The sequence below is a fragment of the Blautia sp. HCP28S3_G10 genome, assembly GCF_052065235.1.
Taxonomy (GTDB): Bacteria; Bacillota; Clostridia; order Lachnospirales; family Lachnospiraceae; genus Blautia_A.
This window is the reverse complement of record NZ_JBQHUL010000001.1, coordinates 1-57,671: the sequence shown is the minus strand read 5'-3', so window position 1 is coordinate 57,671 and position 57,671 is coordinate 1. Positions and strand designations below refer to the sequence as shown.

Below are 57,671 nucleotides of genomic sequence, written 5' to 3'. Positions count from 1 at the left end.
AGAGGCCCCATACTTTCATCATCAACATATTTACGTACAGAATCCTCCAGCACTTCAATACCCTGAAGTTCATTCTGATTTTCCATAACTGCAGCCACTGTGCTTTCACTTACATTTGTTGCAATAGTAACCGCCATATATTTCTGAAAGCTGTTTGTATTCAGCTCATAACGCATGATCGCAATGTCAAGGATTTCCTGTTTCGTCAGTTCCTGCGGAAGTCCATATTTTTCCAGTTCATCTGCTGTATATGCAGAATCACCATACAGTACAATAGAGAAGCCCTTACTGCCGCTGAGATAATCTACCATCTCCTCAGCTGTTGCTGCCGCTTCATCATCCGTAAGGTCATCAATAAGCGCATGGCCATAAACATCTGCCTTAAAACGTTTCAGCGTAAAGCCTTCCTGTACATCAAATACATAATTTCCATTTGCATCTACTTTTATATGAAAACTGTCTGAAAGAGAATCTCCGTTTTCTGAAAGGATTTTCAGGACCTTGTACGCAACACCATTCAATGTCAGATTCTTTTCCCTTGTAGAATCATAACTTCCGTTATCCTCAAATGTCAGAGAATATGATAACACATTGGAAGCGATCAGCTGATTATTTCTGTCGTAAATATTTCCTCTTGTACTTTTCAGTACACGCGTTTTTGTCGTACGTGACTGGAAAGCACTGATATAATTTTCGCCCTGTATGATCTGAAGCTGAAAAAGCTGTCTCACAAGCACAAATGCCATCAGTACAAATACGATCAGAAGCACCGATGTTCTTTTAAGCTGTATTTTTTTTAGTAATTTTTTTATTTTAGTACCCAAATTGACTCACTTTCTTTCCTGGTTGCACTCATAAAACAATGATTGATCTGATAAAAAATCCGATATACGATCAGTGTCAGAAATACTGTATAAAAAATTTCCGGAATAATTATCCTGTATATATAAGTAAAAAGTCCAAGTCTGCCTCTCAGCAGAAACTGGAGGGCATAAACTGCCAGATTAAAAAAAAGATCCATAACAGCTGTCAACAGCATGGGAACTTTTATATCATCATCATAGTATATACGAAATGCATATCCGCTGAAAAAACCAACATACATATAAATCAACGCATAAAAGCCAAAAAGGGATCCGTAAAACAGATCAACTAAAAGGCCACAGAAAAAGCCCGTCCACAGGCCGCTTTTACGCCCCCGCATAAGTCCCATGGATACACAAAGAATCAGCAGAAGATTCGGTGTGATGGAACCTATGGAAATAAGATGCATAACTGTAGACTGCATAAGGAAACAGACAATTATTGTAAAAAAGAGAACTATTTTACTTTTCATTGTTCATCTCCTTCCTCCTGAACTGCGTCCTGTTTGTTAGACGTTATCACAAATACGTCTTTCAGATGCTGGAAATCTACAGGTGTAACAATTGTACCTGTTTTTGTAAGGTTATTTGTATCCAGCTGGATATCACTTACATAGCCGATAAAAAGACCCTCGACATATTTTTCACTTATATTTGAAGTAACAATTCGTTCGCCTACTGTTACTTTATCATTCTGGTCATAAAGCTGGGTAAATCTGAGTTTCCCCTCATCGATCAGCTCCAGGTCACCTTCTACCACACAGGTATCATCTGTACCAACAGTCATTGCGCTGACATTGCTGCTGTCATCAATAATTGAACGTACAGTAGCCCAGCTGGTACCAACCTCTGTCACTATCCCAACAAGACCTTTCCCTGCAATGACATTATTATCTACCCTGATTCCATCTTTGCTTCCACGGTTGATCATAAAAGTATCATACCAGTTCCCGGGATCTTTGGAAATGATCCTGGCTGCGACTTTAGGATAGTCGGAATATTCTTCATCCAGCTTGTATAATTCTTCCAGTCTTGTCAGTTCTGCCTGATTCTGGATAAGTATATTATTCTGTTCAGTCAGTGTATCCACCGTATTCTGCAGTTCTTCATTCTGGCTTATCAAATCCTGTTTGTCATGAAATTCTTTTTCAAGATTGCCAAGCCATACTCCTATTGCCGACATGCTCTTTTCAAAAGGTACTACGATCATACCGGCTGCTTCCTGAAATGGTGCCGTCGTAATTCCTGAAGCAAGTGTTGCAACTGCTGCACTTCCACAGAAAAAAGTCATGATCACAAGCAAATGTTTACTTTTTAAATGTATACGAAATTGAAATTTCTTTTTCAGGTTTTTCATGTATCATACCCCTAAAAAATCATAATTATTGCTGCATACTTTCTTTGCAGTATTTTATAACTTACGTTGTTTAACAGGCTGTGCCCATTTCAGCAGTTCGCGGTCACGGATAATTTTTTCCAGTCCCTTTACTGTTGATGTTTCATATAAATCTGAAAGATTGAATGAAAATCCGGTATAACTAGCCAGATAATTATCTATGTAAGGAATTCTGGTGCTTCCGCCGGTAAGATAAATTCCCTCTCTGGAAATGTGATATGCAATCTGAGGTGGAATTCTCTCCAGAAATGTTTTCATTTCTGCTGCAATCTCATTTACACAGTCCATGATTCCCGCATTTACCACATATCCGGATATAATCTCCTCTCTTGGAAGTCCGGAAATACTGTCAATCCCTACCACCTTACGGGCATCCTTGTGCTGATCATTCAGACGTCCCATTGCAATCTTCAGACGTTTTCCGGTCCTGGTACCTATCTGCAGATTATATCTCTTACGTATTTCACTACAAATAGATTCATTCATCTGTCTGCCGCCGATTGGAATCTTTTTGGCAATAATGATCTTTCCCCCGGTTAGAATGGAAAACTGTGTACTCTGTGCCCCGATATTTACAATCATACTGCCTTCATTTTTCTGAAAATCAACTCCCATTGCAATTGCATCTGCAACAGGCGCCTCCACCATAAATACACGGTTTTTTCGAAGCCAGTGGCCATTTGCCACATAATAATATGCACGCTTTTCAACAGCAGTCATATCAAGTGGTATGGAAAAATACAAATCAGAACCCACTCCCAGGAATTTGTCTATTTTTTTCATCATACTGTACAGGGCAATCTCCTGTAGTTCCAGATTAGCTATCATACCAAAAGCCATCGGCGAATTTACAACGATATCAACAGGTGCCTTCTCAAACATATCGTATGCTTCATTGCCCACGGCTATAATCTTGCGTCCTTTGGATGCAATCATGTTTTTCTCGATGTAACTTTTATTTCTAAAAAATGAATAGACTTTAATACTGCTGCTTCCCAAGTCTATTCCATAGGTTTTTCTTAACAGCATAAAATGATCCCTTCATTATGGATATTCTCAGATCAGCCCTTCTTCTCTAAAGCTGACATATTTCTGATCTCCGATAATAATATGATCGATCAGATGAATACCCAACATTTCTCCAGCCTGAAAGACTCGTTCCGTAACCTCTCTGTCACATGTACTTGGTGTGGGATTGCCTCCCGGATGATTATGGACAAGAATCAGACTGACTGCATGATACTTCACTGCCTCAACAAAAATTTCTCTTGGAGTGACAAGTGTAGCATTTACGGTTCCCTTGGAAATAACAGAATCACCAAGGAAATGATTCTGATTGTCAAGCATCATACAGATCATCAGTTCCTGTTCCTGATGGCGGAGCTGTTCCATATAATAGGCTGCAATCGAATCCGGATTCCGAAAACTGAGTCCCGGCCTGGCTGCTGCCACAGCTATCCGCTTGGCAAGTTCACCAATGCATTTCAGCTGGACAGCCTTTACTGTACCAATACCATGTATCTTCTTCAGATCAGGCAGTGAACTGTGTATGATTCCCGGAAGACCGGGATAAGGAGTCTGCTCCATAAAATTCAAAATTTCATTTGCAAGTACAAGAGAACTTCTGCCCCTTGTTCCGCATCGGAGAATCACTGCAAGGAGTTCACTGTCACTGAGCGAATTCTCACCCTCCCTGACACATTTCTCATAAGGGCGTTCTGATTCCGGCATTTCTTTTATTGTCTGTTTCATTTCATTTACCTGCCGCTCTCTATGGCAAGATTCCTGAAAGAATCAAAACACATTTTAGCATAAAAAGAGGGAGATGTACACTCCCTCCTAAAAAATTCATAATTTTATCATTCTGTTGATCTATACAACATTTTGATCTATATCGGTCATCATGAGTAAAACTTATATTTACTACTAATCATCTCTGCGATCTTAATTCCGTCCATCGCAGCGGAAGTGATACCTCCTGCGTAACCGGCGCCTTCGCCGCATGGATAGATTCCGCCAATATTGGCCAGACCTGTTTTGTCTCGCACGATTCTCACAGGAGAGGAGGTACGGCTCTCCACGCCGCTTAAAAGCGCATCGTCACGGTCAAATCCTTCCAGCTTTCTGCCAAACGCAAGAATTCCCTCTTCTATGGAATCACCAATAGATTTCGGCAGTATTGAACGTACATCTGTAAGAACATATCCACCCTTCATCTGAGGCTCAACTTCTCCAAGATTTGTGCTTGCACGATGAGCCTTATAATCACCAAAAAGCTGTACCGGAATTTTGCCCTTTCCAAGCACCCAGGCAGCTTTTTCCAGATTTCTCTGGAACTGAACACCACCAAGCGGACCTTCCTCCGGAAAATCCTCAGGAGTGACTGTAACAATAAGCGCACTGTTTGCATTTTTACTGTCACGCGCCTGATAGCTCATCCCATTCACAGCCAGCATTCCAGGCTCTGAAGAAGCATTAACAACATATCCGCCCGGACACATGCAGAAAGAATAAACTCCACGGCCATTCTCGCATGTATGCGTTACTTTATAATTTGCAGCTCCGAGAAATTCATTTTCCTCCTCGCCGTAAAGATCATAATTGATCATCTTCTGCGGGTGTTCCATACGAAGTCCGACCGCAAAAGATTTCGGTTCCATAAAAATGCCTCTTTTATGGAGCATAGAAACAGTATCTCTGGCACTGTGGCCGAGTGCAAGAACACACACCTCTGTCGGAATGATTTCGTCACCATTCACTTCGATGGCTGTGAGCTTACCGTTCTCAATACGAAGATCTGTCAGTTTAGTCTCAAAACGGAAGCTTCCTCCCATCTCTTCGATCTGATAACGCAGAGTCTCAACAATTCCGATCAATACATCCGTACCTAAATGTGGCTTGTGCTGATAAATTATTTCCTTCGGAGCTCCGGCTTCTACAAATCGCTTCAATACTTCGTGATTACGTCCATTTTGGTCTTTGACAAGCGTATTCAGTTTGCCATCTGAAAAAGTTCCTGCACCGCCCTCTCCGAACTGTACATTGGAATCCGGATCCAGCACACCATCTTTCCAGAAATGGTCTACTGTCTCTTTACGTTTCTGAGCTTCCTGTCCACGCTCGATCACAAGCGGACGATAACCGGCTCTTGCCAGATACCATGCACAGAAAAGTCCTGCCGGACCACTTCCTACAACAACAGGCGAAACGTTCAGTTCTTCTGTGCCAGGCTCTGGAAACTGATATTCCTTCGGAGTGATTGACATAATATTATTATTGTGAACCTTGCGTAAAATCTTATTTTCTTCAGGTATTTTGACATCAACTGTATAAACGAACTTCTTATCGTCTTTATGCCTTGCATCCAGCGACTGTCTGATGATCTCGTACTCAAAAGCACCTTCAGCACATTTCAGCGTCCTGGCAATTTTTTTACGTAACTGCTCCGGTTTATGTCCCACCGGAAGCTTTAACTGCGTGATTCTAATCATAAATTCTCCTTTGCGCTGTATAAGCCGGCCACAGCACCACTTGACCATGCCCACTGAAGATTATAACCACCACACGGCCCGTCAATATCGAGCAGTTCTCCGGCAAAATAAAGGCCTCTGTGCAGCAATGATTCCAGAGTTTTAGTATTCACCTGTGTTGTATCAATGCCTCCTGAGCAGATCTGTGCCTGTTCAAATCCTGTACTTGCCTTTACTTCCAGCGTATATTCTGTGATCGTCTGACAAAGATCAGATTTTTGTTTATGAAACATTTTGATCAGCTTGTCCGGCAGAAGTCCAAGAAGAAGTTCTGCATCTGACTGATACGGACATAGTTCTCTTCTTTTTTCCAGACATTTCTTCAGTGATTCCTTCGTGTATTCAGGAAGGAAATTCACAGAAAGGCTTACTCTTCTTCCATCATCAAGTGCACGGATTGCAAAGCGGCTCAGCTGAAATACAGGAATACCAGATACACCATAATCAGTAAGCTGAACTTCCCCGCTTTCTTTCAGGAGCACCTGTCCGTCGATTTTCAGAGACACCTCTGCATCAGTACGGATGCCTGCCCAGGCTGAAAAATTATTACCTTTACACTTAAGTCCGGTAAGAGCGGGAAGTGGACTGATGATCCGATATCCCAGCCTTTTTGCAATCTCATAACCGCTGCCGTCAGAGCCAGGAACCTGTGAAGCTTTTGAACCGTTTGCAAGGATCACCCGATCACCCTCATACATCCAGCCCGAAGTTTTTGCCTTCCATCGACCGTTTTCAAAAGAAACAGCTTCCACTTTTTCTCTGGTTTTGATCTTGACTTTTAAGGCTCTGCATTTTAGAACAAGGAGCTCCGTGATACATTTGGCCTGATTACTTCTCGGATAAAGCCAGCCCTTACGGTCAGTAAAAGCAACACCAATCTCTTCAAAAAAATCTATCGTATTTTCCAGTGTAAACTGATCCAGAACGCTCTCAACTATTTCAGGATGTTCACCCCGAAATATCTCAGGGCGCATATCTTTATTGGTAAGATTACATCTTCCGTTACCGGTTACGCATATCTTGCGTCCCGGATTCTCGTTCTGTTCAAGAACCGTGACTGCGGCACCATTTTGCGCTGCAATGACTGCTGCCATAAGGCCTGAAGCTCCGCCTCCGACAACGATCACCTGTAGTTTGTCGCCCATTTTATTATCCTCAAAGATTTAAAGAGTTACGATTTTTGCATCAACAAGCTTCTGAAGTGACATCAAAACACCGAATTTGGCATGCTCCCAGGTAAGTCCTCCCTGAAAATATGCAGCATACGGTGGTTTCAGCGGCCCGTCTGCGGAAAGTTCAATAGAAGATCCCTGTACAAATGCACCTGCTGCCATAATAACTTTACTGTCATAACCTGGCATATCCCACGGTTCCGGAGCAACATAGCTGTCTACAGGAGCTGCTGCCTGGATTCCCTGACAAAATGCAATAAGACCTTCAGGTGTACCAAATGTAACCGCCTGAATGATATCCTGACGAGGTTCGCTTCCGTTCGGAATTACCGGAAATCCGAGTTTTTCATAAATATTAGCTGCAAAAACAGCGCCCTTTAGAGCCCCCTTTGTCACCATCGGTGCAAGGAAGAATCCCTGATAGAAAGAACGGTTCACACCAAGGGAGGCTCCGACTTCCATTCCAAGTCCCGGACATGTCATACGGGTTGCCGCATTTTCAACACATTCTTTAGTTCCTGCGATATATCCGCCAATTGGCGCAAGACCACCGCCCGGATTTTTAATAAGAGAACCGACGATCATATCTGCACCAACATCACTTGGCTCCACAGTATCAACAAATTCTCCATAGCAGTTATCTACCATACAGATCACATCCGGTTTAATACTCTTGACAAATGCGATCAATTCTCCGATCTGCTGCACTGAATAAGAAGGACGTGTCTGATATCCTTTGGAACGCTGGATTTCAACAAGTCTGGTCTTTTCATTGATTGCAGCACAAATGGCATCATAATCAAAAGTATTATCTTCTTTGAGATCAACCTGCTTATAAGTAACACCATATTCTGCAAGAGAGCCTCTGGACGGACGGATACCGATTACTTCTTCAAGAGTATCATATGGTTTTCCTGCCGGTGCAAGGATCTCATCTCCCGGACGAAGATTTCCAAAAAGAGCAATTGCAAGCGCATGTGTACCACAGGTGATCTGAGAACGGATCAGGCATGCCTCGGTATGGAAAGTATCTGCATAGACTTTTTCAAGAGTATCACGTCCATAATCATCATATCCGTATCCTGATGAGGACTGGAAACACTCAGCACTTACTTTGTTTTTCTGCATAGCCATCAGTACTTTAAGCTGATTGTATTCTGCTATTCTGTCAAATTCTGCAAATCTCTCTTTTAAAGCTTCCTCTATCTTAGCTCCAAAATCATAAACCTGAGAAGATATCCCAAGCTGTTCATAAAGTTCTTTCATTTTAAATCAAATTCCTTTCCCTGCAAATATTTACCATATAATCCAGGATTTCTTTTTCATCCCAGTTGAATTTATCCTTATCGACCCAGATCACATCCGATTCACGACGGAACCATGTAAGCTGTCTTTTTGCAAAATGTCTTGTATCTCTTTTAAGAATACGCACCGCTTCTTCCAGAGGATATACGCCATCCAGATAATCAAGTATCTCTTTATATCCAAGTCCCTGCATAGAAACCATGCCCCGATGGCAACCTTCATTTTTAAGGTCTTCTACTTCTTTGATCAAACCCTCATCCATCATCTGATCCACTCGTTTATCAATTCTCTCATAGAGAATATCTCTCGGTGCATTCAAAACAAAATATGCCAGATCATACGGACTTGTCTGTTTTTTCTGCTCCTCATTGTGAGCCGAGATTGGAGTTCCGTTCTGATGATAAAATTCAAGTGCACGGATCACTCGTTTAACATTATTCGCATGAATCGCATCAGCACTTGCCGGATCAACCTTACGAAGCATATCATGCAGAAATTCCGCACCTTTTTCCTCAGCCAGAGCCTCTAGCTCTGTTCGATACGTATTTTCCTGCTGCGCCTCTGTAAAATCAATATCTCTGGTTACAGCCTGGATATAAAATCCGGTTCCTCCTACGAGAATCGGGATTTTTCCCTTAGCATAGATTTTTTCCATGGCTTCTTTTGCCATCTGCTGAAATTTCACAATATGAAATTCTTCTTCAGGCTCCAGAACATCCACCAGATAATGCTTCACACCCTGCATTTCTTCCGGACGGATCTTCGCTGAACCAATATCCATTTTTTTATATACCTGCATGGAATCGGCAGATATGATTTCACCATTTACAGCTTTTGCCAGTGAAATAGAAAGACTTGTTTTTCCCACTGCTGTAGGACCCGTCAGCACGATCAATGGTTTTTTCATTTCCGCCTCCTATACAATTCTCTTAAATTTCTTTTCCAGTTCAGTCCTTGTCATTGCAATAATAGTAGGACGTCCATGAGGACAATGGTACGGATTTTCCAGCGTCAGGAGTTCATCAATCAGTTTCTCAGCCTCCTGAACAGACATTGCATGATTTCCCTTTACCGCTGCCTTGCATGCCATAGTTGCAATTCTTGAGGCAAAAATATCAAGTGCATCTTTACTGTTATTTGCAGCCAGGTTATCAAGCATCTCCAGAAAAAGATTTTCTTCCGTAAGGCCATACAAATTAGAAGGCACTGCGCTCACACAGTATTCTCTTCCTCCAAAATTCTCAATTTCAAATCCAAACTGTCTGAAATAATCCGTATTTGCTTTCAGGACTTCCTCTTCCTGCATACTCAGGGAAATGATCAGCGGTGGATTCAGGTATTGTGAATCAATAGAATGTTCCCTGAATTGTTTCACAAGTCGTTCATAATATACTTTTTCATGAGCCGCATGCTGGTCAATAATATAAAAATTATCCCCAAACTGCACCAGCCAGTAAGTGTCAAATATCTGTCCGATCAGATCAATACGACTTCGTGATTCCGGTGCAAGCAGCTTCTCCTCAAAAAGTTCTAACTGCTTCGGTGCCGGTTCTTCCTGTACTTCCGGTTTCTTCTGTAGTTCTTCCTGCACTTCAGGTTCTTTCTCCTGAAGCTTTGGTGCTTCTGCCTGCTTTGAAATTTCTGACAGTTTTCTCTCTTCATCCCGTTTCTGGTTTTCTCTGAGAGTTCCGCTGAACATCTCTTCTTCATCTTTCGTAAACGCAGCCGTCCTGGGCTCATCTGTCACCGATCCCACATGAGAAACCACAGTAGTTTTACCAGTAGATTCTACTGGGCGATACGGTGCTGATGGTTCTTTAAGCACAGAAACTGGTGTTTCTTTCTCCAGATTGCTTTCCACCGGTTTTGCACTCTTTTGTGCTTCATACAATACCTCCCGGCGTTTCTGCTCAAAAGGTTCTGGAACCTGGACTGATTTTACAGTTTCCTTTTTATCTCCGTGTTCTGTGTGATCAGGGCCTGCCGAAACCTTTGGTATCATCTCCCGTCTTGTAAGCGCACCTCTGACAGCATCGTAAATGATATCATAAACTTCCTGTTCCCTGGCAAAACGCACTTCTCTTTTTGCAGGATGAACATTTACATCGAGATCATTTCCTTCCATTTCCATTCTGAGTGAAACAAATGGAAACTTGTGCTGCATCAGAAATCCTCTGTAAGCGTTTTCTATGGCTTTTGTGATAATATTATTTTTTACATAACGGCCATTGATATAATAATTTTCAAAAGAACGGTTCCCTCTGGCAATTTCCGGCTTTCCAATAAAACCGACAATTTTCATAAACTGATTTTCAACAGAAACTTCCAGCAGAGCTTTTGCAATATCCCTTCCATAAACACTGTAAATCACATCTTTGACACTGTAATTTCCAGATGTATGAAGTTTCACCTGTTTGTTCTGTATATATTTAAATGATATTTCAGGATGGGAAAGAGCAAGTTGTTCCATCATTGTATGAATATAATTTGCTTCTGTCATATCCGCCTTCAGAAATTTGCTTCTCGCAGGAGTATTATAAAAAAGATTTCTTACCAGAAATGTCGTTCCATCCGGTGCGCCAAGTTCCTCAAGTGAATGCTCAACACCACCTTCTATAACATATCTGGAACCACTGACCGCTGCAGGTGTTTTCGTGATCAGTTCCACCTGAGACACCGCCGCAATACTGGAAAGTGCCTCACCACGGAATCCCAGTGAAGCAATATGCTCCAGATCTTCTACTTTTTCGATTTTACTTGTAGCATGTCTGAGGAACGCAAGCGGAATCTGATCTGCCTCCATTCCAGCTCCATTGTCGGTGATACGGATCAGTTTCTTTCCACCGTCTGTTATTTCCACAGTAACCGCAGTAGCTCCTGCATCAATAGCGTTTTCCACCAGTTCTTTTACTACAGAAGAAGGGCGCTCTACAACTTCTCCTGCTGCGATCTTATCAATAGTATTCTGATCCAAAACTGCAATTTTTCTCAAAGCGACCTCCTAGTTTCTACCAGCGATTTTTGATTTTATTCTGCAGATTATATAAAATATTCATTGCCTCCATAGGTGTCAGATTTGTCATATCCAGATCACGTATTTCGTCAACAATATCGTTATCCTGTACAGTATCAAACAATGACATCTGTGCCATATCCACCTGATCGTAAACAATCTTCTGCTTTTTCTTCGGTGCGGTAAGATCCTTTACCGCTGCCGTGATATCTGCGTCACTGAGCTCTTCCACCAGTTCTTTGGCTCTGTTAATAACAGAATCCGGCACTCCGGCAAGTTTCGCCACCTGAATACCATAACTCTTATCTGCACCGCCTTTTACGATTTTACGGAGAAAAACAATATCATCTCCTTTTTCTTTGACTGCTATACAATAATTATTCACGCCCGGAATCTTGCCTTCCAGTTCCGTCAGTTCATGATAATGTGTAGCAAAAAGAGTCTTGGCTCCGCAGAGTTTCACATTACTTATATGTTCTATCACTGCCCATGCAATGGCAAGTCCGTCAAAAGTACTGGTTCCTCTTCCTATCTCATCCAGAATCAGAAGGCTCCTGGATGTTGCATTTCTGAGAATATTAGCCACTTCTGTCATCTCAACCATAAAGGTACTCTGTCCGCTGGCAAGGTCATCGGACGCTCCTACCCTTGTAAAGATACGGTCAACAACTCCTATATTCGCTTTTTCGGCAGGAACAAAACTTCCGATCTGTGCCATCAGTACGATCAGCGCCGTCTGACGCATGTAAGTTGATTTACCGGCCATATTAGGTCCCGTAATAATAGATACACGTTTTTTCTGGTTATCCAGATAAGTATCATTCGCTATGAACATATCGTTTTCGATCATCTGCTCAACAACAGGATGACGGCCATTCTTGATATCCAGTACCCCGTTTTCATTTACTTTTGGTTTTACAAAATTGTTCCTCTCTGCAACAAGAGCCAGCGAAGCAAAAACATCCAGAGCTGCAACTGCCTTGGCTGTCTTCTGTATACGTACAACTTCCCTGCCCACTTTTTCTCTTACATCTGCAAAAAGTTCATATTCAAGAGCATAAAGCCGGTCTTCAGCTCCGAGGATCAGATCTTCCAGATCCTTCAGTTCCTTCGTGATGTATCGTTCTGCGTTTGTAAGTGTCTGTTTACGGACATAATCTTCAGGGACAAGATTTTTGAATGAATTAGTAACTTCCAGTGCATATCCGAACACACGGCTGTATTTAACCTTGAGAGTTTTAATTCCTGTACGTTCTTTTTCTCTCGCTTCCAGTTCTGTCAGCCACTTTTTACCATCGGTTCTGGATCTTCGGAATTTATCTACATCTTCATTATATCCTTCACGGATAATACCGCCATCTTTCTGCGCAATAGGTGGTTCATCTACGATAGACTTTTTGATCAGTGCTGTAACATCTTCCAGAGGATCCATATCTTCATAAATCTGTTTCAGTACCGGCACCTGAAATTCTTTAAGCACCTGTCGGATATAAGGAATCATTTCAAGCGAGGAGGCAAAAGCAACCATGTCTCTTGGATTTGCCGACTGATAACTGATACGGCTGATCAGACGTTCCAGATCATAAACCGGATTCAGGTACTCTCGGATCTCATCTCTCAGCATCGGTTTCTGTGTAAGCTCTTCCACTGCATCAAGCCTGCGGTTGATTTCTTCTGCATCAATCAGTGGCTGTTCCACATAACTTCTCAGTGTTCTGGCTCCCATAGCTGTTCTTGTCTTGTCCAGGACCCAGAGAAGAGAACCTCTTTTTTGCTTTTCTCTCAGTGTTTCTACAAGTTCCAGGTTACGGCGGCTGGAACTGTCGATAAGCATAAATTTCTCAGCCGTATATGGCCGTATGGTAGCCATATGAGACAATGCCGTCTTCTGGGTTTCTGTCAGATACTGAAACAGTGCACCTGCTGCAATTACACCACTGTCATAATCCTGAATTCCAAGACCTTCCAATGTATTTACATGAAAATGTTCTTTCAGCGTTCTTTTGCAGAGAGTATCATCAAAATACCAGTTGTCAAGCGGAAAGATACAGATTTTGAGTCTGTCTTTCAGATCTTCTGTATCAACACCACTCATAAAAAAAGCGTCATTACAGATAATCTCTGCAGGTACGAATTTGTTAATCTCATCCAGAAGTTTCTGTGGACGGTCAACTTCTGTAAGAAAACAGTCACCTGTAGTAATATCCGCAATGGCACACCCAAAATGATCTTCCATTGATACAATTGACATCAGATAATTGTTCTTGGATTCATCCAGTGACGTGGCATCCAGTGTTGTTCCCGGAGTGACCACACGTATCACTTCTCTTTTTACCAGTCCTTTTGCTTTCTTCGGGTCTTCCACCTGTTCGCAGATTGCAACCTTATGTCCATTTTCGATCAGTCTTTTTATGTATGTTTCTGCCGCATGAAAAGGGATGCCACACATAGGCGCTCTTTCTTCCAGCCCACAGTCCTTACCTGTCAGTGTAAGCTCAAGTTCTCTCGATACCAGCAATGCATCATCAAAGAACATTTCATAAAAATCTCCAAGTCTGTAAAACAGAATTGCATCTTTATATTCTTCTTTTGTTTTACAGTACTCTCTCATCATCGGTGATAATTTCCCTGTGTTAACTGGAAACCCTGTATTTACGCGGCATGTAGATGCTTTATGTTCCTCTTTGACCCACTTTTGACCCATTTTTTTTTCTTCTTCAGTGTTTCTTGTTTTTTCCAAATATTTAAACCTCTTCCTAAAATCTCATTTCATCAGCAAAATCAGCTTTCTGTTCCGTATTTTTGAATATACAGTTCGTATTCGTCATCTATATGTTCTTCTTCAATGTGTGTATAATAATTAGTCATTTTTTCATCAGAGTGTCCAGCTATTTTCTTTACTGTAGCAGCATCCATTCCCGATTGAGTGCATCTTGTTACAAAAGTATGACGGAAAATAACTTCTTCCTGAAGATGTTGTAAAAATCAGACCGGGATATTTTTTTAAAAGTATATTTGGTTTTCCCCAGTTTTTTCCCAGTTTTTCTTTATCACGATCCTGTTTTCCTTCCAGCTCATAAAAGCAGCAATCACTGCATCCGTTAATGGAACCTTTCTATTGCTGGCACTTTTCTTTGGTGTTGTAATCTGAATAGTAGAATACCTTTCAGGAAGTTCATTTCCTTTCGAATCATAATATTTTGTAACTCTGTTTAAGGTTTTATATACACGAAGCTTTTCATGCTTAAAGTCAAGATTACACCATTCTAGGGCAAGTGCTTCCCCTATACGTAATCCTGTATGAAGAAGAATAAAAAAGAGTTCATAATACCGGGTATTCTTGCAGCTCTCAAGGAAACGATGAGTGTCATATATACTAAGACATATATGTGTTGGACGAACCTCTATTAACCTCATGTAACCAATATATTCTCTTACTCGCTCAAAACCATTTATATAGTTACTTAAAGTGGTTGCTTTAACAGAATGCACCACATAAATAAGCATCCATTTTTCATACCACTTTGAAACAGAAATTCTAGGATCATATCCTGCAATTCCGGGGGCAACATTAGCAAGGTAGGCATTTCTTTCTTTTTTTAGATATTGTAAATTTGTACCATAAATTGAAAACGTTTTTCCTGTACCGCGAACGAAAATTCTGACCTCTTATCGTCTATCTTTTCTTTGATATAATCCTTTTCCTAATTCTTTACCCTTTAAGTTTTTGCCCATAACACCACCAGCCTTTCTGATGATAATGCATGGCACTGGATATATATTTTAGCACAACAAAAAAAAGCTTTCAAGACTGCCGATCTATCCATTTTTGAAATTTTTTCTTATCAATCAGTGTTCTACGCCCAATCCGTACCATGAAACAGTTTTCATTCATCAACGATCTCATTATTTTCTCAGAAAGTCCTATAAGCTCACAGGCTTCTTTAACGGATATAAGAATTTTATCGTTGTTTGCTTCCGGCTGTGTTTTTTTTCGCAACATATCTGTAATTTCAACATAATATCGTGAAATGCCAAGCAAAGTCCCAATATCACAATAACTACCAAACAGGCAGCTTTTCTCCCAATATGATATATCATGAATCGTCTCGTCTGCCTTTTCCACGACTGTAATGCCTGGGTAATGTATTCATCATCTATATTTCCGAATAATGCCAACAAACTATATTCATCCTTTTTCAAAGTCGCCCCTCCCTCATGGCCATCGAAATATTGCGATCTATGTATCACAGGTTGATCCTGTAAATACCAAATTAATTTTTACTTTTTTCAGTGACTTAGTCGGTTTCACAAGACTAACTCGCTGAGATTTTTTTTGGAGCGTTCTTCGCTCCAGCAATATGATTATAACATAGGTCCTTAAAATCCTGCATTAATAGCTATTAAGTGCAACTAACTTTTTTTTGCGAATTATTATACTTTTTTTCTCATTAAAGCTGAAAAATTTAAAAAAATTATTTTTTTGAGATTTTAGACTATTTTGTACTTATATAAAAGTATTGTTTTATAACGACAAGTTCTCACCTTTTGTACATACATTTTTTATATCTAATTTTCATTAAATGTCCTATCAGCCTTCCCTTTCATCCAGTCAATATCCTTTGATACCCGAAAGTATATAGAAGATAACACTTTCAATTGACGTAAGCAAAAGATATTAATAAAATAAATAAAAAACATACAAGAAGGAAACGTAATGAATACATTTTTTACCAGCGAGCAAAAATTGGGGAATACCATCTTCACTTTTTCACAAAAAGCAAAAGTTCTTAGCACAAGTCCTTTAAACGGAGGCCTTACAAGACACCTTTCTCATGCTGTAAATATCAATTGTATGAATGGTTCTTATGAATGTAAAATGCTTGGAGATACTTATGAAAAAGATCTAGCTGCACATGTCCACGCCCTTGGTCTTTCACCCTCCTGCACTACTGCCTTAAGTACCGCAGCCTGGACTGAATTACGTGCTATAGAAGAAGTATGCTTCCGGGATCTTACGGTAACTGCTGTTGTGACCGGTGGAATTGACTCCAATGGCATGCATCCCGGTGATCCCGCTTCTTACTACGAAGAGGACGGAAATTATGAAATGCTTCTTCCTGGAACAATCAATATTTTTCTGTTCATTAATCAGAATTTGACTGATACAGCAATGTCCAGAGCACTGATGCTTTGTGGAGAATCGAAAGCTGCTGCTGTTTCTCAGTTATTACTGGGAAGCTGCTATTCCGAAGAAATCGCAACAGGTTCTGGGACTGATGGAATTGTAATCGCTTCTAATCTTTGTGGTACCAGAACTCTTACGGATGCTTCTGGACATTCCAAACTTGGTGAACTGATTGGAAAATCCGTGAAATCTGCCGTAAAACAAGCTCTTCTTAACCAAACAGCGGCCTCTGGCCCGAGGCAATTTCTTTTATCTGCACGCACTGCAAGATATAAGATCACACCTGCTACTTTATGGGAGTTTTATATAGAATACAGAAAAATTTTTAATGATTTTAAGATTTCTTTTGAAATGCCCTCATTATTGGAGCAGAAGTTTCTTACACACAATCGTACCAGTAACCTGGTTCTATGTGTATCACTTTATCTTCACCTTATGGATCAGGTTCGTTGGGAGCTGATTATGGAGCCGGAAGCTATCCGGGAGGGGAAACGTCTTCTAATTTATGGACTCTATTGGAAAGATGGAGACTTTTTTGAAAAAGCATATCCGGCAAAAGCATGGGAGCAGCCCGGATTGCTGCATTTTTCATTAAAAGAACAGCTTATGTATCTGCTTTTATTGTATATTGCTATTTAGAATTGTTGGACATAGTGCTCAAAATTTCTAACTTTTAATATAAATGGGTAAGTCGAAAACCGGCTTACCCACTATAATATCATTTTTATTTACTTCGCTACACACATGTTTTCATCAATCCATTTCTGGATATCGTCTTCGATTACTTTAACCAGGCGGGCAATTTTCTTAACATCCATCCCCTCTTCTGCCATAGAAAGAGCTGTTTCTTTTTTTGCCTTTAATTCCCCGCTTTCCATTCCTTCTCTATAAATCTTTTCCATTTCATGGCACATAGGCTCGACTCCTCGCGTCTTTTAATTCATGTAGCCATTTTACAACAACCGGACTGTGCATTTCATCCGCATTCCTGTTTGTGAGATCATATTATGACGTCACACTGATAGCGGTGCGGCGTGAGAAAAGTCCCCGATTTCTCGGGGATTTTTCTTTGTATATGCACCAATTACAGTCATGAGTCTTCCAACAGCCCCATTTACAGTCAGTGGTTCTTGCACGTCATTTTCTTTTATCGGACTCATATCCTGTTATTCTATTTTTCTCTCTGACAAAAAAAGTACCGGAAACCACCATCAGGAGGTTTTCAGTACCTTTTTATAATCCATCTGTTAATTTGAGCAATCAGACCTGTTTTTGTTTATGTACAGTACCGGACTGTTTTATCTGTCAGTATCCTTGCAAATATCAGTCCCAGCGGCAACGCGGCAATAATCAGTATCGCTGATGCAAACCAGGACGCTGCCGGACCTAGGGACATGATTCCCAGATTATAAAACCCTCTGTAAAGATACATACCCGGAACCATTATCACAATAGATGGAACTGTCAGGGAAATTCTTGGATATCCTACTTTATTTTTAATCAGCGATGCCAGGATTCCTGCTGTCAGTGCACCTACAAAAGCAGCTCCTGCAGGTGGTATGGCAGTCATATCAACCATCTCCAGTCGAAGAGTATTTGCAATGGCACCTATTCCTGCTGCTGTTGCAGCCAGCCGGACCGGGCTGTTAAACATAATTGAAAATCCAAATACCCCACAAAAACTTGTAATAAGACGAAGCAAAATCCAGGCTCCAACTGGTAAAGATATTTTCAGGAAATCAACTGGCTGCAAATGAAGGATTAATGCCATAAGCCAGGCCGCCATGGTTGCTACCAGAATCACAATCAATGCATACATCAGTCGCTCTGTCCCGGACCGCATATCCAATTTGGCAAGGTCAATTCCACTGGTAATAAATGGAAAACCCGGGATAATAAACAACATCGCACAGATATACCCTGCCTCGTGCTGGATGGAAATCCCAAACAGCATCTCACCAATTTTGAGAAGTCCCGCATAAACAAGACATGCAAGTGATACAGAAGACACAATACACAAAAATAAAGTAAAATGATGTTTACTCAGTTTACAACGAAGAAAATTTCCAATTCCTGCACCTATAAAAGCGCAGAACATTTCAATGGGGCCTCCACCAAGCAAGAAAGTAAATCCGCCGCAGGCCAGAGCAGCCGCAAAACCAAGTGCAATCGGTGAGTACAGTCCATGAATTTTTTCTATGTTATCAAGCAGTACATGTAATTCCTCACCTGACATATCTTTTCCGTCAACTTCAAATTCCTGGATAAAATGCTCCAGCCGATTTAGTTTTGATGTATTTACTCCTGTATTGGTCAGACAAAGAGATTGGGAAAAGCCATCCTGACCATCAAAACAGGTATACTCTATGGACATCAGACCTATATCTGCTGTACAGGTAATTCCCATAATTTCAGCAAGTGTATTCATAGAACTTCTGACCCGCCAGGCACCAGTTCCACAGGAAAGTAACATAATCCCAACTCGTCCGATAATGGATGCCTTTTCTGTAAGACTTGCCTGCGTAACAGGAACATTGGCGCCATCTTCATCTGTATATTCATGCCAAGATATATCCATATGGTTTTTTCTTATTAATTGCTGCATTTTATTCACACCCCGGCTGTTTTGTTTTTAGGATCATTTTTCAGAGCCTTTATTTCTGCCAGGATTGCCTCACGACATCCAAGACCGATACCGTTGGCAAGCTCAACTGTTTTTTCCATTTCATGTTCAAAATGGCAGAACGGAAGAAAAATTCCAAGTTTGCTGGTGTTTTTTTCAACTCCATTCTCATCACGTCTTCCATAATACATTAATGCCCGGGGCAGCTCTTCCTGTAATTTCATCAGATATTTCCATATAATGGCATAAATTCTTTCTTCGTTAATCTCCAGTGTAACAGATTCCGGAAATTCAAAAAGCATAAGAATTCCTGTGTGTTCTGAAATTCTGAATGTCTCAATCTCCCCCTTCTCATTATAACCATGTTTTTCCCGAAATCCGTCCGCCATGTACATATGATAATCCGGTATCTCATCCTGCTGTTCATACAGCTTATGAAACATTTTGTATTTTTTCGCACAGGCATGCTGATGTGACCCAGACAACAAATCTCCATTTTCGTCCGTAAGAAATATGGGATTTTCTACACCCTTATCATTAAAACGTATCGGAATTAGAAACGAATTTCGCAGAAGATCAAATACACTGCTGTTGCAGACTGCCATCATAAATGCAGACAGATCTTTATTTTCGTATGCAGTAAATAGAGCTGCCGCAAAAACAGTTCCCGGAATGTCTGTTCCTGCACCTTCACTTTCTTCCGCTGATGGAATTGCTTCAAAAAACGTATCTTTCAAACGTTCGCAGGCATGAGGGTTTTTGAGAATCTCATCAAATATCTGTTCTGCTTTTTCTTCTCTTGGAAAAATTGTGCTCATAATAAAGCCTCCTTTTATGCCCTATTATAAAAGTATCGATATAAAATGTAAATTTCATCCCTTGTATATTAAATATAACAAAAATTTATGCTAGATTCTGGTTCACTGACTGATGCACATGTTTTCTCACGAAGTAGAAGCACACTGCCTGCATAAGGATCGTAAGGATCCAGGATACCGGATAGGAAATAAACAGGAAACTCAAAGACCTGTGTGCAGGGAAAAGTCCAAAGACCCACACAATCCTGGTTCCTACGGTACCGATAATCGAAAGAATCATAGGTACTCCGGAATGTCCCATTCCCCGGAGGGCTCCCGGGAGCAGATCCATAATACCACAACAGAAATATGGTACTGTAGTAAAGGCAAGGACTTCCACGCCACAGCGGATTACATCTGCATCACTGGTGTAGATCTTCAGAAGTTCCGGTCCAAAGAAATACGCTCCACAGCCAAGGGTCAGTGCCACACCGACAGAAAGGATCATACAGTCCAGAAGTACTCTGTCCATTCTTTTCAGTTTCTTTACTCCATAGTTCTGACTGGTGAAACTCATACAGGACTGGGTGACTGCATTGACAGACATATAGAGAAAGCCAAAAATATTATTGGCAGCAGTATATCCTGCCATTGCCACAGAACCAAAAGAGTTTACAGAAGACTGCAAAAGGGCATTGGACAGGTTGATCACTGTACTCTGGATACCTGCCGGTATTCCTACCTGGAAGATCTGCTTCAGATACTGTGTTTTGATTCCTAATTTTGAAAAATACAGCCGGTAACTGGTATTGGAAGTGTAGAGACAGCGAAGCACCAGAATACTAGAGATCAGCTGAGATACAATAGTTCCTATGGCTACACCTGCCACTCCCATATGAAACACAATAACCAGTACAAGGTTCAGAACTGCATTGGTCATACCTGAGATCACCAAGAAAAACAATGGTCTTTTGGTATCCCCTACTGCCCTTAATATGGCAGCTCCATAGTTATAAAGCATAAAGAAAGGCATTCCCAGAAAATAAATCCTCATATAAAGAACGGACTGGTCAATTACATCATTCGGAGTTCCCATAAGATTCAGTGCGAATCTTGCAAGCAATACTCCTGCCAGTGCCATAACAAGTCCACTGATCAGTGCCAGGGTAATAGATGTATGTACTGTCTCTGACATTTCTTTCTCTTTGCCGGAAGCATAAAAACGTGCTGCCAGAACGTTCGCACCCAGAGAGATCCCAATAAACAGATTGGTAAAAATATTGATCAGCGCTGTGGTAGAACCAACTGCTGCCAGTGCCTGACTTCCGGTAAATCTTCCCACCACAATGATATCTACTGCATTAAAAAGAAGCTGCAGGATTCCAGACAACATTAATGGCAATGAAAAGGATATCAGTTTGTCCATGATACTTCCATTGCACATGTCAATTTCATATTTACTCTTTTTCATTTTTTCTCAACTCCATCCTCCATTAAATTTTTCCTTCACCCACGAAACAGTTATATATAGTATATCATCTTTTTTTCACATAAAAAATACAAAATCACATCAAAACATGTTATACTAAAAAAAATGTTACTGTTCACGCCGTTCACAGCAACTTGATCAAAATCCATTCCAAATCACCTTCGGTGATGGGATTTTGCCCCGTATGTCTCGGGATTTTGGCATATTCATGGCAAAACACCTCACGGGATATTATCTGTGAACAGTTACAAAAAACAATAAGATCAAGAGGAATGATTATGAAATACAAAAATGAATTGCGAATTGTAGGAATGGCTGCTCTCTTCTGCTGCGCCATGCTTCTTCTTACTGCAGTAATCCCAAAAGATGCCACAGTAGCCAGGGCACGTAAAACTTTTAAAGAAGCTCCCGAAACTGCTGCCGATGCCGAAAAAGAATCTCAGGAGGCTGCCGAGGATGCCGGCTTTACTATCTATACACAGGACAGCAATTACGACTACAGTGAAGACTCAGACACCTCCTCTGATAACACCGACTATACCACGGACACCGATACTTCTGCAGACACAGATACTTCTACAGACACGGATACTTCTTATGATACAGAAGATAACGGTGACTATGTAGAAGATGATTCTGATCAGGGTTACGATACTTCTCAGGATACCACCGGCAGTGATGATCAGATCGATTATCCTCAGGAAGATACTTCTTCTGAAGATAATCAGGACTCCTACGATCCGGGCGCTGATACTTCGGGCGACGATTATATAAACGAAGATAATAACGATTCCGGTTATACAACTGAATAACGGCAAAAGGAGTACCTTCATCCATTATGAAGATACTCCTTTTTTTACGAAATAATTAGACTCTGTGATAAAAAGAATTCTTTTACAATGTTTTCATACACTGTACATCTCTCACACTTTTTTATTTTTTTTGCATATTTCTTACTTTCAGTCAGCATCGGTGCCATATAAAACCACAGTTCTTTCATTTTAAAAAGAACATTTCGGTCTCCGGACATATTTTCACAGTAGGAACTGTAAACCACATCATGGAAGTTCTGCAGTTCTTCTTTCGTGAGAGACGGGCCGCCTTTAATCTCACGGGCAAGTGCAGGATTCGCAAGTACTCCCCTACCGGTCATAATACAGTTCACCTCCGGAAAACGGCTGTGGAATTTCTCATAATCATCTTTTGTGAATATATCTCCATTATAACACACCGGGTTATTACTGTTTTGAAGTGCCTCCTGAAATACATCAAGATTTGGAGTGTTTTTATAAAAGTCTTTCTGCACCCTTGCATGTATAATCAGTTCTTTCAGAGGATATTTATTATATATATCCATCAGCACCGGAAAGTCTTCCGCATCATCAACGCCAATCCTTGTTTTAATAGAAATCCTGCCATCAAACCCACTGAATATTTTTTCCAGAAAACAATCCAGTTCTTCCGGCTCACTTAAAAATCCTGATCCACAGCCTTTGGACACAACAGTTTTGGATGGACAGCCAAGGTTCAGATTGATCTCATTATATCCAAACTCCCTGATCTGTCTGGCTGTATTCAGGAAATCTTCCGCATTTCTGGTAAGAATCTGCGGAACCGCATACATTCCCTTATTATTGTCCGGAAGGATATCTTTCGTTTCCCGTGAACTGAATCTCAGATTTTGTTTTGCACGGATAAAAGGGATAAAATATTTGTCATAACCTCCGAAACACTGATGAACCGCATTTCTGTACGCATATCCGGTAATGCCTTCAAGAGGTGCCAGATAAATATCCATTTCTGTCTCTCCTTTATTCAGCAAGTGTTCCAAGATAATAAAATCCTCTGCACTCTTCAAGATTTACTTTCACATATTTACCCAGAAGCGCTTCTGTTCCCGGAAAATGCACCAGAAGGTTATACTCTGTTCTTCCTGTAAAAATGCCTTTTTCTTTGCTTTCCTCTTCCACAAGAACTTCCTGCACGGTTCCTTCAAAACGTGATGAACGCTTTCTTCCTTCCTGCTGAACCAGCGCCAGAAGGCGGTTGAAACGCTCTTTTGCCACATCTTCCGGTACCTGATCTTCTTTCCGGGCAGCAGGTGTTCCGCTTCTCTTGGAATAAAGGAAGGTAAATGCTGTATCATAGCCGCATTTTGCAACAACATCAAGAGTCTCCTGGAAATCTTCTTCTGTCTCTCCCGGAAAACCTACGATAATATCAGTAGTAAGAGAAATATCCGGAATTGCAGTACGGATCTTGTCTACAAGATTCAGATATTTTTCTTTGTCGTAACGACGGTTCATTTCTTTCAGGACACGGCTGCTTCCGGACTGAAGAGGCAGATGAAGATGATGACAGATTTTTTTGCTTTTTGCCATAATCTCGATCAGTTCATCGGAAAGATCCTTCGGGTGTGAAGTCATGAAACGGATTCTTTTCAGCCCTTCAATATCTTCCAGCATCTCCAGAAGTTTCGCAAAAGAAACCGGATTTTCCAGAGTCTTTCCATAGGAATTAACATTCTGTCCCAGAAGCATTACTTCTGAAACTCCGTCTGCCACCAGACGCTCCACTTCTTTTATGATTGCTTCCGGCTCACGGCTGCGCTCACGTCCTCTTACATAAGGCACAATACAGTAACTGCAGAAGTTATTGCATCCAAACATGATATTTACACCTGATTTAAAAGTATAGTTACGTTCTGTAGGAAGATCTTCCACAATCTGGTCTGTGCCTTCCCAGATATCAACCACCTGACGGTCAGACTGAAGCATTCCATAAAAAAGTTCGGCAAATTTAAAAATATTATGAGTTCCGAAAACAAGATTAACAAAAGGATAAGATTTACGGATCTTTTCCACTACGTGCTGTTCCTGCATCATACAGCCAAAAAGAATGATCTTCATGTCCGGGTTATGGTCTTTCAGACTGTGAAGATGTCCAAGACGGCCATATACTTTGAGATTGGCATTTTCACGAACTGTACATGTGTTATAGATCACGACATCCGCCTCTTCGCTGTCCTGTCTGTTATAACCGATCTCGTCCATGATACCTGCCACTGCTTCTGACTGTTTTTCGTTCATCTGACATCCAAAAGTTGTCAGACAGTAGGTAAGCGGTCTTCCAAGTGAGTTGGATTTCTGATCCGTCAGTGCTTTCGCCAGTTCAATAAACGATTTCTGGCGTGCAGTCTCATCTGCTTTATTCTGTTCTTTCTTTAATTCTTCTGTCATTTTATATTAACTCCTTATGATTCGATTGTTACACAATATTTACATGATACAGGAAATCATACCTTCTGTCAAAACATTATTGATAACTGCTCATAATGAAAAAAGGAATTCCAGCGGAAGTGTGTGTATTTCTCTGTATTCTCTTTCCAGATCCCCTTCCGTATATTCTTCTCTTTCAGGAATCTCAATACGGAAAGCTGGATTTTTACAGAGTTCGCTGAAAAACTGCTCCGGTGATCCGGTTCCGGATTCTTTCTGAACTGATGGCATTTCTCTGGCTGCTTTCCATTTCTCCACAGAAAAAGCTCCCAGTTTCTGCATATGGCGCGCCAGCCGGTAACATTTCTGGTTAGTTCTAAACGATCCCGGCTGTTTAAAATATATAATTCTTTTTTCTGAATATCCAAAAGAAAGAAGACCCCTTCCGGGATATTCCTGAAACACACTTACCAGTGCTTTTGTTTCATTTTCGCTGGCTGGCTGCTGATAAATCTGCTTCCTCCTGTAATAGCTTGTCGGAAAATTTTCTTTCAGATCCACACCTCTTCCATTGCAGAAAAAATCTGTACATGGTACGCCCTGCATTTTGAGCATCTGTCTGTAAATCGGATTTCTCACAGCCTGAAAACCTTTATTATATATTTCATAACCATCCGGATTCAGAAGTGGAACAAAGCATATTTTCCATTTCTGCAGCAATTCCCTGACATCATAAAGTTCTTCCAGTTTCCATCCACATTCCCAGTATTTTGCATATTCCTGAATCATTTTCAAAAGGTGCCAGGGCATGTTTCTGTCTCTTCCACTAAGTCCACCCAGACAGAATATACACAAATCTCCCTGTCCCATTTCTATCATTGGGATCAACCTGTCATCATGACTTTTCCCGATAATCCGAAACTGAATAAAGTTGCTATATCTTCCTGCCGCTTCCCACATTCCATAATACAAATTTTCATAACTGTTTATTTCCGTGTTGATCATTTCTGCTTCCTCCATATATTATATCTGTGCTCATGTTACGTAACTCCGCTGTTATAATATATGAAAAGAGACAGGTCATAAGACCTGCCTCTCTGAAATTACTGTAAAATTATTTTACTGTAAATATTTATTAAAATTCTTTTTTGCGTTTGCGAACGATCACATATCCGCCTGCAAGGAGTGAAAGAATTGCCAGCATGGACATTGTTCCGATCGGTGATTCGTCGGCTGTAGATACTGCTGATTTTGAAGTAGAACCTGTATCTTTTGCTGCTGCAGTTACAGTCAGTTCAGCATCTGACTCATCATCTCCGCTGCCACCGTCTGTCTGGCTGTAATCCGGTGCATCTGCTTCCGGGTTTTCCTTCTTCCATTCATTGTAGTCATCTTTTGTGATCTCTGCAGATTTAAACTGAACAGTTTTGTATTCTATGGAATCCGTCTTAACCCATTCACTGCCGTCATATCTGTATTTCTGGAAGAATACATACATATTGTAAGTAGAAGCCTTGGTAATACCCTTCTTGGAGCCTACTTTCCATTTGTCATTCTTCTGGCTGTCTGTAGGAGTCTTGGAAGTACTCCAGTACAGAGGTACATATTTCTCATCTCCTACAACCGGATCTTTGTTATCCTGTCCTGCTCCTGTTACTGCAAATTCATAGAATACACCAGGATAGAATTTCTTTGCATCTTCAAGACCGGATACAGTACAGTCGCTTACTTTATATGTCTTTGCATCACGGGTGGCAGTTCCCGGACGTTTCTTCATTACTGTGGAAGAAATCGGAATCTTTGCATATTTATGTGTTCCGTCTGCAAATTTGAAATATACATAAATTTTGAAGTCGCTTCCTTCCGGTATATCAGATACTGTTACTACATCTTTCGTATCTGCTTTTACGCTTCTGGTAGCTTTCTTTGCATCGTATGTTTTCTTACCAATCGTGTAATAATATGAAAATTCCTGATTTGCCTTCAGTTTAAACTGAATGGTTTTATGATCCAGCCATGTCATATCGGATATTTTAGGTCTAAAAGTACTCGGTGTAGCTGGAGTCGGTGCAGCTGGTGATGTACTTGTGGTCGGGGTCGGGGTCGGTGTTGCTGATGTTGTTGGTTTTAGTGGTTTTTCTGATGGCGGTGTTGTTGCCACTATCAGAATAGCAGTATCTCCGCTGTCGGATACCTTTACATTATATGTCTTGTCATCATAATAAACTTTTTCCAGGGCTGTCTTTGTAGCAAGCAGTTTATCATCACTGTCTTTACCAATCTCAGCAACAGCAATATCCGCTGCTGGTTTCGGAACAGTTACCGAAACTGAACCTGTCAGTTCCCCTGTTACGATCAAATGCATATTCTCTGCGCCGAAGTTAATATTCATTTCATTCGGTTCAGCAGAAGTATCTTTGTTTCCGCTGACAGAAATATCACCCTTAACTTCTACGGAGGTAGTCGTATAAACACCGCCTTTGGCACCTGTGTTGGCTGTAATTGTACCGCCTTCCAGTTTCAGTTTTCCTCCGTTATTTGTAATGGCACCTGCCACATCATCTGCTGTTGCGGCATTGTTTGTAAGAGTAACTCCTGAGGTCATCTGGAAAGTGCTTCCTGTACCTACAGAAACAAGGGTATCTGTCTTGCTGTCAGCAGCTGCATTTGTTACAGCTCCGTCAAGAGTCAGTGTAAATGAGTTAGCTGTATCTCCCTTGAAAGCCACCTCTGCATTTCCGCTGATATCGAACATCTTGCCCGTAAATCCGTCTTTTCTGGTAAATTTTACATCTGCTGCTCCGGATACAATACTGATATTACCAGATTCAATAGTAACCGTATTCTCAATCTCCTGAGACTTGGTTACCTTGATCACGGCTTCTGTACCATCTGCGGAAATATCTTTTGCTTTATTTACAGCATCGGCAAGTGTAGCAAACGCTGTATCTGTACCACCAATATTAATTGTGATACCGGATTCTGTTGTCGGATCTGCTGTAGTTGCAGGTGTTTCAGATGTCTCTGTACTTCCGCTGGGTGCCGGTGCATCTGCTGTGGTTGCAGGTGCATCTGCTGTAGTCGCTGGTGTCTCTGCCGTACCTGCCGGCTGTGCAGGTGTTTCTGCTGCAGGAGCTTCCGTAGTTGCAGGTGTCTCCTGTGTGGTCTGCGGTACCTCTGTAGTAGAAGGTGTCTCTTCTGTTGGCTGCTCTGCAGGTGTTTCCTCTGTAGCTTCTGCTCCTGTATCTACTGCTTCGCCGCCTTCTTCACTTTCAACGCTGGCTGCTGCCGCCTCTGTTGCAGTCTCTTCAGCCGCCCATACAGAAGCCGGAACAGTTCCTGCTGCAAGAGTACCAGCCAGTAATATTGCAAATAACTGTTTTCGTCTCAATTTAAATCCTCCCTGTGAATTCTCACATATGTAACCCATTACTGTAAACAGTAAGTCTTACTAAACTATTGCTAATTATACACACGGTTCCCTGAATTGTCAAATATGGGGTACAGTCATTTATTGTTACTGTTCACAGGTAATATTCCGCGAGGTGTTTTGCCGTGAATATGGCAAAATCCCGAGACTTACGGGGCAAAATCCCATCACCGAAGGTGATATGGAATGGATTTTGACCAAGTTACTGTGAACGGAGTGAACAGTAAACATTTATTTCCTGATCTGGCCGTTTCCATAGATGATATATTTCGTAGTTGTCAGCGCAAACAGTCCCATTGGCCCTCTGGCATGAAGCTTCTGGGTACTGATGCCGATTTCTGCGCCATATCCGAATTCAAAACCATCAGTAAATCGTGTAGACGCATTCACATAAACTGCCGCCGCATCTACTTCATCCAGGAATTTCTGGGCATTGGTATAATTATTGGTGATGATTGCCTCAGAATGTCCTGTATTGTAGCGGTTGATATGTGCAATTGCCTCATCTACAGAATACACTACTTTAATTGAAAGTATGTAATCCAGATATTCCGTTCCCCAGTCCTCTTCCGTAGCAGGAACCGCTCCCGGCATCAGCGGACGGGCAGCTTCATCTGCACGCATTTCCACATCTTTTGTTTTCAGCCTTTCTGCAAGCACTGGAAGAAGTTCATCTTTTACCGCTGCATTTACCAGAAGTGATTCACAGGCATTGCATACTCCGACTCTCTGTGTCTTGGCATTCATTATAATATCTGCCGCCATATCAAGATCTGCAGTCTCATCTACATAAATATGGCAGTTACCTGTTCCTGTCTCAATAACCGGAATCGTACTCTGATTTACCACAGCTTTAATAAGTCCTCTTCCTCCACGCGGGATCAGAACATCCACATATTCATTCATTTTCATAAATTCTGCTGCTGTTTCCCTCGATGTATCCTCGATCAGCTGGATTGCATTTACTGTAACCCTTTCATTCTCAAGTGTTTCACGGATACAGTCTACAATTGCCTTATTGGAATGAATCGCATCACTTCCACCTTTGAGGATCACGACATTTCCTGTTTTAAAACAGAGTCCGAATGCATCTGCCGTGACATTGGGGCGGGCTTCATAAATGATTCCGATCACACCTAAGGAAACTCTTTTCTGACCGATAAGAAGACCGTTAGGACGTTTTTTCATTCCTGTCACTTCACCAATCGGATCTTCCAGTGACACCAGCTGCCTCAGTCCCTCAGCCATTCCCTGGATTCTTTCTTCTGTAAGAAGAAGTCTGTCGATCAGACCCTCCGGCATATTATTTTTCTTTCCGTTTGCGACATCTTCTGCATTAGCTTTCAGAAGCTGTTCTGTACATTCAACCAGATGATCTGCCACTGCTGTAAGTACTTTATTTTTTTTGTCTGTTGTAATAATCCTCAGTGCGTTTTCTGCTTCTTTTGCATTTTTTCCAAGCTGTAAAAGCATCTCATTCATTTTCTGCCGCCTCCTTTATGCTGCCCCTGTTTATTTCAGATAAAAAGTAGAAGTCTCTGTTGCGATAATCTCAGGAGAAATATCCGTAGGTTCTACAGGCACTTCATCCAGAATCTGAAAATCAAATGCTACTGCCAGACGTTTAATCTGTGGATGTTTTTCCAGAAAACGGTCATAAAATCCACCGCCATATCCTACCCTGTGATTTTCCCGGTCAAAGGCAACTCCCGGCATGATCATCAATGCTTCTTCCCACTGGATAATTTCACCTCTTGCCGGCTCCGGGATTCCGAAATATCCTTTTTCGAGCTGTGAAAAATCGATCAGTTTATAAAACACCATATCCTGTCCCACAACTTTCGGAACTGCGACTTCCTTGCCTGCTTTCCAGGCTTCTTCAATAATAAATCCAGTCATGACTTCATGATTGTAATCTGCATAGGCAAGAATACGGGAACTGCTCTGAAATTCAGGAAGTTTCGTCACTCTTTCCGTGATCATTCGGCTCCATTTTTCAACTTCTTCATCTGTACAGGATTTTCTTGCTGCAAAGATTTTTTTTCTAATTGCCTTTTTTTCTTCCATATTTTTCTCCCAGATTTACAATCGTTCCATCTTTTTCTTTGATGTCTATATTATTCAGCTGTGCCCTTAAGTTATTACGTACAGCTGCCAGATATTCCTGACGGAGTTCTGCCTGTTCCGCTTTTTCTTCCTCTGTAAGGCCTACACTTTTGGCCTTATGAGCAAGTGTATTGATCCTGTCAATTTTTACGTTGTCTATCATGTCAGTTTCTCCTCTATAAAAGTTTCTCGATATAATCAATAAGATAAAATTCTTCTTTTTTGTCACCAACAAAAAGCGTTCCGTAATTACGCCCTTCTATGATCTTGTGAATCACATGAAAATCTGCTCCATTGGCAATGACCATGTCAGCACCTGCAGCTGTGGCAATTTCTGCTGCCGTAAGTTTCGTGGCCATCCCGCCTGTACCGACCTTACTTTTCGGTCCCTTACCCATGCTGAGAAGTTTTTCGTCCAATTTTTCAACTGTATCAATAAATTTCGCCTCTGGATTGGTATTAGGATCATCGGTAAATAATCCATCAATATCGGAAAGCAGAATAAGGAGATCTGCCCCGATAAGCCCTGCAATTACCGCAGAAAGAGTATCATTATCGCCAAAAGAGTCAAGCATTTCCAGCTCATAGCTTGAAATGGAGTCATTTTCATTTACAACAGGGATTGCTCCCATTTCAAAAAGTTCACCGAAAGTATTTCTTGCATTTATGCGATTCAGATTATTAACCATTGTATTCTTGGTCATAAGAATCTGCGCAGCCACCTGGTTATACTCAGCAAACAGTTTCTGATAAATCATCATAAGTTTTGCCTGTCCCACTGCAGAACATGCCTGTTTCTTCTTCAATTCTGTCGGTTTTTCATGAAGACCGAAAGAAGAAGCTCCCACTGCAACTGCACCGGAAGTAACCAGTACCACATCTTTCCCCTGATTGTGAAGGTCACTCAGTTCACGGACCAGCACTTCAAGTTTGCGCAGATCCAGTTTATTTGTTTCTTTGTGGATCAAAGAAGAGGAACCAACTTTGACCACAATACGCTTTTTGTTTTTCAGCAGTTCTCTGTAATTCATTATGTCTGTATCTCCAGTTATTTATTGATAGGTAATTGCATCCAGTTTGTCGTCCTGTACGATCTCAACCCAGGTAACTCCGGGATTCAGCTTAACTTCCTGATTATCCATTGTTATATAATGAGTCACACCCCACGGGGAATCCTTCTGCCAGATAATGTCGATGGCCCTGCCCCTGGTAATGTATTTGCCTTTTCCTCCGGAATTACCGTTTCCATCTGTGATCGTGTCTATCTTTTTATAGCTTGTACCCTCGTAAGTCGTAACATCGGAATACTGAACCAGTATATTGTCGCAGGTAAGCTGTTCACCGGTAAGATCGTCAACCTGCGCAGTCCCGAACTGATAACGGCTGTATTTCTTTGTTTCAGGATCATATATGAAATACGGATGATTATGGTTAAAGTTATCAAAATGGACTTCATTTGCCACTGTACCCTGAGGCAGAGTATTCTCACTTCCGTCCTCAGCAAACACATAATGGCCTTCATAACCGTCTTTGAATTCTCTCCGGTATCCCATTTTGTCGATCCCCTGCTGGATAAGCTCATAGTTTGTGTAGGCATTGTGCGGCGCTTTTCTGTCACTTGATCTGAAAAATGCCGTACTGCCAAGCTTAATGCCATTCAGATTGTCGATCAGATGCTGTTCAAAATAAGGCAGTACAAAAGCAGACTGTCCATAATGAGCATAAATAGCATCAAACTCATTTGCATAAAAAATATAATAATCCCTGCAGCTTCTTATGGAGCCGATTCTTTCCACATCCTGGTAATCTTCAAAAATACCCATCAGTCTGGTAATATCTCCTTCTACAGGTGCTTCATATATTACGCCTGCATTTGCAATCCCGCTCTGCGGACATCCTTCGCGGATGTTGTTCAGCATAACTGCAACTGGTCTTACCCTGCCCTCAGATTCCGGCACATCAAGACCAGTCAGGTAACTTTTGACCATTTCATCTCCATCTGCTGCATAAACCATCTGTGGTACAGTTCCGATCATCAGTGCTGCAAGTGCTGCTGCAAGAATTTTCTTTTTCATACGGTACAATTCCTTTCTTATCTTGTAATACCAAGGTCTTCCAGTGCCTGTGCCTGCTTTCTTTCCATTACGGCCGCTTCTTCCGGTTCCATATGGTCATATCCCAGAAGATGAAGCATACTGTGTGCAAACAGGAAACTGAACTCCCTCTCTACACTGTGTCCATATTCTTCTGCCTGTGCAAATACTTTGTCTACAGAAATCATAACATCTCCAAGTACAAGTTCTTCTGTATCCAGATCAAAATATTCATCCTGATCCTCTACAATAGAATAATCTGCCGGTGTCTCAAAAGGGATCATCGGAAAAGAAAGCACATCTGTCGGTGCTCCGATAGAACGGAACTCCTGATTTACTTTTTTAATTTCTTCATTATCTGTGATCACAAGATTGACACTGACATCATAGGGACAGTGCTCTGTTTCCAGGATATGAGCTGCTACTCTGGAAGCCAGTTTCTCGTAATCTATATTAAGCTGACGTTCTGTTTCATATTCGATCTGAATGGTCATTCTCCACTCCTCCTGGCCGGTCGTGACTGTTTACGTGCCGGTTTCTGTTTTTTTTCGTAATTTTCGTAAGCCTGAACAATCTGCTGTACAAGCGGGTGACGTACAACATCTTTACTTGTAAGTTTACAGAAGCCAATATCATCAATATTCTTCAGGACTTTCATTGCAACATCCAGTCCTGACACAGCATCTTTCGGAAGGTCCTTCTGAGAAGCGTCACCTGTGACAACAACTTTTGAACCAAATCCTATACGTGTCAGAAACATTTTCATCTGTGCAGGAGTTGTATTCTGTGCCTCATCAAGAATAATAAACGCATTATCCAGTGTACGGCCTCTCATATAAGCAAGAGGAGCAACCTCAATAAGGCCTCTTTCCATATTTTTGGCAAAACTGTCAGCCCCCATGATCTGGTAAAGGGCATCATACAGTGGTCGTAAATAAGGATCGACCTTACTCTGAAGATCTCCGGGAAGGAAACCAAGTTTCTCGCCTGCTTCGATTGCAGGTCTTGTCAGAATGATCCTGCTCACTTCTTCATTTCGAAATGCAGTGACTGCCATGGCCATGGCAAGGTAAGTCTTTCCTGTTCCTGCCGGTCCTACCCCGAATACGATCATTTTCTGACGGATCTGTTCAACATAATCTTTCTGTCCAAGAGTCTTGGGTTTGACAGGTCTGCCCTGTATTGTATTGCATATAAAATCTTTATCAATTTCTGTAAGTACCTGATTCCGTTCTTCCATTGCCAAAGAAAGCGCATATGTTACATTCTGTCTGATAATAGTATTTCCTTTTCGTGCCAGTTCCACCAGTTCTTCTATCAGTTTGCGGGCCTGGCCGGCGCTTTGCTCCGTTCCCAGGATTTTCAGCATACCGTCTCTGGATATCAGGGTTACATTCAGCGTCCGCTCAATCAGCTTCAGGTGCTCGTCAAACTGTCCTGAAATATTGCCTTCCAAATCTGCGGGTATCTGAATGTGTAACTCGATAATGCTGTTAGTCATTCTCTGCTGTCCTTTCTACCGGCTGTTCCATCATTTCTGTCGGAACCTCACTGCCGGTTTTTTGAATAATGTCCAAAGACCCTTTGCTGATACAGGTCTTATGGTCCACATTTATTTTAACATTATTTTCAGATATTTGAACCCCTTTTTCCATTAATTTTTCTTCATAAAGCTGTAAACTTCGCCAGGCAGCAGCTTTCGCTTCTTTTTCAGTACGTGTCACCTTCTGAATGCGGAAATTTCTGTCTGTGATCCTGCCAGCTGTCAGAGGAAGTATATATGTATCTGTGATCTTCAGTTTAAAATATTCTGCAAATCTGTGCCACTGATCCTCCTGTAGTTTTCCGGGTCCCAAATACCAGTTCCCTATCTGCAGGGAAAATCTGTGGTACTTCCTGTCTGTATATTCGGTTTTTTCATACTCCATCGGAGTCTCATGATAGTAGGCCAGCCTTCGTTTTATATAGATATCTGCGTCTGCATGTACATATTCATAGCGTACCACTTCCTGACTGTCATCTCTGATCTCAATTCTTCCTGAAACAAGAATATCTCCTTTTTTGCAGTCATCTCCCGTTTTTACCAAGGGAACGCCTGTTCTTGTTACCATTTTGACGATTTTCCCCTCTTCCTCTGCTGCCAGATCACAACTGTCCTCCTTCGATTTTCTGAGTTCTGTCTGAAAAATGTCTTCACGAATCATAACCTGGAGCCAGGCACCGTTAAGGCTCACCGAAACCCACGAAACTTCCGGATATTCATCCCTTACTGCAGCGGCAACATCTGCACAATGTATTCTGGACTTTGGGGTTCCGGGAGTAATACCCTGCTGTTCCAGAAACCTCAGTATTTCCGGTGTACTGTTTTTCAGGTTGCCCTCTACAGATATGTTCCATATATGGGTCGAAAAATAAAGAAGAAGTCCCAGGCAGAGTATTATTCCTGCAAAAAAAGCCTTTCTTTTTTTGCTTTGATAAAAAAAGAAGGGCAATCCACGTTTTTCAAGAATATGTATTTTTGTGTTCGTTTTCTGTCGCAGAGGCTTCAACTGAAAAAAAGAACGTACACTTATAAGACAGGTATAACAGTCTGGTGCCGTACAGATAATGTTTCTGACGCAGATACCACGGTTCCGACACAAGTTCAGGAATCGTTCAGCCTGTTCTCCCTGTATCTGTATCTGCACACAGCCTTTTCTCATGCCTGGAATTTCATTCATTTTTTGCCTCCTGCTGTTCCAGAATAACCAGGAAAAAACGCCCGCTAACCCGCATTTCCTCTGTTGTATACCATGGAATCTCAAGATTACTGCCCTGAAGTGTTATCTTTCCCCTGAATGTCAGTATGATTATTTCTTCTTTTGTATAGCGCAAAAGGCTTTTGTAGTTTTCAATCACAGCCTGATTTTTGCCGGTTATGGTAACAACAGTTTCCTTTTCTGCAAGATCACCCGGAACTTCAAGTACCGACAGCAGATTATCTTTCCACTGATATCTTTTTTGCATCAGGCAAAAAACCTCCGGCTTTTACACTTAATGTATGCCGGAGGTTTCTTTGATATTCTTTATACTGACCGAAACAAAACCATGGAAAACCATAAAATTGTATTACCACCCAGATTATATTCCATCTGCTGTTTTTCCACGATTTCACTTACGACAACGCCGTGACTCTCCAGACAGGGATGCATCCGGTCCGGATGTCTGCATGGCTTTCCCTGTGGAAACGCACATTCTTCACAGATATCACAGGATTCAGTCGAAAGAGTAAATGTATCATATCCCATATTTTTCAGGAATCTGTCTACTTCTGTAGTCAGATTCTCGTGAGCATCTCTTGTTGCAAGCATCTCTTCCATGTTCATAACATCAGAAACTTCTGCTACACTGGAAAAAAAGACTGCCTGATCATATTTATGAATTCTATCTCTGCACTCTTCAAGTGTTCCTACTGCAGGTGGACAGGCCCATGTGGAATTATATCTCTCGCATTCCTGCTGACAGACAATACGTACTCTTTTTTCAACTGTGATATCAGCTGCATTCAGAAGGCGGTATTCATAAATCGGATACTGTGAAATAAATGCCTCAAAATCTGCAGTGTTAAACTCTGTTCCCATCAGGAATTACCCCCATTAATCCAGAATGATCAGTGCCATAAATACCAGATTTTCATCTCCGCTGTTTGTAAGTCCATGGCCTTTGCCATCAGGTGTAAATGTGACATCTCCGGCTTCTACCATACGAAGTGTTCCATTATCACTGTAAATACCTTTACCGGAAAGGATATAATAAGTCTCACTTTCGTTATGATGTTCATGATATCCAAGGGAACATCCTGGTTCAAGAGTAACTTCCGCATACATTCTGCATTTTCCGTTTAACTGTTTTTCATCGAGAAGTCGTTTGATAAGAACATGTCCTTCTCCGCCAGCCATATTTTCTACTCTTTCTGTTGTCATTTGCATATCCTCCTATAATGATATATTAGCCGCCATATAAAGCAGCCTGTATTACAAATCAGAGTCAGCCCCTGAAGTGTATTTATTTATGATACGGTTCATGATTCAGTATTCGATATCCTCTGTAAATCTGTTCCAGAAGAATCATCTGCATCAGCTGATGCGGAAAAGTCATTCTGGAAAAACTGAGTTTATAATCAGCTCTTTTCAGAACCTGATCTCCAAGTCCCAGTGATCCGCCAATAACAAAATCTATGGTACTCTTTCCCTCAACTCCAAGCTGTCCAATTTTCTTTGAAAGTTCTACTGAATCCAGCATCTTACCATCTATCGCAAGGGCAATCACATAATCCTGATCACGGATATGCTTCATAAGCCGTTCTCCTTCGATTGCCTTAATCTGTTCATTCAGGGCATCTGATGCCTTGTCCGGTGTCTTTTCGTCCGGAACCTGGCAGAATGTCAGTTTACAATAACGGCTCAGGCGTTTGGAATATTCCTTTATTCCGTCATTCAGATATTTTTCTTTTATTTTTCCTACTGTTATGATTCGAATTTCCATTACAGTACTTCCTCTATATAATTCTGGAACTCTTCCATCGTCATCAGTACCTTACGAGGTTTTGTTCCCTCTTCCGGCCCTACCACACCGGCATCACACAACTGATCCATGATACGGGCAGCCCTGTTGAAGCCGATCTTGAACATTCGCTGCAACATGCCAATGGAGGCTTTTTCCTTGTCAATAATAAATTTCCCGGCTTCCTCAAAATAGACGTCTCTTTCTTCATTGCGGTCTCCGCCTCCCGAAAGAGAAACTGTATTAACCTGCTGCTCAATCTGAGTATTATACTGTGTTCCAGGATTCTTATCCGCAAGGAATGCCACAATATCACTGACTTCTTCATCTGATACAAAAGCCCCCTGCAGTCTTGCAGGTTTCTGATATCCCTGAGGATAAAACAGCATATCACCTTTTCCGAGGAGTTTCTCGGCTCCATTCATATCCAGGATTGTTCTTGAGTCTACACCTGAAGAAACAGAAAATGCAACTCTGGACGGCATATTTGCCTTGATAAGTCCGGTAATAACATTTACAGACGGACGCTGAGTGGCGATGATCAGATGGATTCCTGCTGCACGTGCAAGCTGAGCAAGACGACAGATTGCATCTTCTACCTCACCAGGTGCTACCATCATAAGGTCTGCAAGCTCGTCAACAATGATTACAATCTGAGGAATCTTATCCGGACGTTCTTCACCTTCCGGAATACGCATACCTTCTACTTTACGGTTATACTCCTCCAGATTGCGGACACTATATTCTGCAAATGTGTTATAACGGTTCATCATTTCCGAAACGGCCCAGTTCAGGGCTCCTGCTGCTTTTTTCGGATCTGTCACAACCGGGATAAAGAGGTGTGGAATTCCATTATAAACACTTAATTCCACGACTTTCGGGTCGATCATGATCAGTTTTACATCATCCGGTGATGCTTTGTAAAGAAGGCTGACGATCAGCGTATTAATGCAGACAGATTTACCGGACCCTGTTGCTCCTGCTATCAGAAGATGCGGCATTTTTGCAATATCTGTGACAACCGGTTTACCTGCAATATCTTTACCTACCGCAAACGCCAGCTTTGATTTCGCACTCTGGAATTCCTGTGACTGAATGATATCTCTGAGCATGACTGCCTGATTTTCTTTATTTGGAACCTCAATCCCCACTGCTGCCTTGCCCGGAATAGGTGCCTCAATACGAATATCCGGGGTTGCAAGATTCAGTTTGATATCATCCGCAAGATTTACGATCTTGCTGACCTTCACACCCATTTCAGGCTGAAGTTCATATCTCGTAACAGTAGGGCCACAGCTGACATTGGTAACCGTAACATTTACTCCGAAATTATGCAGTGTATCCTGAAGTTTCTGTGCAGTCTGTCGTAGATGCGCATCTGAATCTCCCTGAGACTTCCCGTTTCCTCTTTTAAGAAGTTTCAGAGGTGGGAAATGATACTCTTTTTTTATGGTTTCTTCCTGCTTCGTGATCTCTTTCTGAATATTCTGTATACCACTTTCAATCTCCTGCTGAGAAGACTTCGGATTTTTGGCTGGCTGGCTGCTTCTGGCCTCCGGTGCAGATTCCAGCTGTGGTACTGTTTCCGGCTGAACCGGTGCAGCTGAAACAGGCTCTTCCGGCCAGGTTTCGGCAGGTTCCATATACTCCGGCACATGTTCTTCCTGTATAACTTCTTCAGTTGGCTGTTCATCTACAGATTCTTCCTGTACAGGCTGTGGTTCATCATAAACAGGTTCAGATCTGTGAATCTTAAACTCAAGCTGACCACGTCCTGTTTCCTGGGCTTTTACCGAATATTCATCACTGTCTGCAGCCTGAACTTCTGCATTTATGTTTTCTCCTGCCGCTACTTCTTCCGGCTGATAAATGGAAATAGCCGGTGCCTCAGGCTGTTCACTCTGAGGCGGCGGTGTCAGTTTTGTTCCCTCAAGGAAACCTCCTGTATGAATCTCTGACTGATTCATTTTGGAAGAATTGCGGTCTTTTCGTTTTTTCTGTACAGCCGTGCCCTGTTTTTCCTCTGCAAGAGCTGTTTCCAGTTCTTTCATTCTTTCTGCTTTGCGCTGTTCACGTCTCTGCAAACGTTCCTGCTCACGCAGTTCTTTTCTCATATCACGTTCCGGTTGTCCTTCCATATAAAGATCATGTCCGTCCTTTACAACTGCGCAGATCATGTCCCAGATTCTGAAAACAAAACCAAAGAAAGACTTCTGCGTGATCAGAATCAGTGAGATCAGAAGCACAAGAAAAATAATAACATAACCGCCTGCCACTCCGAATGCTGAAGTTGTTGAAATACAGATTGCGCCGCCAAGAACACCACCACCTGTATGATATCCTGAGCAAAGGCTGTAATAATCTGCCAGAGTTATACTCTTCATATATCCCTCTGTCAACAGCTGAATCAGGCCGCAGAGAAAAACAAAAAACACGACTGCAGCCAGTGCTTTTTTATATGCAAGGGGATTATTTCTGTTGGACATAAGAAAGGCCGCACCTACAAACAACAATACAGGGAAAACATATGCCAGCAGTCCCATTACACCAAACGAAACTGTACTGATAGTACTTCCGACAGTTCCGCCCATTCCCAGATTGCTTATGATCAGAATTATGGATGCCGCCAGAATGATCAGCAGAATAATTTCTGTCTGAAATCCACTGGTAACTCCCTGGCTTACGTTTTTTTTCTGATTTGCTTTTGATTTTCCGGAAGTTTTCCTGGTGGTTCCTTTTCTGCTGTTCGTTTTCTTTGTTGCTGCCATTCCGGCACCCCTCCTATTTCTTTTTTGTTATCACATATAACTGATAACCAGTGATACAAATCCTATTACAAAACAGTAAACTGCAAGGACCCTGAATTTGCCTCTGTGTACGATCTTAAGTAGTCCCCGTATGGTGAGTGCTCCTACAAAAGCAGCTATTACCATACCCAGAACATATGTAACTCCAAGACCTGCCGTCATCTCGTCTGACCCAAACTGACCAAGTTCAAGAATAATTGCACCTATAATCGCCGGTATTGACATAATATAAGAATATTTTACAGCAAAACTCCGGCTGTATCCGCTCATAAGTCCGGCGCTGATGGTCATCCCGCTTCTGGACAGCCCCGGAAATACAGAAAGTCCCTGGCAGATCCCAATCCACATTGCGCTTGAATAACTGGCATCCCGGGCTGTTTTTGAACCGCCCGCCCGACTCAGATCAATAACAAGCAGAATGATACCTGTGATCAGAATTCCCGCTCCGGGTACAAGTCTGGATTCTGCCGCAAGCGCTACCAGTCTTCTGGAGGTATACCCAAGAAGAACTGTAGGAACCATGGACAGAAGTATCAGCGCCGTAAATTTGCGATATGTGGAATTTACGATCTTTGCGTAATGAAGATTATCACCGGTTCTTCGATTATGAATATAAAGGCTGGCATTTCCAATAAGATCAAATGTCATATCAAACGCTTCGTAAAGAATATGCCGTATGTCTTTCTGAAATGTCATAAACACTGCTGCCAGTGTTCCCAGATGAAGCATGGTTTCCAGAAGCACTCCCGGCCCGTGCTGCATTCCCATAAGGTTTTCTGCAATGCAGAGGTGTCCGAAACTGCTTACAGGAAGGAATTCCGTTATTCCCTGTATGATTGCAAGTAAAATAACATATAATACAGTCATATTTATACCCTGTTCTTTCGTCTATTGTTTGTTACAAAAGTCCACTAATCCTGGTCAGTATAACACATCCGGAAAAAAGTTACAAGAAAAACCGAACATCTGTACTTAATCCTGTACTCGATTCGTATTTACTCCTGTACATAATTTTCAAAACTCATCTCTTTGTTGTTAAAATTATTATAAAAATCTTCCGGTACAAGTCTGCCGCTTTTCACTCCTTCTGCAAAATATAAAAGGTTTTCAACACTGATCGCAGCACCGCTTATTCCTGAATTGGCAGCTGAAATATATTCCAGCTGTTTTTCATATTCACCTTTCAGATAAGAAGTTATAAACAGAAATGTATATTCAGAAACTTCCTCATTAAAATTTTGCCACCATCTGTTGGAATTCAGTTTTTCTGAACGCATTCTGTTTTCATTTATATAGCGGCTCATTTCATCTGCCGATCCTCTGCTGATATTAAATCCGTCTTTATAAGATTTATTATCAATAATTGTTCCACATACACCATGTGAAATAATAACATCAGGTCGTCTGGAATCTCCCAGCCTCATACCTTCAAACCCAAGTTCCTCCGTAAACAGTTCTGCAGTTCTGATTTCAAACTCCCTCGCATCAGCATTTTTTCCGGATTTTGTTGCGGCATCGCTGTATGCAAGCTCAATAAGGACAAGATATTTATGATCCAGATATTTAAGTTTTTTACGGACTCTGTCTTTAATTTCATTGACATTATCTTTCAGGCAGAATTCTCCCGGCGGCAGTTCCAGTCCTCTGATCCTGTCTTTCAGTCTGTATCTGTCACCGTTTTTCTGTATATCGATCCCTATGGAAATAAGACCTTTTATATGATCTTCCAGTGCTGTCAGATCCATATCAAGTGCAAAATCCTTCAGTTTTTGTCTGATCTGTTCCAGAGACTTCTCTGTTGATGACATTGCCTTCATGACAGCAGCTCTCTGATATCTCAGATAATCAGCTCCATGTGCCTTGTTTGACGCCAGCATTTCAAACAGGACAATTCTGTCAGGTCTTCGATGGCTTGAATTGCCATATGCACGGATAAGCGCCTTTTCTCCGGCTCTTGTCAGTGAATATGTCTGCAGTTCTGCTTCATACGTATGTCCTCTGTAACAGCCTTTTTTTATTTTTGCAGATGTTTCAACCCAGCCCATCTGCATACACCAGCTGGCAATTCCCCTTGCATATTTGTCTGAGTCACCTTCATCATTGCTGCGCACTGCTGTCTTTTCTTTCACTCCATCTGCTTCAGCATAATCACACAGATACACCTCCTGTGGAATCGATGTAAAACCCAGTTCTCCTTCAAATCCCAGTTTACCTCCCAGATTGAATTTTGTCTGGTTGTCCTGTTCTTTCAGAAGTGACAGGATTCTTATAACCGGCGGATATGACAAAAGAGCCATAGAAAGTGCTTCTTTCTCTTCTGTTGAATCATTCTTTGAATCTGCAAGCCTGATCCCGGTCGGAGTTATTTTACACGTATCAAACTTTTTATTATATTCAAGGAGTCCGCAGGATATTGCCCAGCGCAGATATCCGTCTGCTGACCAGTCGTCCGTATACGGTTTTTTTATTGTTATCTCCCCAGCCGGAGTCTCATATACTTTCTTCTTCTGACCATTGATCACTGCCTGGACAATGCCTGTACACAAAGCCTTTTCACGTCCCTGCGACCCGGCACCTTTTCCTTTCAGAAGGCCATATTTAACTTCGATTGAATTCTGATCCATCTGTTCACAGAATAGTTCATAATTCTGTTTTGAGATCTGTTTCAGATACAGCAGATACGGCAGACGTTCTTCGATCAGCCATTTATTTTCTTCTGATCCATGCTGAAATATACTGACAACTTTTTTTAATTTATTCAGATCTCCCGGGTTCTGCACCCAGCCAAATGTACGCTTTGCTGCCATTCTGCTTCCTCCTCTGCTTTTGTTTAATAGTTTGTGATAAGAACTTCTCTGGTCACCAGTTCTGTCTTTTTGGACTGATAATTGCTGTTTTTGTAATTATAATTTATGGCATGTGTATGATATTGTCTCTTCCATCTCATCAGTTCCTCATTGCGCACACCTTTATGTTCTGTAACATTTGACAAAGCAAATTGAACACCCTGTCTGTCCAGTCTGTCCAGCAATTCAAACAATGCCAGATCATCTTCTACATTCCAGCCTTCAAAGCCTCTTTTTCCGTCATTATAGCTGGCTGTTGTGATTCGATACGGCGGATCAGCATACAAAAAATCTCCCTGACCCAGAAAACGCAGGTCAAGGTTATGAAAATTGCTGCTGCTGAACTCAATATTCCTGAGGCGTTCATGAAAAGCGATCAGATTCTCCCTCATTCTGGGATTAAAGCTGCTTCTGTTCCGTCCGAAAGGATTATTAAATTCACGGCTGTTATTAAATCTGAACTGATAATTAAAAGAATAGCACACCAGTACATATAGTTCTATGGAATCACGTTCTTCCACAGGCTTTGAATTGTAATGTGATCTGAATTGCAGATATTCATTTTCATTTGTCATGCTCAGATTCCACTCTTTTATAATGGAATCAATTCTGTCCAGCAGTTCATCAACTGTAAGTCTCTGAAAAGCCCTGTAAATGTCGATTACAAAAAAGTTGATATCATTTGCAAATATCCGGTTTGCAGTCACATTTGTACACACATCACAGCCGCCTGCAAACAGATCATACATTGTATTAATTCTTCCCGGGAAAAATCTCATTATTTTGGGCAGCATTTTGTATTTACCCCCAATATAATTTAACGGTGACTTGTAATATGGCATTTAATTTCTCCTACTTTTCAAAAAAATATAGTTGTTCTTTGACTCCTCCCGGAGTTGTTCCTGCATTATTATAACGTCTGTAATTCATCTGGATCAGTTCAAACGTACCTGGTCTTGCATATTTCATACAGATTTCTGTCAGTTTCTCTGTAGGCAGCAGTCCCTCATTATTGTAACTTATCAGCACATAACGGGTCTGTGCTTCCTGGATCAGCCTGTCAAAAGCCCCCTCAACTTTTCTTGACATACAGAAATCTGATTTCTGCATCTCATAATCACGCATTCCTGTCACTCCGTGGATTGCCGGATTGTCATAGCGTGCAATTGTTTCCAGCACATGGTAATTCGGCAGATACTGTCTGGAATTATACGGCGGATCCGCATACAGAAGATCTCCTCTGATATTCGCTTTCGGCAGCAATGTATCACAGTTTTCATTAAAAAACTCAACATGTCCCCTGTGAATTATTACAGGTCTTTTCAAGACAAGGGAATTATACGTTCTCTTATCCCAGTGTTTCAGATATGCACCGTATACTCCTGCAATATTACTTACATAAGGGACTGCCGCAATCAGTGATGCAAGAAGGTAAAAGTATTCATCGTCATCAATCCGAGCCTGTTGTTTCCATTTTTCAATCGTCATCCTGATAATATCTATTCTGACTGCATTATCATTCTGAAAATACATACGTTTTATATCATCATGTGGAGAATAATTCTGATAAACAAAACATTCTTTCAGATCAAAGCCACTTTTTTCCAGGGAAAGGCTGTTCAGAAAATCTATCGGGTCATCTATACCGTTATTTCTGAGATTGTCAAATGCCGGAACCATATCCAAAGCGGTTGTTCCTCTGTTTAATACATATGAAAAATACATAATGTCATTTCCAATAACATTATAATTCTTTTCTTTCAGATATGCTGCAACAGCCCCGCTGCCTGAAAACACATCAATCACTGTATTGACATTCTGCATCTTCATATCAATAACATTTTCAATATCGCCCAATAAATTTGTCTTCCCGCCTATATATCTCACGTCTCTTCACTTCCCGGATCATTTATCTTTTCAAATTACAGAATCCGTAACTGATCAGTACCCTCACAGTTACCAGAATTCTTACATTATATCTTAATGCATTCCCGAAATCAACAGAATTCTTCCTCTGTACAGGTTACAAAAAAGACCCCGCAGTTTCCTGCGAGGCCTTTTGATGCCGAAGTATGCAAGAGAAGCTGCCAGTGGCAGGTTCTCTGTATTAGTTTATTCTGCTGTATCAGTCGTTCTGATGAGGCAGTCTTGCATCGATCATGTTCATCAGATGATCTGTGCAGTGAAGCGGTGCTACAAAAGCAGCATCTTTTACTGCAACAAGTTTTGCATCTTTGCAGTCCAGAACACCACCGGAGATCTGTCCCATTTCTGCATAACGATAAACCGGAAGTTTATCATTCATGTCATCAGAAATGTCTTCTACATCATCATATGGCATTTCGATCTCATATACATGAGCCAGTTCTGCAGCAACTTCCCAGTTAGAGAATACTACATCTTCTTCAATAGCCTGTTCTACCGGCTGAAGTCTGCGCTCTGTATTTGTAAATGTACCATATGTGGAAGCAAATCCTGTTCCAGGGATCACAACATCTGCAAGTTTTGCAGTTTCTGTCATATGAGTATCACAAACCATCAGGAATACAAGATTCTTCAGAAGCTCTGTATCTGGATCTTCACCAAATACGAGAAGTGCTTTCACACCTTCCAGAGCTTCAGCTCCTGCTGTAACTCCCAGATCCACAAGACCCTGGCTGTTATTCTTAGCTTTCAGCATAAGGATACCGTCACGGGCTTTTCCGATGTGACCGGAAACAACAGCGATATCAGACAGTAATTCAGCAGCTTCAACGCTTACTACATTCTGCTGGAATACGATCATTGCTCTCTTGGCATTTGCATAAAGTTCAGCAACTTCTTTTACTTCGTCGCATACATCTGCTCCTTCAACGGAAGCCTTGAATGCATCGAATCCTTCTTTATCTGCACCCTTGCCCATATCAGCGAGAACTTTGGCAACACCTTTGAAGAATCCAAGAGTATTGTCAGTTGTAACTGTCTTATAAACAAAACTCATGTGATCCTGCTCATATCCTTCCGGATTTACGAGGATAACCTTTGCTCCGTTCTTTGCAGCCTGTTTCAGTTTCAGACGGATAACCTGATTTTCTTTTGCAACAAATCCTGCACACAGGATTACTTCTGCAGAAAGCAGTTCGTCAATTGTGTTCGGAGATGCATCTACACCCAGAACATTCTTCAGACCGTTTTCTCTGTTATTGAAGCAAAGTGTCTTGGCTCCGATAGCATCTGCGAAGGATTTGATCACAAATGCTTCTTCGTTTGTATATCTGTCAGAAATTGCAACTGCAACTGCATCTTTGCCATATTTGGCAGCAAGAGCTTCAGCTTTCTTGGTTGTGAGCACAAATGCTTCATGATAATCAACTTCTGTAAGCTGTCCGTCTTTTCTTGCCATAGGATCAAGGATCTTGTCTTCCATAACAGCACAGTCAAATCCGAATTTACCACGTCCGCAGAGAAGTCCTTTATTGACAGCACCTTCTCTGTCAGGCATAGCTTTTACAAGCATATCGCCATATGTTTCCAGATGCATGGAGCATCCAACAGAACAATAAGCACAGGTAGTATCTGTAACATCTGTATCCAGCGGAACAGATTTTTCCAGGGAAAGATTTTCCTGAAGTGCACCTGTCGGGCAGACACTTACGCACTGTCCACAGGAAATACATCCTGTCTCTGTAAGAGGCTGTTCCAGAGCCGGCATTACAACTGTATCGAATCCACGTTTAACAAGACCAAGTGCGCCAACGCCCATAACTTCATCACAGGCACGTACACAGAGTCCGCAGAGGATACACTTGTTAGGATCTCTCAGGATGAACGGATGCTCATCATGGAAATCAACTTCGTTAATATCTCCTGCAAAACGTTCCGGATCAACACCATACATATTTGCATAGGAAATCAGTTTACATTCAAAGTAATCTTTACAGCCACATTCCAGACAACGATGAGCTTCTTCTACAGCCTGCTCTTCATCATATCCGAATACAACTTCTGTAAAGTTATCTTTTCTTTCTTCCGCATTCAGCTGTTCCATAGTCGGACGGCACATTCTTTCACGGTCTTCAAATGTAGCTGCTGTTACGTCTTTCTTTGTTACGTAATAGTTTGGCTCATATTTGATTTCTTCTCCGCGAAGATATGCATCAACGATCAGATAGCTCTTCTTTGCATCTCCGATTGCTTCTACAGCGATGGAAATCTTGTCATTACCACAGTCACCACCGGCAAATACGCCAGGGATTGCTGTCATATATGTATCTTTGTCGTATACAAGGCCGCCCTTACGTGTAAGTTCTGCGCCTTCAATACCTGCTGCATTTACTCTCTGACCGATTGCAAGGATAACAGTATCAACATCAATTGTTTCTGTTTTGCCTTCTACCGGAATAGGAGCACGACGTCCGGAAGCATCCGGCTCACCAAGTTCCATAACCTGAAGTACCATCTGACGGCAGTGACCGTTCTCATCAGAGATGATTTCCAGCGGGTTTGTCAGGTTCAGGAAGATTACGCCTTCTTCTTCTGCTTCTTCGATCTCAAGCATATCTGCCGGCATTTCATCCTTGGTTCTTCTGTAGATATTGTAAACCTTGTCAGCGCCAAGACGTACTGCTGTACGGCATGCGTCCATGGCTGTGTTACCACCACCAACGATAGCAACATTTTTGCCAAGGTCGATTGTCTCATTACGTACAACTTTGCGAAGGAAGTCGATACCACCGATAACGCCTTCTGCATCTTCACCCTTGCAGCGAACACCGGTAGATACCCATGCACCGATACCTACGCATACCGCATCATAATCTCTGCGGATAACGTCAAAAGAAATATCCTCGCCAATTTTTGTGTTTGTAACCATAGTTACGCCCATTTTTTCAAGAACAGCGATTTCTTCATCCAGTGTTTCCTTAGGAAGACGATATTCCGGAATACCATAGCGGAGCATACCGCCAAGTTTCGGCATTGCCTCATAAATTGTAACATCATGTCCCAGCTGACGAAGGAAGTATGCCATGGAAATACCATAAGGGCCACCACCGATAACAGCTACGTTCTTACCAGTATCCGGTTCACAGTCTGGAACAAACGGATCTTCACCAAATTCATCTGTATCAGCTGCAAAGCGTTTCAGGTTTGCGATTGCAACAGGTTCATCAACCAGTCCACGACGGCATGCAGTCTCACATGGATGAGGACATACACGTCCGATGGCACCCGGAAGCGGGATATTGTCTCTGATCAGTTTGATAGCTTCTTCAAACTGTCCGTTGGCGATCAGACCTACATAACCCTGGCAGTCTGTTCCTGCCGGACAGGCCTGCATACACGGTGGACGACAGTCACCTTTATGGTTGGAAAGAAGAAGTTCCAGGTTTGTTTTTCTGGATTCAAGTACACGTTTGGTATTTGTATGAATGATCATGTTCGGAGCAATCTCTGTTGCACATGCTTTCCAGAGCTTCGGATTGCCTTCCATTTCTACCATACACAGACCACATGCACCATAGATTTCTGTTCTTTCATCATAGCAAAGAGTAGGAATAAAAATATCATTCTCTTTGCAGACTTCAAGAATCGTCTGGCCCGGAAGTCCGTAGACTTCTTTTCCATCGATATTTAATCTGTATTTATTCACAGTCTACACCTCCTATTAAACTCTCTCTACTGCATTAAATTTACAGGATTCTTCACACTTACCACATTTGATACATACAGAAGGATCGATCTTATGCTGTTTTTTCTTTTCACCGCTGATCGCGCCAACCGGGCAGTGTCTTGCACAGGCACCGCAGCCTTTACATGCATCTGTGATCTCATAATGAATGAGAGCCTTACAGGATTTTGCGGTACATTTATGATTATAAATATGATCTTCGTATTCATTGCGGAAATAGCGAATTGTAGTAAGAACCGGGTTCGGAGCAGTCTGACCAAGGCCACACATAGCACCATCTTTGATCTTGCCTGCCAGTTCTTCCAGAAGTTCGATATCTCCGTCTTTGCCTTCACCTTTTGTGATTCTTTCAAGAATCTCAAGCATTCTCTTTGTACCGATACGGCAGTAATTACATTTACCACAGGATTCTTTCTTTGTGAAGTCAAGGAAGAAACGTGCCATATCTACCATACAGGTATCTTCGTCCATAACGATCATACCGCCGGAACCAACGATAGCACCTGTTTTGTTGATATCTTCATATGTAACCGGTGTATCAATAAGCTGTGCCGGGATACATCCGCCGGACGGTCCACCCATCTGAACAGCTTTGAATTCTTTGTCATTTTTGATACCGCCACCGATATTGTAGATAACTTCACGAAGAGTCATTCCCATAGGTACTTCTACAAGACCGCCCTTCTTGATCTTACCTGCAAGAGCGAATACCTTGGATCCTTTGGACTTCTCAGCGCCTCTGTCAGCAAAAGCCTGTCCGCCGTTATTGATGATCCATGCAACGTTTGCGTAGGTTTCTACGTTATTGATATTGGTTGGAAGTTTCCAGTAACCCTTCTGTGCCGGGAAAGGAGGTTTCAGACGCGGCATACCACGTTCACCTTCCAGAGATGCGATAAGAGCAGTTTCCTCACCACATACGAATGCACCTGCACCTGCTTTGATACGGATATCAAAATCAAATCCGGATCCGAAAATATTTTTGCCGAGGAAACCTTTTTCTCTGGCCTGAGCCATAGCGATTTCCAGACGTGCGATAGCAAGCGGATACTCAGCACGACAGTAAATAATACCTTCTGTTGCGCCTGCTGCAAATCCACCGATAGTCATACCTTCAAGAAGGGAATGCGGGTCACCTTCCAGTACGGAACGGTCCATAAATGCACCCGGGTCACCTTCGTCTGCATTACAGACCATATATTTCTGTGCGCCCTTGTTGGACTTGATCGCATTCCATTTGAACCATGTAGGGAATCCGGCACCACCACGTCCACGGAGTCCGGAAATCTTGATCTCTTCGATAACCTGATCCGGTGTCATAGTTGTGACAACTTTTTTGGCTGCCTCATATCCACCTACAGCAATATACTCTTCAATCTTCTCAGGGTTGATCTGTCCGCAGTTACGGAGAACGATTCTCTGCTGCTGAGAAAGAAAAGCTTCATCTTCAACAGAAATTGCATATTTTTCTACTGGTTTACCGCCGATGAGATGTTCATTTACAATCTCTTCGACTTTATCCGGTGTACATTTTACATATCTTGTTTCCAGCTTACCGTCATCGCCATAAACATCAACGATAGGTTCCAGATAACAGGTACCAATACATCCGGTTTTGTCAAGTGTTACATTTGTAAGATTTTTTTCATCTATGATACGCTGGAACTCATTAGAAGTCTTTTTTGCTCCGGTAGCAATACCACAGCTGCCCTGTCCTACAACAACTTTCATATTTCTACCTCCTCCTATGCGTTCTGCGCTTTGTAATCATCAAGAATCTTCTTAACAGATGATTTTGTCAGATTTCCAAATGTTTCTTCACCATCTACTGTTTTTACCATCATAACCGGTGCCAGTGAACAGCAGCCAAGACAGGCTACGTTATTCAGTGTAAACAATCCGTCTTCTGTTGTTTCTCCATCCTTGATTCCAAGATGTTCACAGACAGCTTCTTCAATCATATCTGATCCATTTACATGACAGGCAGTACCTTTGCAGAGCATGATAAGGTATTTACCTACAGGCTGTAAACGGAACTGAGCATAGAATGTTGCAACTCCATAGATTTTTGCGGGCATGATTCCGGTTCTTTCAGCGATGTAATTGATAGCATCCATAGAAAGATAGCCGTAGATATCCTGTGTCTGCTGAAGAATGGTAATCAGGCTTCCAGGTACTTTTGCATATTTTTCAAGTACCGGAGCCAGTTCAGCGAAATCCGCGTTTCCGCTATTCTGACATCCACACGTATTACTCATATGTTTTGTCCCTCCTGTATAGATAATTTAAACATAACTACTCATTCTTTTGTATTATATCACAAACAGAGGAACATTCAAAGAAAAAAGTAGATTATCTAACAATAACTTTGTTAAAAGCAGTTAACTTTTTATACTTTTCCATCTATCAATTGGTGCAATTTATCAAGAGCATCTCTTATTCCGCCTACTTCATCGATCAGTCCCTCAGCCACTGCCTCAGGTCCTTCAAGCATTGTCCCGACATCTTTTACAAGCTGTGTGGTATCAAGCATCAGTTCCTCAAGTCTCTTCTTGGAAGTATGTGAATGCTGTGACACAAAAGTCGTAATGCGGTCCTGGATTTTTTCCATATTGCGATATGTCTGTGCAACACCAATAAACATACCACTGCTGCGAACCGGATGGATCACCATTGTAGCTGACGGTACAATAAAAGAATAATCAGCAGAAACTGCCATAGGCACACCGATGGAATGGCCGCCTCCAAGTACCAGCGATACAGTCGGGACACTTAAAGAGGCAATCATTTCCGCTATGGCAAGTCCTGCTTCTACATCTCCTCCTACTGTATTCAGAAGGATCAGAAGTCCTTCTATTGCCTCATCATCTTCGATCATTGCCAGTTTTGGAAGAACATGTTCGTATTTTGTTGTTTTGCTTTGTGAAGGTGATGATTCATGTCCCTCCACTTCTCCGATCACCGTAAGAAGTTCAACTTTATGTTTTCTCAGATTTTTATTAAGGACCACCTGTCCCATTTCTGTGATCTGTTTATTTTGTGCTTCCTCTTTTTCCAGACTGTCCTCCTGCCGTGGCTGTTCCTGTTCTTTTTTATTTTCGGACATAAAAAATACCTCCATGCTTTTATTCATGAAGGTATTCTGTGTAAAATCCCGGAAACTATTCATCAGGATTTCTTTTCAGATCATTCGTCCCAGTTTGTCCAGACATCAGTAACATCATCATCTTCATCGAGAAGATCAAGTGTTCTCTGAATGTTCTTGATATCTTTTTCGTCTGTAAGTGCCACATATGTCTGCGGAACCATGGCGATCTGTGCTTCCAGCATCGGGATTCCCTCTTTCTCAAGAGCTTCACGTACAGCACTGAAGTCATCAGGAGCAGTCAGTACCTCGTAGCTGTCTTCCTCTTCATTGAAGTCTTCTGCACCGGCATCAAGAGCGATCATCATCAGTTCATCTGCATCCATCTCGCCTTTTTCATCTTCCAGTTCTTCCTTGCCAATAATAATCTGACCTTTCTGATCAAACATGAAAGACACACAACCCTGTGTTCCAATGCTACCATAGCCTTTTGTAAATGCATTTCTTACATTGCTGGCTGTACGGTTTTTGTTGTCAGTCAGAGTCTCTACGATAATTGCGACACCATTCGGGCCATATCCTTCGTAAGTAGCACGCTCATAGCTGTCTGCTGAGTCAGCACCTGCAGCTTTTTTGATACCACGCTCAATTGTATCGTTCGGCATGTTGTTTGCTTTCGCCTTGGCAATGACATCACGAAGCTTGCTGTTGTTATTCGGATCTGCGCCGCCTGCTTTGACAGCCATAACGATCTCACGTCCGATGACTGTAAAGATCTTGCCTTTTTTGGCGTCGTTTTTCTCCTTTTTATGTTTTATGTTTGCAAATTTTGAATGTCCTGACATTTCTCACTTTCTCCTTCTGTTTCTTTATCGTTTATTTTTTCGGCACGCACCCTTCCAAGAGTCCTGTTCCCCAGTGAAAGGATTTTGAAGCGATAACCGTTTGCAACAATTTCTTTTCCCAGATCTTCCTCTGTCGGTATATGTCCCAGCATTTCTGTCAGATAGCCGTTCAGTGTTTCCATCTGAACATCACCAAAAGTAATTCCCAGTTCTTCTTCCACATCGTCAAGTGAAGTCAGAGCATCAATCAGTACACTGTTGTCTGTCTGTGTACGGATCCTTGTTTCGTCCTGATCATATTCATCCAGAATATCACCCACAATCTCCTCCAGAATATCTTCCATCGTGACAATACCTGAAGTCTGTCCATATTCATCTACCACAATTGCCATGTGAACCTGTCTGCTCTGCATGTTACGGAAAAGTTCTCCGATATTTCTTGTCTCCGGAACAAACGTTGCCTTGCGGATCAGTCCCGGCAGTTCTTTCAGCGGCTTATACTTTGCCCAGGAATTTTCCGTCATAAATTTCAGTGCATCCTTATAATGAATCATACCCCGGATATCATCCAGATCCTCACCATATACAGGATAACGGGAATTTCCCTGCTCCAGCATGGTATTTACAACACTCTTCAGAAGGTCATCAAGCTGAAAAGCAACAATACCTGCTCTGTGAGTCATTACAGACTCTGCTTCTGTATCACTGAAAGCAAAAATATTCTGTATCATTTCCGCTTCATCTTTCTGGAGCACGCCCTGTTCATGCGCTTCATCAACCATAGAGATAATCTCTTCTTCTGTAACAGCATCCTGCCTGTCACCCGTTGCAATACCAAACAGACTGGCAGCCAACCTGGATATCCACGTAATAAAAAATGTCAGCGGATACAGTATCATAACCATACGATACACAAAATTCACATATCTATATGCAAATTTCTGTGAACGGTATGCACCGATTCTCCTGAAAGTCAGAATTCCAAAAGACGCAAGAATGATCACACTCAATGCAAAAAGCAGGATCAGTGCCGGCAAATTATCTATGTAACGGTGTGAAATCCGGGTAAGCCACGGAATCAGAAACACACCGGTAAAAATTCCTGATGCTGTAACGATCAGTGGTATAGCATTTACATATCTTACCGGATCATCAAGTAATTCTCTGAGACGTTTTGCCTTGATATCTCCCTCTTCTGCACCTTTATCAATCTCATTTTCACTGAGATTCCTGATTGCCGCTGCAAATCCATAAAAAATCCCATTGATCACAAGCAGCAAAAACAACACAACAAGCCCTAAAAAGGGCCATCGACTGCCATCATCCATTCTTATCTCTTATTCCTCCATATCGGTATATCTCATCAGTGAAATGCTGCTGCAGGTTCAGATTCAAATCTGCATAATTACTGATAAAATATAGCACTTTGTCCGTGGTTCGTCAAGAATAACAACCTAAAAAGTAAGTTCCAGGCTGATTTCAAGAGCATGATTTACACGGTCAAGCATTGCCTGATCCAGATGACATACCTTATCTTTCAGTCTTCTTTTATCAATTGTACGAAGCTGTTCCAGCAGGATTACTGAATCTTTTTCTATTCCATATGAAGACGCATCAATCTCTATATGCGTAGGAAGCTTCGCCTTGTTCATCTTGGAAGTAATCGCAGCGCAGATCACAGTCGGACTGTGCCGATTGCCCACATCGTTCTGAATAATAAGCACAGGACGTATTCCTCCCTGTTCACTGCCGACAACCGGTCTCAGATCTGCATAAAATATATCCCCTCTTTTAATTACCACACAATTCACACTCCGATTCTTCTGCCACATGATCCTGTCCTGCAGCATTCTATTTTGGAATTAGTATTTCCACTTTTGTCCTGTGTATTCATGCGTGGTTTTTTTGTCACTGCCCCGGCAGCATTTTATCTGTTTTAACGACCTTTCCTATTCAAAAAAAGTCAGATCTCCCCAGTCCTTTCCGTCTTTTATATATACTCTCGGCACACGTTTGCTGATATCACAGGCAAATTCATAAGAAAAACGCCCTGACATATCACCAAAGGTTTCTATACTGATAAACTCATCTCCGTCTTTTCCGATCAGAGTTACCTCATCTCCGTTTTTTACATCTGGAATTTCCGTAACATCAACCATGAACTGATCCATGCAGACTCTTCCAAGGATCGGTGCTTTCTTTCCATGGATCAGCACCCAGCCTTTGCCTGAAAGAGTCCGCGGATAACCATCTGCATAACCGACCGGTATTGTAGCCACACGAAGTTTTTTATCTGCGACATAAGTACCGCCATAGCTGACAGCTGCTCCCGGCTCCAGATCTTTTACATAGGTTACATGGCTTTTCAGTTCCATTGCAGGAATCAGTCTGACAATATCTCTTTCCACATCAGCAGACGGATAGATTCCATAGATTGTAATGCCGGCTCTTACCATATTTAAATTAGCTTCTTTCATACGGATGATACCGGCGCTGTTGGAGCAGTGTTTTAATGGTATCTCAATTCCCGCTTTATCAAGAAGCTCCACAAATGCCAGATAACGGTTCAGCTGGTCCACTGCAGGTGTCACATCTGTTTCGTCTGCACGGGCAAAATGTGTGAACATCCCTTCAATCTCCACATTCTGCAGTTCGGATATCTTACGGATCTCTTCTACGCTTTCCGGAGAGTCTGCAAAGCCAATACGGCTCATACCTGTATCAAGACCAATATGAATATGTACATTTTTCCCCTGACGCACAGCCTCTTCTGAAAGCTTCTGTGCTGTCTCATACTCACAGACTGTCATACGGACTTCATGATCGATCAGCTCTCTGTAATATTCTTCAAACACAAGTCCCAGAATCAGCACAGGCTTTTTGATCCCTGCTCTTTTCAGCTGCAGTGCCTCTTCAGCAGTTGCGGTTGCAAATCCCCAGATATAATCATAATTTTCAACCAGACGCGCAATAGCTTCTGCTCCATGTCCGTATCCGTCCGCCTTGATCACAGCAACAATCTTTGTGCCATCTGTGATATTTTTCTTCATTTCTTCAAAATTGTGAGCAATTGCATCCAGTGATACCACTGCCCTGACTCTGTCAAATTTTTTCATTTTTTTCTCCTCTTAGTATCCCTGAAACATTCTTAAAAATATCTCCTGCTTTCATGCCGCACATTCCGTTTTTTTCTGCCGCTCTGTCACCTGCAAGCCCATGAAGGTATACTCCTGCTGCTGCCATCTCCGCCAGGTCAGCCTCTGTTTCTGTTCTTTTCCTGCACATAACACCTGCAAGAATACCCGAAAGTGTATCTCCGCTTCCTGCTGTAGCCATTCCCGGATTTCCCGAAATATTAATCCATGCTTCCCCGGAAGGTCCGGAAGTCACCGTACAGGCATCTTTCAGTACACAGACACATTGTTTCTCCACTGCAAGTTCCGCAGCCGCTTTTACAGCATCTGATTTCAGTTCCTCAATTGTTTTTCCCGTAAGACGTGCCATCTCGCCCATATGCGGTGTCAGAATCACGTTTTTCCCGATATGTTTCCACATATCAGGATTCTTCGAAAGAAGATTCAGCCCGTCTGCATCAAGAACCACACGCTTGCTGTCCTGATATGCTTTCTGAAGAAACCAGCTGATCTTTGCGACAGTTTCTTTTTCCATACCGATTCCAGGTCCGATGATAAGTACATCACACCAGTCATAATCTTTCTTCATGGAAATTTCATCATCTGTATTTTCTGAGATCATCGCTTCAGGAAGAAGCGTCTGAAGAGGGATTCTGTTTGCTTCTGCTGTACGGATCTTTACCATCCCCGCCCCCGATGCAAAAGCACCCTCAGAACAAAGATAAGCTGCGCCACACATTCCTGTGCTTCCCGACACTGCAAGAACTTTTCCGAATGTGCCCTTATTTCCATCCGGTTTTCTGTCTGCCAGGAATGCAAGATCTGACGTTTCCGCCTGCCAGAGCTTTCTGTCTGATGTTTCCGTTATGTCATCTTTGTAAATGCCAATATCAGCAGTCACAACACGTCCTGCCAGCAGTCTGCCGGGATAAAGAAGAAGTCCTGCTTTGCAGAAAGCAAAAGTCACAGTAAGATCCGCATGGAAAGCAATGCCCCATTCTTTTCCTGTATCTCCATCTACTCCTGAAGGAATATCAACAGCAACCTTCCACGCTTTTGCTTTGTTTATTCTGCTGATCAGTTCTCTGTATCGACCTTCTACCTGACGGGTCAGCCCGATTCCGAAAATGGCATCTACTATAGTAGTATATTCTCCCGGATCCGGGTTATTCACAACAGGTACATGATAATTCTCTGCAATTCTCAGCTGCCGGACAGTTTCTTCTGTCATATGTTCCGGATTTCCCGCCATCTGTATCTCTGCATCATATCCATGCAGAAACAGAATTCTTGCAATGGCAATCCCGTCACCTCCGTTATTTCCGCTTCCACAGACGCAGAGTATCTTCTGTTTTCCGGCAGTCGTTCTGAAATGTGCCTCCATTTCGTCCACGGTTTTCAGTGCTGCCCTCTCCATAAGGACCAGTGACGGAATCCCTTTGTTAACGATCGTATTTCCATCCAGTGCTTTCATCTGTCTGCATGTAACAATTGATTTCATATGCCACCTCCCGGCATTTAGAATATATTTTCCACAAAGCAAAAACAGCTGTTACGCAGCCTCTTCTTTATTGAAGAGCCGGGTAACAGCCTGTCCTGTCATCACTTTATGATTGCTGCTTGTCATCATGTTCCTGGCGATACTGGCTGAGATTGTATGACAGTGTCATAAGGCTCTCAGAAAGATGTACATTCTCAACGATCACATCTGGCGGAGTATCCAGATCAATATGCGCAAAATTCCAGATTGCCCTGATTCCGTTTTCGATCAGGATATCTGCCATATCCCCCGCCTTGTTTTTTGGCAGTGTAAGAATCGCAATCTCAATATTGTTTTCTTTCAGAAAGAAAGGAAGTTCACTGATCATCTGTATCTCGATTCCGCGAACTGCAATTCCCTCAAGAACCGGATTAATATCAAAGATACCTTTCAGTTTGAAACCTCTTTTCTCAAAGTCTACATAGTTTGCAAGTGCCTGACCCAGGTTACCGGCACCGACAATGATCATTGGATGAACTGTGTCCAGTCCAAGGATCTTTCCAATTTCCGTATATAAATATTTCACATTATATCCGTAACCCTGCTGACCAAATCCCCCGAAATTATTTAAATCCTGACGGATCTGAGAAGCTGTTACACGCATTTTCTTACTAAGATCATTGGAAGAAATACGTTCTACATTATCTTCCAGAAGTTCACCAAGGTAACGATAATAACGCGGCAGTCTCTTAATTACAGCTTTTGATATCTGTTTTGCTTCCACCGTTGTCCCTCCTTATGTTTTCCCTGTTAATTATAACGAAATGACAATTTAATGTCAATCAATGTTGCCGATTCTGTGCAAAAATTCAGGTGTTTTCCTTTACAAAGGTCTGTTTTGCACTTATAATCATACCGTATATTTACTTTTGGAGCTAACTATATAAAAATCAAGTAGTTTTTTAGAAAAATTGAATTTTAGTTAGCAAAAGTATGTACCTTGAAAATATGTGAATAATTATGGATTTTATGGCACGACAA

Annotated in this window: 49 protein-coding genes and 1 pseudogene (1 of these 50 running past the window's edge); 2 read left to right on the top strand and 48 right to left on the bottom strand. The window is 41.8% G+C overall.

What is annotated here, in order from left to right:
- The 13 genes and pseudogenes from ACTNB8_RS00250 to ACTNB8_RS00190 all read right to left on the bottom strand — a co-directional run.
- Positions 1–824, bottom strand: partial view of a penicillin-binding transpeptidase domain-containing protein gene (locus ACTNB8_RS00250; protein ID WP_441051225.1) — the beginning only. 2,083 nt of this gene lie to the left of the window's left edge; only the first 824 of its 2,907 coding nucleotides appear in the window; its start codon is at positions 822–824; its stop codon lies beyond the left edge, outside the window.
- Positions 809–1,336, bottom strand: a complete 528-nt coding sequence (gene mreD / locus ACTNB8_RS00245) for a rod shape-determining protein MreD (RefSeq protein WP_441051222.1) — start codon at positions 1,334–1,336, stop codon at positions 809–811. Before mreD ends, ACTNB8_RS00250 begins: the two co-directional genes overlap by 16 nt.
- On the bottom strand, positions 1,333–2,220 hold the full coding sequence (gene mreC / locus ACTNB8_RS00240; protein WP_441051220.1) for a rod shape-determining protein MreC: 888 nt from the start codon (positions 2,218–2,220) through the stop codon (positions 1,333–1,335). Before mreC ends, mreD begins: the two co-directional genes overlap by 4 nt.
- Positions 2,221–2,274: 54 nt before the next feature.
- Positions 2,275–3,288, bottom strand: a complete 1,014-nt coding sequence (locus ACTNB8_RS00235) for a rod shape-determining protein (RefSeq protein ID WP_441051218.1) — start codon at positions 3,286–3,288, stop codon at positions 2,275–2,277.
- Positions 3,289–3,315: 27 nt separating this feature from the next.
- Complete coding sequence (gene radC, locus ACTNB8_RS00230) at positions 3,316–4,011, bottom strand: RadC family protein (protein ID WP_441051215.1); 696 nt, start codon at positions 4,009–4,011, stop codon at positions 3,316–3,318.
- Between the two features lie 149 nt (positions 4,012–4,160).
- On the bottom strand, positions 4,161–5,750 hold the full coding sequence (locus ACTNB8_RS00225) for an NAD(P)/FAD-dependent oxidoreductase (RefSeq protein WP_441051213.1): 1,590 nt from the start codon (positions 5,748–5,750) through the stop codon (positions 4,161–4,163).
- The gene (locus ACTNB8_RS00220) at positions 5,747–6,934 is read right to left on the bottom strand and encodes an NAD(P)/FAD-dependent oxidoreductase (protein ID WP_441051210.1); all 1,188 of its coding nucleotides are present in this window, start codon (positions 6,932–6,934) and stop codon (positions 5,747–5,749) included. The genes ACTNB8_RS00225 and ACTNB8_RS00220 overlap by 4 nt, the downstream gene beginning before the upstream one ends.
- An 18-nt stretch (positions 6,935–6,952) precedes the next feature.
- Complete coding sequence (locus tag ACTNB8_RS00215; RefSeq protein ID WP_441051208.1) at positions 6,953–8,227, bottom strand: aminotransferase class I/II-fold pyridoxal phosphate-dependent enzyme; 1,275 nt, start codon at positions 8,225–8,227, stop codon at positions 6,953–6,955.
- A gap of 1 nt (position 8,228) precedes the next feature.
- Positions 8,229–9,173 (bottom strand): tRNA (adenosine(37)-N6)-dimethylallyltransferase MiaA, encoded by a 945-nt coding sequence (miaA, locus tag ACTNB8_RS00210; protein WP_441051206.1) that lies wholly within the window; start codon positions 9,171–9,173, stop codon positions 8,229–8,231.
- A 9-nt stretch (positions 9,174–9,182) separates the two neighbouring features.
- Positions 9,183–11,258 carry a DNA mismatch repair endonuclease MutL gene (gene mutL / locus ACTNB8_RS00205; RefSeq protein ID WP_441051205.1) on the bottom strand — a complete coding sequence of 692 codons (2,076 nt, stop codon included), beginning with the start codon at positions 11,256–11,258 and terminating at the stop codon, positions 9,183–9,185.
- A gap of 16 nt (positions 11,259–11,274) precedes the next feature.
- Positions 11,275–13,893: a DNA mismatch repair protein MutS gene (gene mutS / locus ACTNB8_RS00200; protein WP_441051582.1), complete on the bottom strand. Its 2,619-nt coding sequence runs from the start codon at positions 13,891–13,893 to the stop codon at positions 11,275–11,277.
- Positions 13,894–14,060: 167 nt separating this feature from the next.
- A pseudogene (locus ACTNB8_RS00195) lies at positions 14,061–14,696 on the bottom strand (site-specific integrase).
- 388 nt (positions 14,697–15,084) lie between these two features.
- A complete protein-coding gene (locus tag ACTNB8_RS00190) occupies positions 15,085–15,405 on the bottom strand; it encodes a helix-turn-helix domain-containing protein (RefSeq protein ID WP_441051202.1) in 321 nt (106 codons plus the stop codon).
- Positions 15,406–15,996: 591 nt separating this feature from the next.
- Between ACTNB8_RS00190 and ACTNB8_RS00185 the strand changes: the two genes are divergently transcribed.
- The gene (locus tag ACTNB8_RS00185) at positions 15,997–17,106 is read left to right on the top strand and encodes an adenosylcobinamide amidohydrolase (RefSeq protein ID WP_441051200.1); all 1,110 of its coding nucleotides are present in this window, start codon (positions 15,997–15,999) and stop codon (positions 17,104–17,106) included.
- Between the two features lie 89 nt (positions 17,107–17,195).
- Here the strand turns inward: ACTNB8_RS00185 and ACTNB8_RS00180 are convergent, their stop codons facing one another.
- The 4 genes from ACTNB8_RS00180 to ACTNB8_RS00165 form a co-directional block, all read right to left on the bottom strand.
- Positions 17,196–17,381 (bottom strand): hypothetical protein, encoded by a 186-nt coding sequence (locus ACTNB8_RS00180; RefSeq protein ID WP_441051198.1) that lies wholly within the window; start codon positions 17,379–17,381, stop codon positions 17,196–17,198.
- Positions 17,382–17,743: 362 nt separating this feature from the next.
- A complete protein-coding gene (locus ACTNB8_RS00175; protein WP_441051196.1) occupies positions 17,744–19,072 on the bottom strand; it encodes a threonine/serine ThrE exporter family protein in 1,329 nt (442 codons plus the stop codon).
- A gap of 5 nt (positions 19,073–19,077) precedes the next feature.
- On the bottom strand, positions 19,078–19,908 hold the full coding sequence (locus ACTNB8_RS00170) for a DUF4866 domain-containing protein (RefSeq protein ID WP_441051194.1): 831 nt from the start codon (positions 19,906–19,908) through the stop codon (positions 19,078–19,080).
- An 85-nt stretch (positions 19,909–19,993) separates the two neighbouring features.
- Positions 19,994–21,358 carry an MATE family efflux transporter gene (locus ACTNB8_RS00165; protein ID WP_441051192.1) on the bottom strand — a complete coding sequence of 455 codons (1,365 nt, stop codon included), beginning with the start codon at positions 21,356–21,358 and terminating at the stop codon, positions 19,994–19,996.
- 296 nt (positions 21,359–21,654) lie between these two features.
- Here ACTNB8_RS00165 and ACTNB8_RS00160 point away from each other — a divergent pair, with 296 nt between their 5' ends.
- Complete coding sequence (locus ACTNB8_RS00160; protein ID WP_441051189.1) at positions 21,655–22,188, top strand: hypothetical protein; 534 nt, start codon at positions 21,655–21,657, stop codon at positions 22,186–22,188.
- 44 nt (positions 22,189–22,232) lie between these two features.
- Here the strand turns inward: ACTNB8_RS00160 and ACTNB8_RS00155 are convergent, their stop codons facing one another.
- From ACTNB8_RS00155 to ACTNB8_RS00005, 31 genes are all read right to left on the bottom strand, one after another.
- Complete coding sequence (locus tag ACTNB8_RS00155; RefSeq protein WP_441051187.1) at positions 22,233–23,174, bottom strand: tRNA dihydrouridine synthase; 942 nt, start codon at positions 23,172–23,174, stop codon at positions 22,233–22,235.
- Between the two features lie 13 nt (positions 23,175–23,187).
- Positions 23,188–24,615: a tRNA (N6-isopentenyl adenosine(37)-C2)-methylthiotransferase MiaB gene (gene miaB / locus ACTNB8_RS00150; protein WP_441051184.1), complete on the bottom strand. Its 1,428-nt coding sequence runs from the start codon at positions 24,613–24,615 to the stop codon at positions 23,188–23,190.
- Between the two features lie 90 nt (positions 24,616–24,705).
- Positions 24,706–25,599: a M14 family zinc carboxypeptidase gene (locus ACTNB8_RS00145; protein WP_441051181.1), complete on the bottom strand. Its 894-nt coding sequence runs from the start codon at positions 25,597–25,599 to the stop codon at positions 24,706–24,708.
- 130 nt (positions 25,600–25,729) lie between these two features.
- Positions 25,730–27,985, bottom strand: a complete 2,256-nt coding sequence (locus ACTNB8_RS00140) for a hypothetical protein (RefSeq protein ID WP_441051178.1) — start codon at positions 27,983–27,985, stop codon at positions 25,730–25,732.
- Between the two features lie 270 nt (positions 27,986–28,255).
- Positions 28,256–29,506: a glutamate-5-semialdehyde dehydrogenase gene (locus ACTNB8_RS00135; protein WP_441051175.1), complete on the bottom strand. Its 1,251-nt coding sequence runs from the start codon at positions 29,504–29,506 to the stop codon at positions 28,256–28,258.
- Between the two features lie 30 nt (positions 29,507–29,536).
- Complete coding sequence (locus ACTNB8_RS00130) at positions 29,537–30,091, bottom strand: 5-formyltetrahydrofolate cyclo-ligase (RefSeq protein ID WP_441051172.1); 555 nt, start codon at positions 30,089–30,091, stop codon at positions 29,537–29,539.
- On the bottom strand, positions 30,069–30,290 hold the full coding sequence (locus ACTNB8_RS00125; protein ID WP_441051579.1) for a DUF896 domain-containing protein: 222 nt from the start codon (positions 30,288–30,290) through the stop codon (positions 30,069–30,071). Before ACTNB8_RS00125 ends, ACTNB8_RS00130 begins: the two co-directional genes overlap by 23 nt.
- Positions 30,291–30,306: 16 nt before the next feature.
- Entirely contained in the window at positions 30,307–31,161 is an 855-nt protein-coding gene (proB, locus tag ACTNB8_RS00120) for a glutamate 5-kinase (RefSeq protein ID WP_441051169.1), read from the bottom strand.
- Between the two features lie 21 nt (positions 31,162–31,182).
- The gene (locus tag ACTNB8_RS00115) at positions 31,183–32,205 is read right to left on the bottom strand and encodes a DUF3048 domain-containing protein (protein ID WP_441051168.1); all 1,023 of its coding nucleotides are present in this window, start codon (positions 32,203–32,205) and stop codon (positions 31,183–31,185) included.
- A gap of 17 nt (positions 32,206–32,222) precedes the next feature.
- A complete protein-coding gene (gene ybeY / locus ACTNB8_RS00110; RefSeq protein ID WP_296157774.1) occupies positions 32,223–32,717 on the bottom strand; it encodes an rRNA maturation RNase YbeY in 495 nt (164 codons plus the stop codon).
- Complete coding sequence (locus ACTNB8_RS00105; RefSeq protein ID WP_441051165.1) at positions 32,714–33,724, bottom strand: PhoH family protein; 1,011 nt, start codon at positions 33,722–33,724, stop codon at positions 32,714–32,716. The genes ybeY and ACTNB8_RS00105 overlap by 4 nt, the downstream gene beginning before the upstream one ends.
- Positions 33,717–34,943: a sporulation protein YqfD gene (locus ACTNB8_RS00100; protein WP_441051162.1), complete on the bottom strand. Its 1,227-nt coding sequence runs from the start codon at positions 34,941–34,943 to the stop codon at positions 33,717–33,719. Before ACTNB8_RS00100 ends, ACTNB8_RS00105 begins: the two co-directional genes overlap by 8 nt.
- The gene (locus tag ACTNB8_RS00095) at positions 34,936–35,229 is read right to left on the bottom strand and encodes a YabP/YqfC family sporulation protein (RefSeq protein WP_441051160.1); all 294 of its coding nucleotides are present in this window, start codon (positions 35,227–35,229) and stop codon (positions 34,936–34,938) included. Before ACTNB8_RS00095 ends, ACTNB8_RS00100 begins: the two co-directional genes overlap by 8 nt.
- 59 nt (positions 35,230–35,288) lie before the next feature.
- Entirely contained in the window at positions 35,289–35,843 is a 555-nt protein-coding gene (locus ACTNB8_RS00090; RefSeq protein WP_441051158.1) for a DUF2284 domain-containing protein, read from the bottom strand.
- A 15-nt stretch (positions 35,844–35,858) separates the two neighbouring features.
- Entirely contained in the window at positions 35,859–36,185 is a 327-nt protein-coding gene (locus ACTNB8_RS00085; protein ID WP_296157765.1) for a cupin domain-containing protein, read from the bottom strand.
- Between the two features lie 82 nt (positions 36,186–36,267).
- Positions 36,268–36,747: a 23S rRNA (pseudouridine(1915)-N(3))-methyltransferase RlmH gene (gene rlmH / locus ACTNB8_RS00080; RefSeq protein WP_296157764.1), complete on the bottom strand. Its 480-nt coding sequence runs from the start codon at positions 36,745–36,747 to the stop codon at positions 36,268–36,270.
- Positions 36,747–39,533, bottom strand: coding sequence for a DNA translocase FtsK 4TM domain-containing protein (locus tag ACTNB8_RS00075; protein ID WP_441051156.1), 2,787 nt, complete (start codon positions 39,531–39,533; stop codon positions 36,747–36,749). The genes rlmH and ACTNB8_RS00075 overlap by 1 nt, the downstream gene beginning before the upstream one ends.
- Positions 39,534–39,563: 30 nt before the next feature.
- Positions 39,564–40,439 carry an undecaprenyl-diphosphate phosphatase gene (locus ACTNB8_RS00070; protein WP_441051153.1) on the bottom strand — a complete coding sequence of 292 codons (876 nt, stop codon included), beginning with the start codon at positions 40,437–40,439 and terminating at the stop codon, positions 39,564–39,566.
- A gap of 128 nt (positions 40,440–40,567) precedes the next feature.
- A complete protein-coding gene (locus ACTNB8_RS00065; protein ID WP_441051152.1) occupies positions 40,568–42,379 on the bottom strand; it encodes a restriction endonuclease FokI C-terminal domain-containing protein in 1,812 nt (603 codons plus the stop codon).
- A gap of 23 nt (positions 42,380–42,402) precedes the next feature.
- Positions 42,403–43,260, bottom strand: coding sequence for a DNA adenine methylase (locus ACTNB8_RS00060; RefSeq protein ID WP_441051150.1), 858 nt, complete (start codon positions 43,258–43,260; stop codon positions 42,403–42,405).
- Positions 43,261–43,270: 10 nt separating this feature from the next.
- On the bottom strand, positions 43,271–44,305 hold the full coding sequence (locus tag ACTNB8_RS00055) for a DNA adenine methylase (RefSeq protein ID WP_441051148.1): 1,035 nt from the start codon (positions 44,303–44,305) through the stop codon (positions 43,271–43,273).
- Between the two features lie 238 nt (positions 44,306–44,543).
- Positions 44,544–48,047, bottom strand: a complete 3,504-nt coding sequence (locus ACTNB8_RS00050; protein WP_441051147.1) for an FAD-dependent oxidoreductase — start codon at positions 48,045–48,047, stop codon at positions 44,544–44,546.
- Positions 48,048–48,062: 15 nt separating this feature from the next.
- On the bottom strand, positions 48,063–49,817 hold the full coding sequence (locus tag ACTNB8_RS00045) for an NADH-ubiquinone oxidoreductase-F iron-sulfur binding region domain-containing protein (RefSeq protein WP_441051146.1): 1,755 nt from the start codon (positions 49,815–49,817) through the stop codon (positions 48,063–48,065).
- 14 nt (positions 49,818–49,831) lie between these two features.
- Complete coding sequence (gene nuoE, locus ACTNB8_RS00040; RefSeq protein ID WP_296157756.1) at positions 49,832–50,344, bottom strand: NADH-quinone oxidoreductase subunit NuoE; 513 nt, start codon at positions 50,342–50,344, stop codon at positions 49,832–49,834.
- 131 nt (positions 50,345–50,475) lie between these two features.
- Entirely contained in the window at positions 50,476–51,192 is a 717-nt protein-coding gene (locus tag ACTNB8_RS00035; RefSeq protein WP_441051143.1) for a ClpP family protease, read from the bottom strand.
- Between the two features lie 80 nt (positions 51,193–51,272).
- A complete protein-coding gene (locus ACTNB8_RS00030) occupies positions 51,273–52,016 on the bottom strand; it encodes a YebC/PmpR family DNA-binding transcriptional regulator (protein WP_441051140.1) in 744 nt (247 codons plus the stop codon).
- On the bottom strand, positions 51,986–53,344 hold the full coding sequence (locus ACTNB8_RS00025) for a hemolysin family protein (protein WP_441051138.1): 1,359 nt from the start codon (positions 53,342–53,344) through the stop codon (positions 51,986–51,988). Before ACTNB8_RS00025 ends, ACTNB8_RS00030 begins: the two co-directional genes overlap by 31 nt.
- A 126-nt stretch (positions 53,345–53,470) precedes the next feature.
- Entirely contained in the window at positions 53,471–53,848 is a 378-nt protein-coding gene (locus ACTNB8_RS00020) for a type II toxin-antitoxin system PemK/MazF family toxin (protein ID WP_441051135.1), read from the bottom strand.
- Positions 53,849–53,965: 117 nt separating this feature from the next.
- The gene (gene alr / locus ACTNB8_RS00015; RefSeq protein WP_441051133.1) at positions 53,966–55,132 is read right to left on the bottom strand and encodes an alanine racemase; all 1,167 of its coding nucleotides are present in this window, start codon (positions 55,130–55,132) and stop codon (positions 53,966–53,968) included.
- The gene (locus tag ACTNB8_RS00010; protein WP_441051131.1) at positions 55,119–56,651 is read right to left on the bottom strand and encodes an NAD(P)H-hydrate dehydratase; all 1,533 of its coding nucleotides are present in this window, start codon (positions 56,649–56,651) and stop codon (positions 55,119–55,121) included. Before ACTNB8_RS00010 ends, alr begins: the two co-directional genes overlap by 14 nt.
- 106 nt (positions 56,652–56,757) lie before the next feature.
- A complete protein-coding gene (locus ACTNB8_RS00005) occupies positions 56,758–57,414 on the bottom strand; it encodes a redox-sensing transcriptional repressor Rex (RefSeq protein WP_441051129.1) in 657 nt (218 codons plus the stop codon).
- Positions 57,415–57,671 lie beyond the last annotated feature (257 nt).

Bases quoted from the DNA above. Each gene is read 5' to 3' on its own strand.
- ACTNB8_RS00100 (WP_441051162.1), bottom strand. From the start codon at position 34,943: ATGAATGAAATTCCAGGCATGAGAAAAGGCTGTGTGCAGATACAGATA.
- ACTNB8_RS00215 (WP_441051208.1), bottom strand. From the start codon at position 8,227: ATGAAAGAACTTTATGAACAGCTTGGGATATCTTCTCAGGTTTATGAT.
- miaA (WP_441051206.1), bottom strand. From the start codon at position 9,173: ATGAAAAAACCATTGATCGTGCTGACGGGTCCTACAGCAGTGGGAAAA.
- ACTNB8_RS00045 (WP_441051146.1), bottom strand. From the start codon at position 49,817: ATGAAAGTTGTTGTAGGACAGGGCAGCTGTGGTATTGCTACCGGAGCA.
- ACTNB8_RS00145 (WP_441051181.1), bottom strand. From the start codon at position 25,599: ATGATCAACACGGAAATAAACAGTTATGAAAATTTGTATTATGGAATG.
- ACTNB8_RS00090 (WP_441051158.1), bottom strand. From the start codon at position 35,843: ATGGGAACAGAGTTTAACACTGCAGATTTTGAGGCATTTATTTCACAG.
- ACTNB8_RS00010 (WP_441051131.1), bottom strand. From the start codon at position 56,651: ATGAAATCAATTGTTACATGCAGACAGATGAAAGCACTGGATGGAAAT.
- radC (WP_441051215.1), bottom strand. From the start codon at position 4,011: ATGAAACAGACAATAAAAGAAATGCCGGAATCAGAACGCCCTTATGAG.
- ACTNB8_RS00165 (WP_441051192.1), bottom strand. From the start codon at position 21,358: ATGAAAAAGAGTAAATATGAAATTGACATGTGCAATGGAAGTATCATG.
- rlmH (WP_296157764.1), bottom strand. From the start codon at position 36,747: ATGGAAATTCGAATCATAACAGTAGGAAAAATAAAAGAAAAATATCTG.
- ACTNB8_RS00220 (WP_441051210.1), bottom strand. From the start codon at position 6,934: ATGGGCGACAAACTACAGGTGATCGTTGTCGGAGGCGGAGCTTCAGGC.
- ACTNB8_RS00135 (WP_441051175.1), bottom strand. From the start codon at position 29,506: ATGAATGAGATGCTTTTACAGCTTGGAAAAAATGCAAAAGAAGCAGAA.
- ACTNB8_RS00095 (WP_441051160.1), bottom strand. From the start codon at position 35,229: ATGCAAAAAAGATATCAGTGGAAAGATAATCTGCTGTCGGTACTTGAA.
- ACTNB8_RS00160 (WP_441051189.1), top strand. From the start codon at position 21,655: ATGAAATACAAAAATGAATTGCGAATTGTAGGAATGGCTGCTCTCTTC.
- proB (WP_441051169.1), bottom strand. From the start codon at position 31,161: ATGAATTACAGAGAACTGCTGAAAAACAAAAAGCGTATTGTGGTCAAA.
- ACTNB8_RS00185 (WP_441051200.1), top strand. From the start codon at position 15,997: ATGAATACATTTTTTACCAGCGAGCAAAAATTGGGGAATACCATCTTC.
- ACTNB8_RS00130 (WP_441051172.1), bottom strand. From the start codon at position 30,091: ATGGAAGAAAAAAAGGCAATTAGAAAAAAAATCTTTGCAGCAAGAAAA.
- ACTNB8_RS00115 (WP_441051168.1), bottom strand. From the start codon at position 32,205: ATGAAAAAGAAAATTCTTGCAGCAGCACTTGCAGCACTGATGATCGGA.
- ACTNB8_RS00155 (WP_441051187.1), bottom strand. From the start codon at position 23,174: ATGGATATTTATCTGGCACCTCTTGAAGGCATTACCGGATATGCGTAC.
- alr (WP_441051133.1), bottom strand. From the start codon at position 55,132: ATGAAAAAATTTGACAGAGTCAGGGCAGTGGTATCACTGGATGCAATT.
- ACTNB8_RS00085 (WP_296157765.1), bottom strand. From the start codon at position 36,185: ATGACAACAGAAAGAGTAGAAAATATGGCTGGCGGAGAAGGACATGTT.
- ACTNB8_RS00060 (WP_441051150.1), bottom strand. From the start codon at position 43,260: ATGCCATATTACAAGTCACCGTTAAATTATATTGGGGGTAAATACAAA.
- mreD (WP_441051222.1), bottom strand. From the start codon at position 1,336: ATGAAAAGTAAAATAGTTCTCTTTTTTACAATAATTGTCTGTTTCCTT.
- mreC (WP_441051220.1), bottom strand. From the start codon at position 2,220: ATGAAAAACCTGAAAAAGAAATTTCAATTTCGTATACATTTAAAAAGT.
- ACTNB8_RS00235 (WP_441051218.1), bottom strand. From the start codon at position 3,288: ATGCTGTTAAGAAAAACCTATGGAATAGACTTGGGAAGCAGCAGTATT.
- ACTNB8_RS00180 (WP_441051198.1), bottom strand. From the start codon at position 17,381: ATGTGCCATGAAATGGAAAAGATTTATAGAGAAGGAATGGAAAGCGGG.
- miaB (WP_441051184.1), bottom strand. From the start codon at position 24,615: ATGACAGAAGAATTAAAGAAAGAACAGAATAAAGCAGATGAGACTGCA.
- mutS (WP_441051582.1), bottom strand. From the start codon at position 13,893: ATGATGAGAGAGTACTGTAAAACAAAAGAAGAATATAAAGATGCAATT.
- ACTNB8_RS00025 (WP_441051138.1), bottom strand. From the start codon at position 53,344: ATGGATGATGGCAGTCGATGGCCCTTTTTAGGGCTTGTTGTGTTGTTT.
- ACTNB8_RS00030 (WP_441051140.1), bottom strand. From the start codon at position 52,016: ATGTCAGGACATTCAAAATTTGCAAACATAAAACATAAAAAGGAGAAA.
- ACTNB8_RS00105 (WP_441051165.1), bottom strand. From the start codon at position 33,724: ATGACTAACAGCATTATCGAGTTACACATTCAGATACCCGCAGATTTG.
- ACTNB8_RS00070 (WP_441051153.1), bottom strand. From the start codon at position 40,439: ATGACTGTATTATATGTTATTTTACTTGCAATCATACAGGGAATAACG.
- nuoE (WP_296157756.1), bottom strand. From the start codon at position 50,344: ATGAGTAATACGTGTGGATGTCAGAATAGCGGAAACGCGGATTTCGCT.
- ACTNB8_RS00225 (WP_441051213.1), bottom strand. From the start codon at position 5,750: ATGATTAGAATCACGCAGTTAAAGCTTCCGGTGGGACATAAACCGGAG.
- ACTNB8_RS00035 (WP_441051143.1), bottom strand. From the start codon at position 51,192: ATGTCCGAAAATAAAAAAGAACAGGAACAGCCACGGCAGGAGGACAGT.
- ACTNB8_RS00175 (WP_441051196.1), bottom strand. From the start codon at position 19,072: ATGCAGCAATTAATAAGAAAAAACCATATGGATATATCTTGGCATGAA.
- ACTNB8_RS00075 (WP_441051156.1), bottom strand. From the start codon at position 39,533: ATGGCAGCAACAAAGAAAACGAACAGCAGAAAAGGAACCACCAGGAAA.
- ACTNB8_RS00020 (WP_441051135.1), bottom strand. From the start codon at position 53,848: ATGTGGCAGAAGAATCGGAGTGTGAATTGTGTGGTAATTAAAAGAGGG.
- ACTNB8_RS00065 (WP_441051152.1), bottom strand. From the start codon at position 42,379: ATGGCAGCAAAGCGTACATTTGGCTGGGTGCAGAACCCGGGAGATCTG.
- ybeY (WP_296157774.1), bottom strand. From the start codon at position 32,717: ATGACCATTCAGATCGAATATGAAACAGAACGTCAGCTTAATATAGAT.
- ACTNB8_RS00170 (WP_441051194.1), bottom strand. From the start codon at position 19,908: ATGAGCACAATTTTTCCAAGAGAAGAAAAAGCAGAACAGATATTTGAT.